Origin of the sequence: Erythrobacter sp. W302b (assembly GCF_046452395.1) — a bacterium.
In the GTDB taxonomy this organism is placed as follows: Bacteria; Pseudomonadota; Alphaproteobacteria; order Sphingomonadales; family Sphingomonadaceae; genus Erythrobacter.
This window is the reverse complement of the sequence record NZ_JBKFDH010000001.1, coordinates 1-54013: the sequence shown is the minus strand read 5'-3', so window position 1 is coordinate 54013 and position 54013 is coordinate 1. Positions and strand designations below refer to the sequence as shown.

Sequence of the window (54013 nt, the reverse complement as noted above, 5' to 3'; positions counted from 1 at the left end):
TTGTGGATCGGATCGGACGCAGGCTCGTGCACCGAGACGATCGCGTGACCGGCTTCGTGATAGGCAGTCATCCGCTTTTCATCGTCAGTCATGACCATGCTGCGACGCTCGGCGCCCATCATGACCTTGTCCTTCGCGTCCTCGAACTCCTGCATCGCCACCAGCCGCTTGTTGCGGCGGGCAGCCAGTAAGGCAGCTTCGTTGACGAGGTTGGCGAGATCAGCGCCCGAGAAGCCCGGCGTGCCGCGCGCAATCACGCGCGAATTGACGTCGGGAGCCAGAGGCACCTTCTTCATGTGCACAGCGAGGATCTTCTCGCGCCCGTCGATATCCGGGATCGGCACAACCACCTGACGATCGAAGCGACCCGGGCGCAACAGCGCCGGATCGAGCACATCGGGACGGTTGGTCGCCGCGATGATGATGATGCCCTCGTTGGCTTCGAAGCCGTCCATTTCGACCAGCAGCTGGTTCAGCGTCTGCTCGCGTTCGTCATTCGAATTGCCGAGGCCGTTGCCACGTGAACGGCCGACGGCGTCGATTTCGTCGATGAACACAATGCAGGGCGCGTTCTTCTTCGCCTGTTCGAACATGTCGCGCACGCGGCTGGCGCCGACGCCGACGAACATTTCCACGAAGTCCGAGCCCGAAATGGTGAAGAACGGCACGCCCGCCTCACCCGCGATGGCGCGGGCGAGCAGCGTCTTGCCGGTACCGGGCGAGCCGACCAGCAGCGCGCCCTTGGGGATCTGGCCGCCGAGCTTGGAGAAGCGCTGCGGATCGCGCAGGAATTCAACGATTTCCTGCAATTCCTCGCGCGCTTCATCAATGCCGGCGACATCATCGAAGGTGACCTTGCCCGACCGTTCGGTCAGCAGCTTGGCCTTGGACTTGCCGAAGCCCATCGCGCCGCCGCCGCCGCCTTTCTGCACCTGACGCAGCGCGAAGAACGCGATGCCGAGGATCAGCAGAAACGGCAGGGAATTGAGCAGGATGAACAGCAGAACGTTCTGCCCCTCACGCTGCGTGCCGGTGAAGCGCACGCCATTGTCTTCCATCAGCTTGGTGATTTCGACATCATTGGGCACGGGCACTGTGCTGAATGGCTCGCCATTCTTGAGCGTTCCGGTGATGAGCTCGGCGCCCATCTGCACGTCCTGCACTTCGCCTTCGGCGACCGCGGCGCGGAAATCGGAATAGCGGATCGCGGTCCCCGTTGTCTGGCCCGCGTTGCTGAACATGGTCACGACCAGCAGCAGGGCAAGGAAGATCCCGCCCCAGATCATCAGCTGCTTGACCCAGGGGTTGGGGCCGTCGCCTTGCGGCTGGGGATCGTTTTGCTGACTCATTGCAAGGGATTCCTTTCGTCAACCTGCAATGTAGGACGCGCTTGGTGAATGGCAAGATAATGCGCAAGCTGGGGCATGATGCTAATTTTCGAACAGCGTGATGCGAATTATCGATCCGCTGCGCACGGCTCCGCCGGATTGCCATAGGCGGCGAGGAACACATCGACCGCACCTGCGATCCGCTGATCGCACGCTTCCGGGGTGACGAGAGCGCCGAAGCGACGTTCGAGATCGCCCATGCCCTTGCACATCGACACAAATTGTTCGGCCGCCAGCAAGGGATCAGGGATCGCCAGCTCGCCTGCCGCCACCGCATGGCTGAGGTAGGCCGCAAAGGCATGCTTCATTCGCCACGGCCCGGCTTCGAGAAAGGCCGCACCGATAGCCGGTTCAACCTCGGTTTCGGCAGCGACGCGACGTTCGAACTGGATCATTTCCGGGCGGGAGAGAAAGGCGCAGATCGCCTGGCCGATCGCAGTCAGCCGCTCACGGACCGTCCCGTGGACGGTGCCTTCGAGCGAGAAATGCCCGCGAATCTTCTCGCATTCACATTCGACCGCCGCGGTGAACAGCGCCCGCTTGTCGCCGAACTGGTTGTAGATCGTGACCTTGGATACGCCCGCGTCAGCGGCGACCTGTTCAATCGCGGTCGCGGCATAGCCGTGATGGAAAAAATGATGCGCCGCAGTCTCGACAATCGCCGCACGCTTGGCGGCATCAAGAGGTCGACCCGCTTTTCGGCGAACAAGTTTTTTTTCAGGACTGGCTGAACGCCCGATTGACAAAATGAACGGCTCCGTTCAGTTAAACGCTGCCGTTCAATAATGGTGCGAGTCTCTCCCTCGCGCAACCCTCTCCGCTGATAAAGGTTCCTGCCGCCGTGCTTTGGATCGCCATCAGGATGCTCACCGGGGACGCCCAGAAGTTCTATGGGCTGTTGTTCGGTATAGGTTTTTCCACGCTCCTCATCACCCAGCAGATGACGATCTTCGTCAATCTGGTCGAGCGCGGGGCGAGCGGTGTTTACAACGCGCCCGAGGCCGAAGTGTGGGTGATGGACCCGGTCAGCCGCACCACCGATGTGCAATATGCCATGCCGAGCACGGCGCTCGACCGGGTGCGCTCGGTCAAGGGGGTCGAATGGGCCGTCCCGCACCTGCGCGCGGTCGCCAATGTGCGCACGGCGGACGGCGATCTGGAAGGCGTGGCGGTGATCGGGGTGGACGATTCGACGCTGATCGGCCTGCCTGAGCGCATGGCCAAAGGCGACAAATCGGTGATGTTCGCGCCCGACAGCGTGGTGATCGACGACACCGGAACCACCCGCTTCTTCCCGCCCGAACAAGACCCGATTGGCGAGCGGCTGGAGCTCAACGACCAGCGCGCCGTCATCCGCGGCATTGCGGATTCGATCCCCAGCTTCACCAGCACCGTGGTGCTCTACACCCGCTATTCCAATGCGCTGAATTTCGTCCCTGGCACCCGCAACCGGCTGAGCTTCGTGCTCGTCGGCGTGAGCGAAGGGCAGACGCCGCAAGAGGTCGCCGCACGGATCGAGGCCGAGACCGGATTGAAGGCCGAGACCCGTGAGGAATTTTCGCAAGCGGGCGTCAACTTCATCATCGAGAACACCGGCATCCCGACCAATTTCGGCATCACCGTGTTCCTCGGCTTTGTTGTCGGCGTGGCGATTGTCGGCCTGACCTTCAGCCTGTTCCTGCGCGACAACATCAAGCAATTCGGCGCGCTGAAAGCGATCGGTGTCACCAACTCCAAGATCATCCAGATGGTCGCAGCCCAGGCCGGCATGGTCGGCATCATCGGCTATTCGCTGGGTGTGGTCGGCACGGTCGCCTTCATCAAGGCGTTCAGTGGCAATCCGTTCTTCAAGGGTTTCTACATCCCCTGGCAGATCCCGCTCATCAGTCTGGCCGCCGTGGTGGTCATCCTCGCCATCACCGGCCTGATCGCCATCCGCAGCGTGCTCAATACCGAACCGGCATCGGTGTTCAGGTGAGCGGGGAGGCGACCATGGACACGACGACACTAGGCGGCTGCGCGCCCGAAGCGGCGATCTGCGCGCGCGGCATCTCCCGCGATTTCGAGACCGGGCAGACCACCATCCGGGTGCTGCATGACATTAATACCGACATCCGCCCGGGCGAGATGACCTATGTCGTGGGCGAAAGCGGATCGGGCAAGACGACGCTGATCTCGATCATGTGCGGCATCCTCTGGCCGACCGAGGGCGAAGTGAGGGTGTTCGGCACCGACATCTACAAGCTGTCGGACACCGACCTTGTGAATTTCCGCCTCAACAACATCGGCTTCATCTTCCAGCAGTATAACCTGATCCCCTCAATCGATGTCGCCAGCAACGCCGCCGTCCCGCTGATCGCGCAAGGGATGCCGCGCGAGGAAGCGCGCGAGCGGGCCAAGGTGCTGCTCGACAAGCTCAATATCGGCAATCAGGCCGACAAGCTGCCGCGCCAGCTTTCGGGCGGGCAGCAGCAGCGTGTCGCCATCGCCCGCGCGCTGGTGCACGAGCCCCGGCTGGTGGTGTGTGACGAGCCGACCGCTGCGCTCGATGCCTCGTCGGGCCGCCGGGTCATGGATCTGCTGCGCGAAGTCGCCGTGGCGCCCGACCGGGCCTGCATCATCGTCACGCACGACAACCGCATCTTCGATCTCGCTGACCGCATCATCGTGCTGGAAGACGGGCGTATCACGCATGACGGCAGGGAAATGCCCGATGGCCACTAATGCCGCCCCAGACACCCTTTCCCTCTCCCTCCTGAATCCGCCGAGGACGCCATGTTCCGCAACCTAAGCTTTGCCCGCCAGATCCTGCCGATTGCGGCGCTGATCGGTCTCGCCATCGGCGCTTGGCTGATCTTCGTCGGCCTGCCCGACCGCTCCACGTCCGAGCCGGTCGAACAGCCCCCCAAGGCGGTCGGCACGCTGGCCAATCAGCCGCGCGTGGCGGGGGCCGGGATTGTCGAGCCGTCGAGCGAAGTGATCGACATCGGCTCGGCCTTGTCGGGCCTTGTCACCGATGTCCGCGTGCGTCCGGGGGACCGCGTGGCCAAGGGCGAAGTGCTGTTCACGGTCGATGCCCGCGCCGCCCGTGCGAGCCTCGATCAGGCCGCGGCCGCGATCAATGAAGCACGCGCTTCGATTGCCGAAGCCAGCGCGGCGCAGAAAACCGCCCGCGAACAGCTGGCGCTCTATCGCAGCCTCTCGGACCCCGCTGCGGTCAGCCGCGCCGAAGTGATCCGCGCCGAAGGTGAGGAAGCCGCCGCGACCAGCCGCCTCGGCCTCGCCCGCGCGCGACTTGCCGCCGCGCAATCCGCCGCCGCCGCCGCCCGCACCGAGATTGAGCGGCTCGTGGTCCGCGCCCCGATTGCGGGCGAGATCCTCGCGGTCAATATCCGCCCCGGCGAGTTCGTCGCCACGCAGGGCGGAGGCAGCAGCCAGCCCTTCATCCAGATGGGCGAGACCAATCCGCTTCACGTCCGCGTCGATATCGACGAGAACGAAGTGGCACGTGTCGCTCTGGGCGAACCGGCGGTCATCTCCCCGCGCGGTGCGGCGGAGCTGCACGTCAACGCCACCTTCGTGCGGGCCGAACCGCAAGTGGTGCCCAAGCGCTCGCTCACCAACTCGGCGGCGGAACGGGTCGATGTGCGGGTGCTCCAGCTGATCTACGCGCTGCCGCCGTCGGATGCCTTCCGGGTCGGCCAGCAGATCGACGCCTTCATCCCCGCCAAGCCCGGCCAGCCTGCCAAGCAGGGGAACTAAGGCGATGCGCCGCCTGCCCACCGCCCTCGCCGCAGCAATGCTGCCGCTGACCCTCGCGGCCTGCATCGCCAACCCTGCGCCGGAGATCGCCACCCCGCCGCCCGATCTGCCGCCCGCGTTCTTCTACCAGCCCGACAGCGCGGCCGGGGCAGAGCTTGCCGCGCTGATGCCGCAGGGCGATCCGGCATGGCAGACGCTGTCCGAAGCGGCCATCGCCGACGGGCCGAGCCTCGCCGAAGCGCTCGCCCGGATCGACAGCGCCCGCGCGGGCGCGCGCCGCGCCGGGGCCGACCGGCTGCCGAACATCACCGCCGATGGCGATGTCACCCGCAACCGCATCAACCCGGCGCAGTTCGGGCAGGCGGGCCAGCAGGGCTTCATTCCGCGCGAACAATCCTCCTATGGTGCCAATATCGTCGCCAGCTGGGACCCGGATCTGTTCGGGCAGCTGAAGGCGCAGGAACGCGCCGCGATTGCCCGGATCGATGCCGCCAGCGCGCAGGCGCAAGGCGTGCGCCTGGCACTGCTGGCCGAGATTGCCGCCAGCGTGACCGATTGGCGCGTGCTTGATGCCCGCGCCGCCGCCATCGAGGCTGACGCCGCAGCCGCCCGGCAGCTCGCGAGCCTTGCCAAGGTGCGCGAGGATGCCGGGATCGCCCCGGGGTTCGACCGCGTCCGGGCGGAAGCGACCGCGAGCTCCTCCGCCGTGCGCCTCGCCGCACTGGACAGCGAACGCGCGCGCCTGGTCGGTCGGCTGGTCACCTTGACCGGGCAGGACGGCGCCAGTGTCCGCGCGGCGCTCGCCGCCCCCGCGCCGGTGCTGGCCCCTGCGCCTGCGCCTGCCGGGCTCCCGTCAGACCTGCTCGCCAATCGGCCCGATGTCGCCGCCGCCGCTGCCAACCTCGCCGCGAGCGACGCCGATCTCGCCGCCGCCGCGCGCGCGCGCTTCCCGCGCATCACACTCTCCGGCGTGATCGGGCTGCTCGCCTTCGATCCCGAGGATTTCTTCGACAGCGATTCGATCATCGGGACGCTGACGGCAGGGATCGCCGGACCGCTGCTCGATTTCGGGCGGGTGGGCGCCGGGATCGACGCTGCCGCTGCCGACAAGCGCGCCGCTTTCGCCGCCTATCGCGGGGCGGTGTTCACCGCGCTTGGCGATGCCGAGGCCGCTTATGGCGTGGTCACTGCCGCCGATAAGGAAGCCCAGCTTTCCGTGGCCGAACGCGATCAGCTGACCCGCGCAGCGAGCCTTGCCGAGACCCGCTACCGCGCGGGTCTCGCCAGCTTCCTCGAAGTGCTCGAAGCGCGCCGCGCCGCCGATGCCAGCGGCGAACGCGCGGCCGCTGCGTTGGGCCGGGCGCAGCGCGCGCGGATCGTGCTGTGGCAGGCGTTGGGCGGCGAGGTCGTAGCCTTGCAGTGATCAATCGCCGTTCGTCCTGAGCTTGTCGAAGGACTGCTTTGTCTTCGGAGTTATTGCTCAAAAGAAAGTGCAGGGCTTCGACAAGCTCAGCCCGAACGGGTTTCGGCTACCCCCGGCGCTGGATCAAGGCTGACCGCTCACACCGGCACACCACTTCATCGCGCTGGTTCCACATTTCATGCGTCCAGGTGACGATCCCGGCATCGGGGCGGGACTTGCTTTCCCGCAGGTCCTTCACCTCACTCACCGCGCGCAGGGTATCGCCGATGAAAACGGGCTTGGGGGTGACGACCTTGTCGAAGCCGAGATTGGCGACCAGCGTGCCGAGTGTCGTATCGCCCACCGACAGTCCGACCAGCAGGCTGAAGGTGAAGGTCGAATTCACCAGAATCTGCCCATAGCCGCTCGCCTTGGCCGCTTCGACATCCAGATGCAGCGGCTGCGGGTTGTGGGTCATCGTGGAGAACAGCAGGTTGTCCGTCTCGGTCACAGTACGGCGGATGTCATGCTCGATCCGCTCACCCACCACCCATTCGTCGAAGAACTTCCCGGCCATCAGCCCTGCTCCGCCCAGCGCGCGACGACATCGGCGCCGTCATCCGCGCTCGACCGGACCGCGCCCGGCGTGCGACTGAAACGCGGGGCGGGCGCGGTGTGCCACATTCCGTCATGCTCCACATAAGCGCCGCGCGCCTTCATGTGCGGGTGCTCGCGCACCTCATCAATGCCAAGCACCGGGGCAAAGCAAGCGTCGGTGCCTTCCAGAAGCTCGCACCACTCGGCCTGCGTCTTGGTAAGGAACAGCGCCGCCAGCTTCGCGGCGTAATCGTCCCAATTGGTCGGGATCATCTGGCCCTGCGCCAATTCTGCGGGCGCACCGGCGCGCTGGAGCATCTCGGCATAGAACTGCGGCTCAATCGACCCGAGCGAGATTTCCTTCCCGTCCGCGCAGCGGAAGCAGCGGTAGAAATGCGCCGCGCCGCCGAGCATCCCTTTGCCGCGCTCCGTGGTGACGTGCGGCAAGTGGCGCACCCCGAAGAAGAAGCTCATCAGGCTGGTCGCCCCGTCGACGATGGCGGCATCGACCACCTGACCCTTGCCGGAGCGTTCGCGTTCATAGAGCGCGGCCATGATCCCGAAGGCGCAATACATCGACCCGCCGCCGAAATCGCCGACAAGGTTTTGCGGCGGGGTCGCGGTCTCGCCCGCCTTGCCGACCGCCGCAAGCGCGCCCGTAATGGCGATGTAATTGATGTCATGCCCCGCGGCCTGTGCGAGCGGGCCGTCCTGCCCCCAGCCGGTCATCCGCGCATAGACAAGGCGCGGGTTGGCAGCGAGCAGCTCGTCCGGCCCCAACCCCAGACGCTCCATCACCCCGGGGCGGAAGCCTTCGATCAGCACGTCGGCGGCGGCGGCGGCGGCACGCACGGTCGCTTTGCCCTCATCGCTTTTCAGATCGACCGCGAGCCGGTGGCGGGCGCGCTCCACCACCGGGTTGCTGACGCCGGCACCCGGCCGATCGATCCGCACCACTTCTGCGCCCAGATCGGCCAGCAGCATCGCCACGTGCGGGCCGGGGCCGATCCCGCTGAATTCAAGAACGCGAAGGCCCGCAAGCGGCCCGGACGGATGGCTCATATATCTCTCCCTTTCGGCAAGCCTTAAGCGCGCCGCAAAGCCAAGAGCAAGTCTCCACATTGCCAGCCCCATCCCAAGGCGCTCCATCGCAGCGCAAAGGCAAAATTGCTTGTGACGGGCCGCGCAGTCTTTACCTGCACTCCCATGCGAAGTCTGACCCATCTTGAACGGCTTGAGGCCGAGAGCATCCATATCTTCCGCGAAGTCGTGGCCGAGGCGGAAAACCCGGTCATGCTCTATTCGGTGGGCAAGGACAGCTCGGTCATGCTGCATCTGGCGCGCAAGGCCTTCTACCCCGCGCCGCCACCCTTCCCGATGCTGCATGTGGCGAGCGGGTGGGATTTCGCCGATCTGCTCGCCCACCGCGACAAGACCGTGCGCGACTATGGGCTGAAGCTGATCATCGCCCAGAACGAAGACGCCGAGGCGCAGGGGATCAACCCCTTCGACACCGGCAGCGCGCTCTACAGCCAGGCGCAGCTGACCGATCCGCTGAAGCGCGCCCTGACCGCGCATGGCTTCGACGCGGCCTTCGGCGGCGGGCGGCGCGACGAGGAAAAGGCGCGCGCGAAGGAGCGCATCTTCTCCTTCCGCTCAGCCGCGCACCGCTGGGACCCCAAGAACCAGCGCCCGGAGCTGTGGAACCTCTACAACGCCAAGAAGACCAAGGGCGAAAGCATCCGCGTCTTCCCGATCTCGAACTGGACCGAGCTCGACATCTGGCAATATATCGCGCTGGAAAAGATCGACATCGTGCCGCTCTATTTCAGCAAGCCCCGCCCGACGGTGGAGCGTGACGGGATGATCCTCGTGGTGGATGACGACCGCTTCCGGCTGGAACCGGGCGAGGAGCCCGTCACCCGCTCCGTCCGCTTCCGCACGCTGGGCTGCTACCCGCTGACCGGCGCCACCATCAGTGACGCGACGGAAATGAACGACATCATCCAGGAAATGCTGCTCGCGACGGGATCGGAACGCCAGGGCCGCGCGATCGACAAGGGGCAATCGGCCAGCATGGAAGACAAGAAGCAGGAGGGGTATTTCTGATGGACACGCCCTCCTCCTTCCAGACCGACGCCCTCATCGCCGAGGATATCGACGCCTATCTCGAGGCGCACCAGCACAAGAGCCTGCTGCGCTTCATCACCTGCGGCTCTGTCGATGATGGCAAGTCGACCCTGATCGGACGGTTGCTGTACGATTCCAAGATGATCTTCGAAGACCAGCTTGCGGCGCTCGAATCCGACAGCATCAAACACGGCACGCAAGGCGGGGACATCGACTTCGCCCTGCTGGTCGATGGCCTCGCGGCCGAGCGCGAGCAGGGGATCACGATCGACGTCGCCTATCGCTTTTTCACGACCGCAAAGCGCAAGTTCATCGTCGCGGATACGCCGGGGCACGAACAATACACCCGCAACATGGTCACGGGCGCCTCGACCGCCGACCTTGCGGTGATCCTGATCGATGCGCGCAAGGGCGTGCTGCAACAGACGCGGCGGCATTCCTACCTCGTTCACCTGCTGGGCATCCGCCATGTGGTGCTGGCGGTGAACAAGATGGATCTGGTCGGCTATGACCAAGCCGTGTTTGACCGGATCGTGGCCGATTACCGCGCCTTCGCCACCAGCATCGGGATTGCCGACTTCACCGCGATCCCGATCTCGGGCTTCAAGGGCGACAATATCACCGCGGCTTCGGCCAACACGCCGTGGTATGGCGGGCCGTCGCTGATCCACTATCTCGAAACCGTCGAGGTCGACGCCGCTGCCGCGCAAGCCCAACCCTTCCGCATGCCGGTGCAATGGGTCAATCGCCCCAATCTCGATTTCCGCGGCTTTGCGGGCCAGATCGCCAGCGGCACCATCCGCCCGGGCGACGCGGTGCGGATCGTGCCTTCGGGCAAGACCAGCACGATCAAGACGATCACCACGTTTGACGGCGACTTGGAGGAGGCGGTGGCGGGCCAGTCCGTCACGCTCACGCTCGCCGACGAGGTCGATTGCAGCCGGGGCGACCTCATCGCCGCCGCGGGCGATCCGCCGCAGGCCTCCGACCAGTTCTGCGCGACCTTCGTGTGGATGGACGAAGAGGCGCTGAAGCCCGGGCGCGGCTATTGGCTCAAGCTCGGCACGCAGATGGTCACCGCCACCGTGCAGCCGCCCAAATACGAGATCGACGTCAACAGCCTCGAACATCTCGCTGCCAAGACGTTGACGCTCAACGCCATCGGGGTCGCCGAATTCGCGACCGACCGTCCGATCGCCTTCGAGCCCTATAGCGCCAACCGCCAGCTCGGCGGGTTCATCCTGATCGACAAGTTCACCAACGCCACGGTCGCCGCCGGGATGATCGAATTCAACCTGCGCCGCGCGGACAATGTCCACTGGCAGCCGGTCGCGATCACCCGCGACAATCACGCGGGGATGAAGAACCAGAAGCCCAAGGTGCTGTGGTTCACCGGCCTGTCGGGCTCTGGCAAATCGACCATCGCCAACGAGGTCGAAAAGCAGCTGTTCGTGATGAACCGCCACACCTTCCTGCTCGATGGCGACAATGTGCGCCACGGCCTGAACCGCGATCTCGGCTTTACCGAGGCGGACCGGATCGAGAATATCCGCCGCGTAGGCGAGGTCGCCAAGCTGATGGCGGATGCCGGGCTGATCGTGCTCACCGCCTTCATTTCGCCCTTCCGGGCCGAGCGGCAGATGGTGCGCGAGATGCTGCCCGAAGGCGAGTTCATCGAAATCTTCGTCGATACCCCGCTCTCCGTCGCCGAAGCCCGCGATGTGAAAGGCCTCTACAAGAAGGCGCGGTCCGGCCAGCTCAAGAACTTCACCGGGATCGACAGCCCCTATGAGCCGCCTGAGGCACCCGAAATCCGCGTCAACACAGTGGACATGACGCCGGAGGAAGCCGCGCGCTTCATTATCCAGCAGATCCTGCCGCTCAAATGACGCTGACCGATCTTGATGATGCCGCGCTGGCGGCGCGGCTGGCCTACGCGGCCGGGCAACTGGCGCTGGACGTGCGGGCCGGATCGGGCCTGACCGGCAAGGCGCTGGGCGATGCGGGCGATGCTGCCGCCAATCGTTTGCTGTGCGATGCGATCCGCACGGCGCGGCCCGAGGATGGCCTGCTTTCGGAAGAAGAGAAGGACGATACCCGGCGCTGTTCCCAAAGCCGGGTGTGGATCGTCGATCCTGTCGATGGCACCCGCGAATATGGCGAGGCGCGGTCCGATTGGGCGGTGCATGTCGCGCTTGCGGTGGACGGTGTGGCGAGCATCGGCGCGGTCGCGCTGCCCGACCTCAACGGCGGCGTGGTGCTGCGTTCTGACCAGCCGCAGCCGCTCCCGCCCATGGCGGCCCGCCCGCGCTTTCTCGTCAGCCGCAGCCGCCCCGCGCCCGAGGCCGAGGAGGTCGCCAAAGCGCTGGGCGGCGATCTGGTGCCGATGGGCAGCGCCGGGGCCAAGGCGATGGCCGTGGTGCGCGGCGAGGCGGAGGTCTATCTCCACTCCGGCGGCCAGCACGAATGGGACAGCTGCGCCCCCGTGGCCGTGGCGCTGGCGCACGGGCTCCACTGCTCGCGCATCGACGGCAGCCCGCTCGTCTACAACCAGCCTCTCACCTATATGCCCGATCTCCTGATCTGCCGCGCCGAATGGGCCGAACGGGTGCTCGCCGAAGTGGCGCGCATCGCTGGAAGCCCGTGACTGAGCCGCGGCCCCGCCGCCGCATGGTGAAAATCGCAGCAAGCCTAACGCGATTTTAAGGGCTTTGCGGGCAATGTTCCGGCTGAAAACCGGGACACGACCTCGCATGAATGCTCCTTTCGATGCCACCGCCGCGCTTGGGCGCAAGGGCCTCGCCCATCCCGCACCGGATCATCAGGTTGCGGTGATTGGCCTTGGCTATATCGGCCTGCCAACCGCCGCGCTGCTCGCCAGCTACGGCTGGAGCGTGTGCGGCGTTGATGTCTCGCAGAAGGTGGTCGACACCGTGAATGCGGGCGGCGTGCACATTGAAGAGCGCGACCTCGACAAGCTGGTGCACGACGCGATCACCGCGCAAACACTGGTCGCCTCGACCGAGGTGCCGACCGCCAGCTTCTACATGATCGCCGTCCCCACGCCACTGGGGCCGGATAATTCTCCCGACATCTCCTATGTCGAAGCCGCCGCCCGCGCGATTGCGCCCCGGATTGTGCCGGGCGCCTGCGTCATCGTCGAAAGCACCTCGCCCGTCGGCACGACCGAGCGCGTCGCCGCGATCATCGCCGAAGCGCGCCCCGATCTGGTTGTCCCCCGCGATGGCTGCGAGGACGAGGCGGACATCGCGCTGGCCTATTGCCCCGAGCGCGTGCTGCCGGGCCGGATCGTCAACGAGTTGGTGCATAATGACCGCGTGATCGGCGGTGTTACCCCGACCTGCGCCGAACGCGCGGCTGTGCTCTATACGAGCTTCGTCAAGGGCGACTGCCTCACCACCACCGCGCGCGTGGCCGAGACGGTCAAGCTGGTCGAAAACTCCTTCCGCGACGTCAACATCGCCTTCGCCAACGAACTGTCGATGATCGCCGATGTGATCGGGGTGGATGTGTGGGAGGTGATCCGCCTCGCCAACCGTCACCCGCGCGTCAACATCCTCCAGCCCGGCCCCGGCGTGGGCGGGCACTGCATCGCGGTCGACCCGTGGTTTCTCGTCGCCGGCGCGCCTGAGGCCGCGCGACTGGTACGCACCGCGCGCGAGGTCAATGATCACAAGGCGGTGCACACCGAAAGCAAGATCCGCGCGCTGCTGGATGCCGCGCCCGAGGGCAAGGTCGCGCTGCTCGGCCTTGCCTTCAAGCCCGACATCGACGACTTCCGCGAAAGCCCCGCGCTCGAAATCGCCGAGGCCCTTTCCCACACGCATGGGAACCGCATAGTGGTGGTCGAGCCCTTTACCGAAGAATTGCCCAAGGCGTTCAAAGGCACGGGGGCAACGCTGGTGACGCTTGACGCCGCGCTGCGGCAGGCGGAAATTGTGGTGGTGCTGGTCGATCACACCGCGTTCAAGCATCTCTCCGCCGCCGATCTGGCGGGCAAGCTGGTGTTCGACACGCGGGGCATGTTGCGGCGATGACAGACCGCGGCGGGCTGCCCCGCATTCTGGTGACCTTCGGCACCCGGCCCGAAGCGATCAAGATGTTCCCGGTGGTCGCCGCGCTGCGGGAAACCGGGCGGTTCGATGTGAGGGTCGTGGTGACCGCGCAGCACCGCGAGCTGCTCGATTCCGTGCTGGCGCTGGCCGGTCTGGTGCCCGATGTCGACCTCGATCTGATGCAGCCGGATCAGTCGCTCGATGCGCTCTCATCGCGGCTCATAACGCGTTTTGGGCAGGTTTTGGACGAGTTGCGGCCCGATCATGTGCTGGTGCATGGCGACACATTGACGACGATGATGGCCAGCCTCGCGTGCTATTTCCGGCGCATCCCGGTGGGGCATGTGGAGGCGGGTTTGCGCAGCGGCGACATCTATTCGCCCTGGCCCGAAGAGGTGAACCGCAAGGTGACAGGCGTGATCGCCGACCTGCACTTCGCGCCGACCGCAACGGCGGCAGCGGCCTTACGCCTCGAAAACGTGAATGAAAAATCCATTCACGTGACCGGCAACACCGTGATCGATGCACTGCTTTACGCGCGGGCAAAGATCGCGGCCGACCCCGCTCTGGCACCGGCGATCGCCCCGCTCAAGGCGCGATTTGCGGGCAAGCGGATCATCGCCGTGACAGCCCACCGACGCGAGAATTTCGGGGCCGGGATGGTGCAAATTGCACAGGCTTTGCAGATGCTTGCCGCACGCGATGACGTGGCGATCATCTATCCGCTGCACCCCAATCCCAACGTTGGCGGCGTGATGCAACCGGCGCTGGCGGGGCGCGACAACATCGCGCTGATCAACCCGCTGGATTACCTCGATTTTGTGGCGATGATGGCGGCGAGCGATATCGTGCTGACCGACTCCGGCGGCATTCAGGAGGAAGCCCCCAGCCTCGGCAAGCCGGTGCTGGTGATGCGCGACACGACCGAGCGGCCGGAAGGTGTCGCCGCCGGGACAGCCAAGCTGGTCGGCGCTGATGCGGCTGTCATTGTTGCAGAAACATCGCGCCTGCTGGATGATCCGGCCGCCTATGAGGCCATGTCCCGCGCGCACAATCCCTATGGCGACGGCACCGCCAGCCGGCAAATCGCCACCATCATTGCGGGCACTTTTCCGTAGGCTTTCGCCTTGGCAGCGGCCCCGCAAGATGGCGAGGAACGGGTTGAGACCCAGCGATTGGCGAAGCTCAAAGCGTGCGGATAATCCCCGAAAAGTCGGTGCCCGCATTGTCCTTGGCAAAGGCTTCGTAGATCGCGCGCGCGTGTTCGCCCAGCGCCACCGTTGCGCCCGCGCCTTGCGCCGCTTCCATGGCGAGGCGCAGGTCTTTCAGCATCAGGCCCGCCGCGAACCCGCCCTGATAGTCGTTGTCCGCGGGGGTCACCGGGCCAACGCCGGGAACCGGGCAATAGGACGTCATCGACCAGTTCTGCCCGCTCGAGACGCTGGAAATGTCGTAGAACGTCTGCGCATCCAGCCCCAGCTTCTGCGCCATGGCAAAGGCTTCGCAGGTGCCGATCATGTGGATCGCAAGCAGCATGTTGTTGCAGATCTTGGCCGCCTGCCCCGTCCCCGCTGCGCCAGCATGGATCACCGCCTTGCCCATCGCGTCAAGGATCGGCTTGGCGCGGGCGAAGGCCGCGTCAGAGCCGCCGACCATGAAGGTGAGCGTGCCGCCCGCCGCCGCGGCGATCCCGCCGGACACAGGCGCATCGACCATCTGGTAGCCATGCTGTTCGGTAACGGCGATCACCTCGCGCGCGGTGGCAACATCGATGGTCGAGCAATCGAGCAGGATCGCGCCTTCCGGGGCGTGGCCGATAACGTCGTCCCAATAGACCTGCTGCACGATGGCGCCGTTGGGCAGCATCGAGACGACCGCTTCAGCGCCTTCGCAGGCTTCCTTCGCGGTGGCGAATGTGCTGCACCCCGCATCGCGCGCAGACGCAAGTGCGGGTTCGCTGAGATCGAACGCGCGGACATCATGGCCCGCCTTCACAAGGTTCGCGGCCATCCCGCCGCCCATGTTACCGAGGCCGATAAAGGCGATTTTCATGGCTTTCCTCTCTCCCGTCTTCCCAGCGAAAGCTGGGATCTCAAGCGGCTGGGTGCCGCGCTCGAAGCCCTAGGCCCCAGCTTTCGCTGGGGTGACGCCTGAACCTACCGCCCCTTCCACTGGCCTTCGCGCTTCTCGATAAACGCCGCCATGCCCTCGACCTTGTCCTCGGACGCGGCGAGGATCTGGAAGATCCGGCGCTCGACAATCAGGCCCTGATCGAGGGTCATCTCGAAGGCCGAGTTCACCATTTCCTTGTTGGCGATCACCGCCATCGGCGGCATCCCGGCGATCGTCGCAGCCGTCTTGAGCGTCTCGGCGATCAGTTCCTCATGCGGAACCACGCGGGCGACGAGGTTGCTGCGCTCCGCTTCGGTCGCATCCATCATCCGCCCGGTGAGGCACATTTCCATCGACTTCGACTTGCCGATCGCACGGGTCAGCCGCTGCGATCCGCCCATGCCCGGAGCCACGCCGAGCTTGATTTCAGGCTGGCCGAAGCGCGCCTTGTCCGAAGCGATGATGAAGTCCGCCATCATCGCCAATTCGCACCCGCCGCCCAAGGCAAAGCCATTCACCGCCGCGATCCACGGCTTGCGGGTCTTCTTGACGATTTCGCTCGTCCAAGGGCTGAAGAAATCGTCGATGTAGAAGTCGGCCGCCACCTTCTCGCTCATTTCCTTGATGTCGGCCCCGGCGGCAAAGGCCTTGTCGCCGCTGCCGGTGAGGATTGCGCAGAGCTGCGAGCCATCGGCCTGATAGGCGGCAAAGGCGTGGATCAGCTCTTCGAGAACCTTCGAGTTGAGCGCGTTCAGTGCCTGCGGGCGGTTGATCGTCAGCAGCGTGACGCCGGTGGTGCCGCGCGCATTCGGCTCGGCGGTGATGGTTTCGTATGTGGCCATCGGCCTTTCTCTCCTTCGTCACCCTGAACTCGTTCCAGGGTCCATGCTTCGGCCCGCACCGACTGCGCTATTGGCAAAATGGATGCTGAAACACGTTCAGCATGTCGGTGCTGGGGGGGTGATTAGCTGAGCGGTGCCCACTCCTCGCTCTCGGGCAGGGGCGCGAAGATTGCGTCGAGCAAATCCTCGGTCACGCCTTCGGGGGTAGCCGGGTCCCATTTGGGATCATTGGTCTTGTCGACAATCACCGCGCGCACGCCCTCAGCGAAATCCGGGCGGGTCAGCACGCGGCTGGCGATGCGGTATTCCATGCGCATATTGTCGGCGAAGTCGGTCAGCGCCGCACTTTCCGCCAGCTGGCGCAGCGCGACCTTGCAGGTCTGCGGGCTCTTGGTGCCGAGCGTATCGCGTTCCTTGATCGCCCAGTCGTCACCGGCATCGGCAGCCGCTTCGAGGCTGGCGAGGATGTCCTCGTAGGAATCGGACGCGAAATGCTTGGCGATCCGATCCGCGTTGGACTCGATCCGCGCTTTGGGAGGGGTACCGACCGGTTCGCTGAGGATGCCCGAAATCCGATCGGGATGATCGTGAATGCGCGCCTTCAGGTCCTCAACCATGTTGTGCGGGACATAATGCGTGGCCAGCCCGGTCCACAGGCATTCGGCCCCATCGAGCCGCGCCCCCGTCAAGGCCAGGAACTGGCCCAGCCTGCGCCCGAGCCGCGACAGATACCAGCCGCCGCCCACGTCAGGGAACAGTCCGATCCCGGTCTCGGGCATGGCGAACCGGGTGTTCTCGGTCGCGACGCGATACTTCGCGGGCTGCGAAATCCCCACGCCGCCGCCCATCGTGATGCCGTCCATGAAGGCGACGATGGGCTTGTCATAGGTGAACATCTGGTGGTTGAGCTGGTACTCGTCGTGGAAGAACCGCCGTCCCGATGCACCGCCATCATTCAGCGCCGAGTTGCGCAGGAAGGCGATATCACCGCCCGCACAGAACCCGCGCCCTTCGGCATGATCGAGGATCACCGCCTTGATGCTGTCGTCGCCTGCCCACGCCGTCAGCGCCGCGCTCATCGCGTGGCACATCTCCAGCGTCAGCGCGTGAAGCGCCTTGGGGCGATTGAGGCTGATATGGCCGATCGGGCCATTGGTGCGGATGAGAACGTCTTCGGTCATTGCCCCGGTTCTTTCGGTTCGATCAGGTCCCAGCGATTGCCAAATGGATCGCTGAAGACGGCAACTGTGCCATAGGTTTCGTGGCGCGGCTGCTCGTGAAACTGCACCCCTGCATCGATAAGCCGCGCATGGGTACCTGCAAAATCATCGGTGTGCGCAAAGAAGCCGACTCGCCCGCCGGTTTGCTTGCCGATGGCAGCGGCTTGCGCGTCGTTGGCGGCCTTCGCAATCAGCAACCGCCCACCCTCGGCTCCGCCAACCACGACCCAGCGCTTGCCTGCGCCCATATCGCGGTCCTCGATCAGCTGGAACCCGAGCGCGCCCACACAGAATGCGATCCCTGCGTCGTATTCGGGCACCACCAATGTCGTCAGGGCAAGACGCACGGCGCTCACTGGCGCAGCAGGTCGCGGCCCACCACCATCCGCATGATCTGGTTGGTGCCTTCAAGGATCGAGTGGACGCGCAGATCGCGCCAGAAGCGCTCGATCGGGTAGTCCTGGAGGTAGCCGTAACCGCCGAACAATTGCAGCGCGCGGTCGACGACCGACGAGCCATTATCCGTCGCCAGCCGCTTCGCCATCGCGGAAAAGCGGGTCTTGTCAGGCGCGTTGTCGGTGACCTTGGCCGCCGCGAGATAAAGCAGCGCACGCGCGGCTTCGAGATCGGTCGCCATATCGGCGAGCATGAACTGGGTGTTCTGGAACTCGGCCACGGCCTGCCCGAACTGCTTGCGGCCCTTGGTGTACTGGATCGCCTCGTCAAGACACCGCTGCGCCCCGCCGAGCGAGCAGGCGCCGATGTTCAGCCGGCCGCCATCCAGCCCCATCATCGCGATGCGGAAGCCTTCGCCCTCGCCGCCGACGAGATTTTCGACCGGCACGCGCACATCTTCGAGCACCAGTTGCGCAGTCGGCTGCGAATGCCAGCCGAGCTTCTTTTCGTTCGCGCCGAAGCTGACGCCGGGCATGTCCTTTTCGATCACGAGGCAGGAAATGCCCTTCGGCCCATCCTCGCCGGTGCGGACCATCACCGCGTAGATCTCGTTCGCGCCCGCGCCCGAAATGAACTGCTTGGTGCCGTTGACGATGAAGTGGTCGCCGTCCCGCCGTGCCGTGGTGCGCAGGGCGCTGGCGTCCGATCCGCTCGAGGGTTCGGTCAGGCAGTAGCTGGCGATTTTGTCCATGGTGACGAGATCGGGAAGGTACTTGGCCTTGACCGCCTCGCCGCCGAAGCGGTCGATCATCCACGCGGCCATATTGTGGATCGAGATGAAGGCGCTGGTAGAAGGGCAGCCATAGGCCATCGCCTCCATGATCAGCGCCGCTTCCAGCCGCCCGAGCCCGATGCCGCCTGACTGTTCGGAGACGTAGATCGCGCCAAAGCCGAGTTCGGCGCTGCGCTGGATCGTCTCGCGCGGGAAAATGTGCTTTTCGTCCCATTCGGCCGCGTGGGGCGTGATCTGGTCGGCGGTGAAGCGCTGCGCAACCTCGCGGATGGCAAGCTGGTCTTCGGTGAGTTGAAACTGTCCGTGCATGGCAGGTGCTCTAGCCGCCTTGTTCGCCCTCGAAAAGAGCGGCGCGGGATCATGGCTTGCGGAAATTTGCTAGTGTGGCGTGTCCGTGCCACATCGGGATGCATTGATGGGGCGTATGTATCCGAATGATAAGCACAACTGTGACCCTGATCTTCGTCTATAATGCCAAGAGCGGCCTGATTTCGGCATTGGGCGACATGGTGCACAAACTCGTGTCGCCATCAACCTACCCCTGCGCCTTGTGCGCGCTGACCTATGGCAAGGTCTCGATGCAGGGCGAGTGGCGGCGGTTCCTTGACGGGACCGGTCTGCCGACGCGGTTCCTCTACCGCGACGAGTTTCGCCGCCAACCGGAGGGGGGCGATCTGGCCTTACCGGTGATCCTGCTGAGCGGGCGAGCGCCGGTGCCGGAGGTGCTGGTCAGCGCGGCGGAGCTTGATGCGCTACCCGATCTGACCGCCCTGATCGCCTTGCTCGAAACACGGCTGGCGGCGGCTATGCACGAGCGCGCCGGGCAGACCGGCGGGTGATCAACCGCGGATGACCGCCTCGGCCTCGATCTCGATCTTCCATTCGGGGCGGCACAGCCAAGCCACGCCAGCCATGGTCGCCGCCGGACGGGCCGCGCCGAAGAACTGCGCATGGACCGCCCCCACCGCATCCTGATCGGCCGGATCGGTGAGCAGCATCCGGGTGCGCACCACGTCTGCCGCGCTGCCGCCCAATTCCTCGATCGCGGCCACGATGATCGCGCAGACCCGCGTCGCCTGCGCGGCGGCATCGCCGGGCGTGGTGGAGCCATCCGGTTCGACCGGGCCGGTCCCGGCGACGATAATCCGATTGCCCTCTCGCACCGCACGGGCGAAACCGAAGATCGCCTCGTATGGGGAGCCCGATGTCACCCTGTGCCGGGCCGCTGTGTCATCCGTCATCCGCAGGTAATCTCGACGATCTTCATCTGCGCGTCATACCGCACATTCACCCGATCCTCACGGTAATCCATCGTCCAGGCCGCATTCGGCGGGCCCCAGCGCAGGGTCCGCGCGCCGCTGTCCTTGAGGATCGCTTCCCCGTTCGATTGCGACGCCGTGCGGCCGACGTGGGACTGCGCCGCTGCGGCATTGCACACCATCGGCGCGGGCGGCGGAGGCACAGGCTCGGCCCCATCGGACGCCGTGTCGTTGATACTCACGACGCAACCCGACAGCGCGAGCGTCGCGATCCCCAGAATAGCCTGCTTCATGACGTCCTCCCTCGGATGAGAGGCATGCATAGCAAGCGGTGGACAGCGATTGAAGCACGCATAGGCGCTTGCGCACATATCGCGGCCGAAGCGCGCGCTAATTCTTGTGCTTTTCCAGCTCGTCGCCAGTCACGCTCACCACGTGGAGCAGGTTGGTCGCCCCCGGCATCCCGAACGGCACCCCGGCGAGCACGATCAGCTTGGCCCCCGCGCTGGCGAACTTGTGCCGCAGCGCCATGCGCTTGCCCTTGCCGATCATTTCCTCGAAGCTGCCGATGTCCTTGGTCGCCACCGCGTGTGCGCCCCACAGCAGCGCCATCCGGCGTGCGGTGCGGATCGAAGGGGTCAGCACGAGCACCGGAGTCGCCGGACGCTCGCGCGCCACCCGGCGGGCGGTCGAGCCGCTGGTGGTGAACACAGTGATCGCGCTGATCGGCACGGTATCGGCGATGGTCATGCAGGCATGGGCCAGCGCGTCGGAAGTGGTCGCATCGGGCGGCGTATCGAGGAAACGCACCCGCGCCTTGTAGCCTTCGTCCCGCTCCACCTGCACCGCGATGCGGTCCATCATCGCGACCGATTCTTCCGGCCATGCCCCCGCTGCGCTTTCGGCCGAGAGCATCACGGCGTCGGCCCCGTCATAGACCGCGTTGGCGACGTCGGAGACTTCCGCGCGGGTCGGCGTCGGAGCCTCGATCATGCTCTCGAGCATCTGCGTCGCCACGATCACCGGCTTGCCCGCCCGGCGCGCGGCGTTGACGATGCGCTTTTGCAGCGGCGGCACCTCGTAGGGCTCCAGCTCGACGCCCAGGTCGCCGCGGGCGACCATAATGCCGTCAGCCAGTTCGATGATCGCATCGAGCCGTTGGACGGCCTGCGGCTTTTCGATCTTGGCGCAGATCGCGGTGCCATGGGTGCCAATCAGCTTGCGGGCTTCGGCGATGTCCTCTGGTCGCTGCACGAAGCTGAGGCCGATCCAGTCGGCCCCGTGCTCGGTGGCGAAGGCGAGATCGCGGCGGTCCTTCTCGGTCAGCGCCGGGATCGGCACCTCGGCATCGGGGACGTTGACGCCCTTGCGGTCGGAGATCACCCCGCCGACTTCGGCGCTGCACAGGATGCGGCTGTCATCGGCTTCGAGCACCTTCAGGCGGATCTTGCCGTCATTGATCAGCAGGCGCTGGCCACGCTCCATGATGCCGAACAGTTCCGGGTGCGGCAGGCAGACGCGGTTTTCGTCGCCCGGCGTCTCGTCGCGGTCGAGCACGAAGTGGCCCGAATGGCGGATCACCGCCTGACCATCCTTGAACGTGCCGACGCGCAGCTTGGGCCCTTGCAGGTCCGCAAGGATCGCAATCGGGCGGGCGAACTGCTTTTCGAGCGCCCGGATCGCGTGCACCGCCGCCTCGTGATCGGCATGTGCGCCGTGGCTCATGTTGAGGCGGAAGGCATCGGCCCCCGCCCGCACCAGGCGCTCAAGCATCTCGGGCGAGCGGCTGGCCGGTCCGATGGTGGCGAGAATTTTGACCTTGCGGCCGCGCGGGTCGATCCGTGACTGATCGCGTCGTGACATTTTTGGTGATCCCTCGTTAGGGTCGCCTATGGCACACCCGTTTTTCAACTCAAGGAAAAGCCGCGATGAATAGCAATGCCGATCCGCTCGACAGCCTCGATGACGCGCAGGCCGCCGCCGCCTTCCGCCGGTTGGTGCGGCATCTGCGGCACCGGCACGATGCCCAGAACATCGATCTGATGGGGCTCGCCGGGTTCTGCCGCAATTGCTTGGCCGACTGGATTCGCGATGCGGGCTACCCCGGCGACAAGGAAGCCGCACGCGAAGTGATCCACGGGATGCCCAGTGCGGAATGGAAAGCGACCCGCCAGACCCCGGCAACCGAAGAACAGCTCGCCCGGATGGCCGAGAGCGTGGCGAAGAACGCAGAATAGGCCCGTCCCACCCCATCCTTTCAGGACGGGGTGGGACCGGCGCAGGAACTTTTGCACAGCGCCTTCAACGCATAGCCCCGCGCGGCTATCGCACCGGGAAACCGATTCTCACACAATATGGAGCCCCCCCATGGCCGACGAAGCCCAATCGACCGATGACCGCCTGCGCCTGCTGATCGAGCGCATCGAACGCCTCGAGGAAGAAAAGAAGGGCATCGCCGACGACATCCGCGACGTCTACATGGAAGCCAAGGCGGTCGGCTATGATCCCAAGATCATGCGCCAGATCGTGCGTCTTCGGAAGATGAAGCCCGATGATCGCAGCGAGCAGGACATGCTGCTGGAGACCTACAAGACCGCGCTCGGGATGGCGTGAGGCGGCAGGCCTGCGCGCGTCTGTCATTGAAATTGCGCCAAGCTGTGTTATCTCGGTAAGACAGCATTGAGAGGAGACACTCCCATGGCATCCCCCTGGAAAGATTCGCGCGGCGTCATCGTCAGCACCACCCCGACGCTCGAAGGCCGTCCGATCCAGGACTACCTCGGCATCGTCACCGGCGAGGTGATCGTCGGCGCGAACCTGTTCCGAGATCTGTTCGCCAACATCCGCGACATCGTCGGCGGGCGGTCGGGGAGCTATGAACGCATCCTCGCCGATGCCCGCACGCAGGCGATTCAGGAGCTTCAGGCCGAAGCGGCGGCACTGGGCGGCAATGCCGTGGTTGCAATCGACCTCGACTACGAGGTGATCGGCCCCAACGGTTCGATGCTGATGGTGAGCGCCAGCGGCACGGCGGTGCGGGTCTGACCGGAGCGGCGACCATCCGCCGCGTCGGGCCGGGCGACATTGCCGGTCTGCGGGTCATCAATGCGGTGTTCGCGGAAGCCTTCGAGGCCCCCGAGGATTATGCCGATGCGCCGCCGGACGAGCCGTGGGCGGCGCGCTGGCTGGCCAATCCCGATCACATCGCCTTGCTCGCCGAACGGGACGGCATCCCGGTCGGGGCGCTGACGGCCTATGTCCTGCCCAAGTTCGAACAGGCCCGCAGCGAGATTTACATCTATGATCTGGCGGTGCTTGAAGCGGCTCGTCGGCGGGGCGTTGCCAGCGCGTTGATCGATCATCTCAGGGTCATTGCCCGGGACATCGGCGCCTGGACGATCTTCGTACAGGCCGACATCGACCCCGAGGACGAGCCCGCTCGGGCGCTCTACCGCAAGCTTGCCGTCGAGCAGATCACCGCGCTCCACTTCGACATCGCGCCTTAGCGCAAAGCAGCGGGTACGCCGAAAAACACGGCATTGTAGAGGCTATGATGGAGGATCGCCCACCCCAATCCCAGCCGCGTGCGGGTGTAGGCGAGAAGGACACCGCCAATCATCTGCGGCGCGACCGCAATTAGCCCAAGCAGTCCTGACGGCGTGTCATCATTGCCGAGGTGGATCAGCCCGAATATCAGCGATGATCCCCACACGAACCAGCGGAATTGCGCAATGAACCATGACGGCACGGCCCGGTCAGCTTCGTGCGTCCGCACCCATTGCACAAGCCCGGCGAACGCTACCACTACCGCCAAACCGGACAGCGCTCTCCCGCTGGTCGCAAGTGCGATGTCCGCCAGCAAGAGCATGAGTGCGACAAGCCCGAAGAGCCCGTAGCGCAGCGCCGCGACCCGTCCCGACAGCCAGGAGCGGAACACCAATTCTTCGAAGACTGGCGCAAACGCCAGCGCGACGAAAAGGTCACGAAGCTGCTTTGGTGGAGGTTCGACCCGTTGCCCACGGATCGCCGTCGGAAGGTCAACCTGAACCAGTATCAAGCCGAGCGGGATCATGATCGCAACGCTGATCGCAAGCAGCACCGCCAGCGCCTTAACGGCCTGCCAACCTGTTGCGATCGGTTCTGCAACGAAGCTCGGACGCAGCGCAAACCGCATTACATCGACGATGCGCGCCCTTGCGCCGAGCGCGCCTGCCGGAGTAAGGCCCCCGCCACCATTTCCAACATTTTCGGTGAAGTCGTCCAATGGCAGGCCATTCCAAGTTCAAAAACATCATGCATCGCAAGGGTGCGCAGGACAAGAAACGCTCGGCGATGTTCTCCAAGTTGAGCCGCGAGATCACCGTCGCGGCCAAGATGGGCATGCCCGATCCCGACATGAACCCGCGCCTTCGGCTCGCCGTCAACGCCGCCAAGGCGCAGTCGATGCCCAAGGACAATATCCAGCGCGCGATCGACAAGGCGAGCATGGCGGGCGGCGAGGACTACGCCGAAATCCGCTACGAAGGCTATGGCCCCGGCGGCGTCGCGCTGATTGTTGAAGCACTGACCGACAACCGCAACCGCACCGCAACCAACGTGCGCACCGCCTTTTCCAAAAACGGCGGGAACCTCGGCTCGGAAGGCTCGGTCTCGCATGGCTTCGAACGGCGCGGGCTGATCGAATACAGCGCCAGCGTGGGTGACGAGGAAACAATGCTCGAAGCCGCGATCGAAGCGGGCGCGGATGATGTCGAAAGCTCGGAAGACGGCCACACCATCTGGACCGCCGCCGATGCGCTGCACGGCGTTGCGGGCGAGCTCGAAAAGGTGCTCGGCCCGGCGGACAATGTGAAGCTGGCGTGGAAGCCGGTGCTGAGCGTCGACGTCGACGAAGCGACCGCTGGCACGCTGATGAAGCTGATCGACGCGCTCGACGATGACGACGATGTGCAGACCGTATGGGGGAACTACGAAATCTCCGACGCGGTGATGGAGAAGTTGGGCTGAAACGCTGGGAGTGGCTGCTGGCACTGATGCTGGGGGCCGCGTTCCTCATCGCCATGCTGTGGCGATTCGGCTTCAGGATCGGCCTGTGATCGCGTGATCATCCTCGGCCTCGACCCCTCGCTTGCCTCGACCGGCTGGGGCGTCATCCGCAGCGAAGGCGCGCGGCTGAGCCACATCGCCAACGGCCAGATCAAGACCGATCCCGAAGCGCCGATGGCGGAACGGCTGGCGGCGTTGCAGGCGGGGGTGGCCGCGGTGATCGCCGCCCATCACCCCGCCCGCGCGGCGGCGGAGGAAATCTTCGTCAACAAGAACCCGCAATCAACGCTCAAACTGGCGCAGGCGCGCGGGAGCGTGCTGGCGGCGTGCGGGGCGGCGGGGCTCACCGTCAACGAGCACGCCGCGCGGCTGGTAAAGAAGGCAGTCACCGGCACCGGGGCGGCGGAAAAGGCGCAGGTTGCCGCGATGGTGAAGGTGCTGCTGCCGGGCGTCCGGATTGCCGGAAGCGATGCGGCCGACGCGCTCGCCGTGGCGATTGCCGACGCGCATCTGGCAAAACATCCTTGACCCGTTCGCCCTGAGCTTGTCGAAGGGCTGCGCTATTCTTCGGCCCTGCATCCTTGAGTGAAAAGCAGGGCTTCGACAGGCTCAGCCCGAACGGAGTTTTGTGTGATCCACCTCTACGGCATCCCCAATTGCGACACGGTGAAGAAGGCGCGCGTGTGGCTCGACGCGCAGGGGCAGGAATACACCTTCCACGATTACAAGAAGGAAGGGGCCGATCCGGCCAACGTCGCCGCGTGGATCGCGGCTGCGGGCCTTGATGTAGTGGTCAACCGCAAGGGCACGACCTTCCGCGCGCTCTCGGATGCGGACAAGGCCCGCGCCGCAGATGCAGCCACCGCGCCAGCGCTGCTCGCCGCCAACCCTTCGGTGATCAAGCGCCCGATTGCCGAGCACGCCGGCGGCTTGTTGATCGGCTTCAAGGCGGACGAATGGGCCGCGGCGCTCAGCTGAAGCATACCTTTCGATGAATCCGCTGGAGATGATCGCCGTCGCGCTCGGGCTGGCCAATATCGGCTTGCTCGTCCGGCGTTCGATCTGGAACTACCCCTTCGGCATGGCGATGGTGGCACTTTACTTCGTGATCTTCCGCGACGCGCGGCTGTATGGCGAGGCGGCATTACAGGTGTTCTTCTTCGTCGTGCAGGGCTGGGGCTGGTGGCTATGGGCGCGCGCAGGCGGCATGGCGCAGCTGGTCGAGGTCCGGTGGATGGAGGGCCGCGCGCGGGCCGCCGCGCTGGTGCTGGTCGCCGGATCGAGCATCGGGATCGGCTGGGCGATGGCGCGCTTCACCGATGCCGCCCTGCCCTATGCCGATGCGACCATCGCCGGGGCGAGCGTGGTCGCGCAGGTGCTGCTCGCGATGAGGCGGGTGGAGAATTGGGCGCTGTGGATCGCCATCAATGTGCTGTCGATCGGGGTCTATCTCAACCGTGAGCTCTATCTTACCGCCGGGCTCTATGTCGTGTTTCTGGTATTGGCGACGGCAGGCCTGATCGCATGGGCCAAGGCGGCGCGCAGCGGCGAGGCGATTGCGGCGTGAGAAAGCGCGGGTTCCTGCTCGGCAAGTTCATGCCGCCCCACGCCGGGCACATGGCGCTGATCCGCGCGGCGCGGGCATTGGTGGACGAGCTGACGGTGCTGGTCTGCTGGCTGCCTGATGATCCCATCGCGGGCGAGACGCGGCTGGCGTGGATGCAGGATCTGCTGCCCGATTGCCGGGTACTGGGCCACAGCGCGGTGGTGCCGCAAGTGCCCGAAGACAGCCCCGATTTCTGGCCGATCTGGCGCGGCATTGTGGCGAGCGCCCACCCCGAACCCATCGACTATCTGTTCGCGGGCGAGGATTACGGCGCGGAACTGGCGGCGCAGGTCGGCGGGCTGTTCGTGCCGCTGGGGGGCCGGGTGCTGGGGCTGGTGGATGACCCGCTTGCGGGCCTTTCGGGCTCGGCCGTGCGCGCCGATCCGGCGGCGCATTGGGCCTATCTGCCAAAGCCGGTGCAGGCCCATTATCGCCGCACCCTCTGCCTCTATGGCGCGGAAAGCACCGGCAAGACCACGCTGGCCGCCGCGCTCGCCGCAGAGACCGGGGCGTTGACGGTCGGCGAATATGGTCGCAGCCATTGCGAGGTGCACAAGACGCCGCTCACCCGCGATGACCTGCTCCTGATCGGCGCTGCGCAGCAGGCGATGATCGCCGCCGCCGCCGAATGGGCGGGTCCGCTGCTGATCGCCGATACCGATGCGCTGATGACCGCCGCGTGGTGCGAAATGCTACTGGGTGAGCGCCCCGCCGAACTGATGCAGGCACCCAAGGCCGATCTCTATCTGCTGCTCGAACCCGATCTGCCGTGGATCGACGATGGCACGCGCTTTTTCAGCGACCCGGCCGACCGTCACAGGTTTGCAAGGATCGTCGCCCAAGTGCTGGAGGATGCCGCCGTGCCGTTCGTGCGGATTGCCGGGCAGGGGCCCGAACGGCTCGCCGCTGCGCGGGCTGCGATAGGAGCGTTGCATGATTGATTGCCGCCTGATCCTTGCCGCGCTGCTGATCGCGGCCTCGCCTGTGGCGGCGCAGGATATGCTGATCATCGCCCATCGCGGCGCGAGTGCGGAGCGGCCGGAACACACCCTCGCCGCCTATGAACTCGCGATCGATCAGGGCGCGGATTATATCGAGCCCGATCTGGTTGTGACCAAGGATCTGGTGCTGGTTGCGCGGCACGAAAACGAGCTGTCGGGCACCACCGACGTGGCGAGCCGCGAAGAGTTCGAGGATCGCCGCCGCGACAAGACGATTGACGGGCAAAAGGTGGCGGGATGGTTCGCCGAGGACTTCACCCTCGCCGAACTGCGGACGCTGCGCGCCAAGGAGCGCATCCCGTCGCTCCGCCCGGCCAATGCGCGGTTTGACGGGCTGTACCAGGTGCCGACTCTAGCCGAGATCGTAAAGCTGGTGCGCGCCAAGGAAGCGGCGACGGGGCGGCGGATCGGGCTCTACCCCGAATTGAAGCACCCCGAGTTCCTGTTGCAGGACTCGGGCATCGACATGGTCGATCTGCTGCTGCGCGAATTCCGCCAGCTGGGGATCACACCCGCCGATCCGGTGTTCATCCAGAGTTTCGAAATCGCCCCGCTTCAACGCCTGAAACAGCGCGGCGGCGGGTTCAAGCTGGTGCAGCTGGTCGCCCCCATTGGCGGCCCGGCGGACGAGCCGGCGATGCGCTATGCGGAGATGGTGACGCCGACAGGGCTGGCCGAGATCGCGAAATATGCCGATTCGCTGGGGGCCCATATCGCGCTGGCGCTGACGCCCGAGGGCGCGCCGACTGAGCTGGTGGCGGATGCCAAGGCGGCGGGGTTGGCGGTGCACGCATGGACGGTGCGGCCGGAGAACGACTTCCTGCCCCCGATGCTGCGGACGGGGGAGGAGCCGAAGGGCCGGGGCTGCGGCGACGTGAAGCTCGCTGCGCTCCTCAAGGCCGCAGGCGTTGCAGGGGTCTTCAGCGACGGGGCACTGAAGGGGCGGAGTTGTCCCTGAACGTCATCCCGGCGCAGGCTGGGACCCAGGGCGGCAAGCGCTGAGCATGATGCGCTGGGCCCCGGCCTGCGCCGGGATGATGAAGATGGCTAAACCCGCCGCGCGCTCAGGATGTAGTTGAGCGACATATCATCCGACAGGTGCAGCCCTTTGCCGGGACGCCATGCAATCCCGCGCTTGGCCATCACCGTCAGTCCCACCTCCGCCAGCAAAGCCTCCAGCTCCTCAGGCGTGACGAAATCATCCCAGTGATGCGTGCCCCTGGGGACATAGCCCACCGCTTCCGCCGCGCCGACCAGCAGCACACGGCTCGCCGCCGTCCGGTTTGGCGTGGACATGACGAGCAGCCCGTCGGGCGCCAGCCGCGCTGCGACATCGCGCAGGAAGGCGGGCTTGTCGGCCACGTGCTCGATCACCTCGACGCTGGTGACAAGATCAAAGGTGCCGATGTCCAGCCCCGCAACCTCGCCCGCCATGTAGCGGATGTCGAGGCCGACGCCCTCTGCATGAGCGCTCGCCGCCGCGACATTCTCCGCCGCGGCATCCACGCCGGTCACCGCCGCGCCGAGCCGCGCCAGCGGCTCGCACACCAGCCCCGCGCCGCAGCCGATATCGAGCGCCGCCTTGCCCGCGAGCGGCTTGGCCGAGGTCGCCGCCCCCGGCCAATGCGCGTCAATCGCATCGCGGATAAACGCCATGCGCACCGGGTTCACCTGATGCAGACTCGCCATCGGCCCCCTGGGGTTCCACCAGTCCCGCGCAAGATTTGCGAAGAAATCGGCTTCCTCGGGGCGGATAGTTACATTCGATACGTTTGCGTTTCCCATAAACCGCCCTTAACAGCCGCCGCGAACACTCACCAGCAGGAGCTTTGGCGCCTTGGCTCGTATCGTGATGAAATTCGGCGGCACCTCGATGGCCGGGACGGAGCGTATCCGCCGGGTGGCCAATATCGTGCGCGCGCAGGCGGCCCGGGGCGATCAGGTCGCCGTGGTGGTCAGCGCCATGGCGGGCGAGACCGACCGGCTCGTGAACTTCTGCCGCGAGGCCAATCCGCTCTACGATCCGGCGGAGTATGACGTCGTGGTGGCAAGCGGGGAGCAGGTCACCAGCGGCCTGCTGGCGCTCACGCTGCAAGCCTTGGGCTGCAAGGCGCGCAGCTGGCTGGGCTGGCAGCTCCCGATCAAGACCATCGAGGCCCATGCCAAGGCCCGCATCGACGAAATCGACGCGCCCGCGCTGATCGCCGCGATGGAAGCGGGCGAGATTGCGGTGATCCCCGGCTTTCAGGGCGTCTCGGACGATGGCCGCATCACCACCCTGGGCCGCGGGGGCTCCGACACCTCGGCAGTCGCCGTCGCCGCTGCGATCAAGGCGGACCGCTGCGACATCTACACTGATGTCGACGGCGTCTACACCACCGACCCGCGCATCGTCGCCAAGGCGAAGAAGCAGAAGGCGGTGACTTACGAGGAAATGCTCGAACTCGCCAGCGTTGGGGCCAAGGTGCTCCAGACCCGCTCGGTCGGCCTTGCCATGAAGGAAAAGGTGCGCGTGCAGGTGCTGTCGAGCTTCATCGGCGAGGGCGCGCCGCCCGCCGATGATCTGCCCGGGACGATGATCGTCTCGGACGAGGAAATGGACGAATTGGTGGAGAAGGGCCTGATGGAACGCCAGCTTGTGACCGGCATCGCGCATGACAAGAACGAGGCGAAGGTGATCCTCACCCGCGTGCCCGACCGTCCGGGCGCGGTGGCCAACATCTTCGAGCCGCTCGCGGCGGCCTCGATCAATGTCGACATGATCATCCAGAACGTCGGCCGCGACAAGGGCGAGACCGATGTGACCTTCACTGTCCCCCAGTCCGACCTTGCCCGCGCGCAGGCGCTGCTGGAAGACCGGCGGGATTCGATCGGCTTCAACCGCATCATCACCGACAGCAAGATCGCCAAGATCTCGGTCGTGGGCGTCGGGATGAAGAGCCATGCGGGGGTTGCCAGCTCGATGTTCCGCGCGCTGTCGGATCGCGGCATCAATATCCAGGCGATCTCGACCTCCGAAATCAAGATCAGCGTGATGATCGACGAGGACGAGACCGAATTGGCCGTGCGCGTGCTGCACACGGCTTACGGGCTGGATGCGGTTAGCTGACAGGAAGCTCGCTTCACCGAAATTAACCATTGTTGGTGACTGCGCTTTAACCTTTCCAACCGGATGGTGCGGGCTCTCATACAGAGAGCGAAAGGGCGCACGTCATGGCCATCAAGGCCCATCTGGATTCTGCGGCAGCGAGCGATAGCCAACGGGCCACCCCGCGCCGGGACTTACGGCTGTCGGCCAGCGGGCTGGGTCCCGATGGCGAGGAAGCCAATGTCACCATCCACAATATCTCGGCCGCCGGGCTGTTGATCGAAACCGCGCTCGATCTGGCAACGGGCGAGCAGCTTTCGCTCGATCTGCCCGAGGCGGGGATCGTCACGGCGTCAGTGGTGTGGCGCAGTGAGCGGCTGTACGGCTGCGCCTTCGAACAAGCGATCGGCCCGGCCGCGCTGGCCGCCGCCCAATTGCAGGGCTTTGCGCCCGGCGTGCCGAGCCAGCCTCGGCAATCGGCGCTGCCGAACCCATCGAGCGAGGCACTGGGCTCGCGGCTCAACCGGCTGCGGCGCGAAGCAGGGCTGACGCTCGCCGAAGTCGCCGCCACGCTCGGGGTGAGTAAGCCGACAGTCTGGGCATGGGAGAAGGGCAAGGCCCGCCCTCTGCCCGAGCGGCTCGACGCGATTGCCGCCGCGCTCGGCGTCGCACCCGACATGCTCGCCTCCGGCCCAGGCAGCGATGGCGAGATCAGCGCGGTGATCGCCGAATGCCGTGAACGGATTGCCACAGCCTGCGGCGCCTCCCCCCAATCCGTTCGGATCATGATTGAACTGTAAGCAGTTCCGGGTTCCTGAACCTAGAAGTGGTTACCTATTGCGGGCAATACGTATTGGATAGACTGTCCTAACGGGAAAATATGGTAAACGAAACCCGGAGGTGATTCGTTTTTTAGTCGAGTATACTTACAGAACTAACAGAAAAATATGAATCGTTTTCGGGAAAACAGGGGAAGTTTTCACTTAATCGGATCGCGTTAGTTACCAAGTAAATCTGACTAGGAGCGAGTTGGCGAATCTTTCGTTGGACCGCTGGGGCACTGTCGGCATGAAAATTGGTTTGAGTGACGTCGAAGGCCATGTCTTGCATGGCTTGCTGGAGGAAACCTCCGGCGACATTGTTCTCCGGCTCGACCGGCACGGATTCATCATTCACGCATCGGCCAATATTGCGGAGCTGGGGCTCGATCTATCCGGCGCATTGTTGCTGCCGCATATCACTGACTTGGCTGATCGCGATCATGCCGCCTTTCTAGGCGAGCATGTCAATGCCGCGCTCGCCGGACGCATGCAGGCCGGCTGGACGGAGTTTCCCGTGATAGCCTGCCCTGAACGCGACACCTGCCGCGAGACGCACTGCCAGCGCTGGTACGCGCTCAGCCTCAGGCCGATGTGCGACAACACCGGCACGCCGGACGGGGCAATGTGCCTGATGCGATCCGTCCAGCAGGTGCGCAGTCTCGAAGGCGAATTGCACGCCCGCGCCGTCACCGATCCGCTGACGGGCCTTGCGAACCGTCAGGCATTTTGCGCCAGCTTGCGGCGGCACCTCGCCAAGGGCGGCGGGCAGATGATCGCGGTCTTCGCGGTCGATGCGATGCGTGCGCTGCTGATGCGTTATGGCCAGCGCACGGCGGATGAAGTGCTGTGGGGCTTTGCCAAGTTCCTCGAGACCATGGCGCTTCCGGGGCATGAACTGGCGCAGCTGGACGGCGAGCGCTTCGCGGTGCTGCTGCCCGAAATGACCTCGCGCGGCGCGCGCGAATGGACCGAGGATGTGGTCTCCACCTTCGCCGGCCTCGCCGCTCCCGTCTCGGCCAAGGCGCCGCAATTGACCGCCAGTGCAGGTCTTGCGCGGGTGGAATGTACGGTCGACTGGACCTTGCGGGAGGCGGAACTGGGGCTCGTACTGGCGCGCGCCGGTGGCGGAGGGAAGGTGGCTGTGGCAGGATATAGGCGGGCAGCTTAAGGCATCACGCCGTCCGTCCTGCGCTCGTCGAAGGACGGTCCTTCCTTCTGGACCATCGGAGCGAGACGAAGAACGGCCCTTCGACAAGCGCAGGGCGAACGGTGTTTTGGGCTCCATTTCTGGACTCCCGCGAGGACCCCGCTAAACCCCCTCCCCCATGAGCCACATTGCCACCATCCTGCTGCTCGGTTCGGGCGAGCTGGGCCGCGAATTCGTCATCTCTGCCAAGCGCCTCGGCGCGCGAGTGATTGCCTGCGACAGCTACGACAACGCCCCGGCGATGCAGCTGGCGGATGGGCGCGAGGTGTTCTCGATGCTGGATGGCGAGGCGCTGCGCGCGGCGGTAATCCGCCACCAGCCCGACCTCATCGTCCCCGAGATCGAGGCGATCCGCACCGAGGTGCTGGGCGATCTGGAGGCGGAGGGCTTCACTGTCGTGCCTTCCGCGCGCGCGGCGCAGCTGACCATGAACCGCGATGCGATCCGCGATCTGGCGGCGGGCGAGCTGGGGCTGGTGACCTCGCAATATGGCTATGCCGAGAATTTCGCCGCGTGCGAAGCCATCGCTGCGCGCATCGGCTACCCGCTGGTGATGAAGCCGGTGATGTCCTCCTCGGGCAAGGGCCAGAGCAAGGTCGACACACCGGAGGCGCTCGAAGCCGCATGGAAATATGCCGTCGCCAACATGCGCGGCGATCGGGCGCGGGTGATCTGCGAACAGTTCATCGCCTTCGACTATGAAATCACGCTGCTCACCATCCGTCACGCGGGCGGCATCGCGTTCTGCCCACCCATCGGCCACCGTCAGGAACGCGGCGACTACCGCGAAAGCTGGCAGCCCGCTGCCATGTCCGCCGCCGCGCTCGCAAAGGCGCAGGACATGGCCGCCAAGGTCGTCATGGCGCTGCAAGGCGGCGGGCGCGGCTGGGGCCTCTACGGGGTCGAATTCTTCGTCAAGGGCGAGGATGTGATCTTCTCCGAACTCTCGCCCCGCCCGCATGACACCGGCATGGTCACCCTCGCCTCGCAGGACCTGACCGAGTTCGATCTCCACGCCCGTGCCATCCTCGGCCTGCCAGTGCCGGAGAGCATCACCGCCCGCCCCGCCGCCTCCGCGGTGATCCTCGCCGATCGTGATAGCGATAGCTTCGCCTTCGAGGGCCTCGCCGAGGCGCTCGCGCTGGGCGACACCGACGTTCGCATCTTCGGCAAGCCCGTCGCCCGGCCCTACCGCCGCATGGGGGTCGCCCTCGCCCGCGCCGGCGATGCGCCCGCCGCCGTGGACCTCGCCAAACAGGCCGCCGCAGCCGTGCGGATTGTCTATTCCTCCGGTTCCGACTAGGGCGCGCCTCCATGAGCACCTACCCCAAGACAGCCGCCCTGATGAAGCGCGGCACCGATTTCCTCGGCTGCGACACCGCAATCCTGTGCGGCGCGATGAGCTGGGTGTCCGAGCGCAACCTCGTCGCCGCGATCTCCAACGCGGGCGGCTTCGGCGTGATCGCCTGCGGGGCGATGACCCCCGAACTGCTCGACACCGAGATCGCCGCGACGAAGGCGCTCACGTCGAAGCCCTTCGGCGTCAACCTCATCACCATGCACCCCGCGCTGTTCGATCTGATCGCGGTGTGCCGCAAGCATGGCGTGACGCACGTGGTGCTGGCTGGCGGCATCCCGCCCAAGGGTTCGGTCGAGGCGATCAAGGCCGACGACAGCGGCATCAAGGTGATCTGCTTTGCCCCCACGCTGGCGCTGGCCAAGAAGCTGCTGCGCTCCGGCGCCGATGCGCTGGTGATCGAGGGGATGGAAGCGGGCGGCCATATCGGCCCGGTCTCCACCTCGGTGCTGGCGCAGGAAATCCTGCCCGAACTGGCCGCCGACCACCTGATCTTCGTCGCCGGCGGCATCGGCCGGGGCGAGGCGATTGCGAGCTACCTCGAAATGGGCGCGGCGGGCGTGCAGCTCGGCACCCGCTTCGCCTGCGCGACCGAGAGCATCGCCCACCCCGATTTCAAGAAGGCCTTCTTCCGCGCCTCGGCCCGCGAGGCTGTCGCCTCTGTGCAGGTCGATCCGCGCCTACCGGTGATCCCGGTGCGGGCGCTCAAGAACAAGGGCACCGAGGAATTCACCGCCAAGCAGCGCGAAGTCGCCGCCCTGCTCGATGCGGGCGAAGTCGACATGGGCGAAGCGCAGTTGCAGATCGAACACTTCTGGGCCGGTGCCCTGCGCCGCGCGGTGATCGAGGGCGATGTCGAGAACGGCTCGGTCATGGCCGGACAGTCGGTCGGCATGGTGACCAAGGAAGAACCCGCCGCCGACATCATCGCCGAGCTGATGAGCCAGTGCGAGGCGGCGTTGGCGCGGTAAGATGGCGCAGCCCCTGATCCTCACCCTCGCCTGTCCCGACCGGCCCGGCATCACCGCGCGCGTCACCGGCTTCCTGTTCGAGCGGGGCGCGAATATCCTCGATGCGCAGCAGTTCAACGACCGCGCGGGCAACGGCGGCGGCGATCGCTTCTTCATGCGCGTGGTGTTCGACCCTGACGACTCGACGCCCGAGGGCCTCCGCACCGACTTCGCCGCACTGGCAGACGAATTCGCGATGGATTGGAAGATGGCGCGCGAGGATCGGCCGCGCCGCACGATTATCCTCGTCAGCAAGTTCGATCACTGCCTCGTCGATTTGCTCTACCGCTGGCGCACGGGCGAGTTGCCAATCGATCCGGTGGCGATCGTCTCCAACCACCCGCGCGAGGCCGCGATCCGGGTGGATATCGGCGATATCCCGTTCCATCACATCCCGGTGACCCCAGAGACCAAGCCCGAGGCCGAGGCGCAATTCCGCGCGCTGGCGGATGCGACCGACGCGGAGCTGATCGTGCTCGCGCGCTACATGCAGGTGTTCTCGGATGAACAATCCGCCCATTTCGCGGGGCGCTGCATCAACATTCACCACTCTTTCCTGCCCGGCTTCAAGGGCGCGCGGCCTTACCATCAGGCGCACGAACGTGGCGTGAAGATCATCGGCGCGACCGCGCATTTCGTCACCGCCGATCTCGACGAAGGCCCGATCATCCATCAGGATGTCGAGCGCATCACCCATGCTGACAGCCCGGAAGACCTCGTGCGCAAGGGCCGCGATATCGAGCGCCGCGTGCTCGCTGAAGCGGTGCGGCTGTTTGCGCAGGAACGGGTATTGATGAACGGCACCCGGACGGTGGTTTTCAGAGGGTAAGTCAATCGGGGGGAAGTGCGCATGATCAAGGCAATCGCAGGCGCGGCGCTGCTGCTCCCGGTCCCCGTGGCCGCGCAGGCGCCTGCGCCCTTTGCCCCTGACTGCACCGCCCTCGCGACCTTGCTTGACCGCGCCGTAGCCGAGGGCCGCACCGTGGGCGCTTCAGCGCTGGTGTGGCACGACGGCGCCGAAGCCTGCTTTGCCACCGCCGGCGATGCTGATCGTGAGGCAGCTAATGGTTCTGGCCGCCTCATCGCCCGCGATACGCTGTTCCAGATCTATTCGATGACCAAGCCGGTCACCGGCACCGCACTGATGCAGCTGTGGGAGCAGGGCAAGTTCGGGCTCGACGATCCGCTCGAATGGCACCTGCCCGAATATGCCGCACTGAAGGTGGCCGATGGGACGAATCCCGACGGCACGCCGATCCTGCGCGCGCCCTCACGCAAGGTGACGGTGCGCGATGTGCTGCGTCACACGGCGGGCTTCACCTATGGCCCGGAAGGCCCGCCCGAGAACGCCGCCGACCGGGTCTGGGCCGAGCTTCAGCCGCTCTCCTCGACCAACACCCTGGCGGAATTCTCGCAGAAAATGGCGCAGGTGCCGCTGCTGTTCGATCCCGGCACGCACTGGCATTACAGCGCGGGCGTGGATGTGCAGGCGCGGCTGGTCGAAGTGCTGTCGGGCCAGCCCTTTGCCGACTATGTCGCGCAGCATATCTTCCAGCCGCTCGGCATGGCGGACAGCGGATGGCAGCGCACCGCTGCCGACCTACCGCGCCTCGCCCGCATCTATGAAGGCGAGAACGGCGCGCTGGCCCCGTGGCCGGATGACAGGCTGCTCAACGCCAGTTTCACGGGCCAGCCAATGACGATGGGCGGATCGGGGATCGTCACCACGGTCGATGATTACATGAGATTCGCGCGGATGCTGCTGGGCGAAGGCGCGCTGAACGGGGTCCGCATCCTCAAGCCCTCGACCATCCGGCTGATGGCAAGCGACCAGCTCGATCCGCGCATTGGGCCTGCGAACCGGTCTTGGCTGGTGGGCAAGGGCGGCGGCGGGTTCGGCTTCGATGTCTTCGTGCGCACCGCGCCCCCGGCCACGCCCGACGAGAACCGCGGCACTGTCGGCGAGTTTTATTGGGACGGTTACCCCTCAATGCTGTTCTGGGTCGATCCGGCGCAGAACATGGCGGTGGTCTTCGCGACTCAGAAGCTGCCGTTCGATAGTGATCTGCACCGCGATGTCCGGGTGGCGGTCTATGGCGCGGACTATACCGGGCCTCCGGGCGACTAGCGCACTTTTCGCAGTGGCCATCCAGGGGCGGCGCGCGCAGTCTGGCGGGCATGATCGTTGAACGCCTCGACCATGTGAACATCATCACCGACCGGCTGGTCGAGACCGCGCGGTTCTATGCCGAGCTGCTCGATCTGGAAGAGCGCGACGGTCCGCCGCCGCTCCTGCCGCATCAGGCGCGTTGGATGTATGACGCGAGCGGTCAGGCGATCCTGCACATCAATTCCACCGATTGCCCGCGCGCCTTCGATCGCGCGGTGATGCCGGGGGCCGAGACGGGAGCGATCCACCACGTCGCGCTGCGCTGCGGGGCGTTTGATGTGGTGAAGGCGCGGCTCGATGCGCGCGGGGCGGCGTACCGGGTGAATGATGTGCCCTCGATTGGCCTGAGGCAGATCTTCACCGCCGATCCCAACAACGTGCTGCTGGAGCTGAACTTCTTCGGGAGGTGATCCTGTGCTGCCGCCTCAGTCACCCTGAACGTGACCTAAGGTCCATCAGGCAGCCAAACGCGGTCCATGATGGAGCAGAGCGAAGCTGCGAAATGGAGGCTGAAACGAGCTCAGCATGGCGAGAAAAAGGAACAATCAACCCTCGCCTTTCAGCAGCGCGCGCCATACCGGAGGCGCTTGTGCGTCCTCCAGCGGGTTCCACACCTTTGCCATGCGCGCGCGGGCCTCGGGCTCGGGCACGCCCGCCGCACGGTCGAGCAGGTAGAGGAACGCCGTCACCCGCCAATTCATGATGCAATGCACGTGATGTGGGCCCGGATGGGCGGCGAGCGCTTCGGCCAGCGCCGCGACATGGGCAGGCGTCGGCGCGTCGAAGGGCACCGGGATGTGGGTGTAGGCAATCCCCTCATCCGCCAACAGCGCCGCCTCATCCGCCAGCGCCTCGGGGTGCCCGACTAGGGCGAGGTTCACCACATGGCGCACGCCGATCGCCGCGAGGCGCGCGGGATCATGCGCTTCGAGCTTGCCCGAGGTGGTGATCCCGTCGAGCCGCCTTTGCCAGTTGCGGATATCGTCGGGATCACGCGCCATCATCAGCCTTTCGGGGGTGCGGGCAGATCAATCGCCTGTACTTGCGTGCCGATGGCATAGACCCGCAAACCGCTGCCGGTCGCCACCGTCTGGAACTTGTTGGCCGCCCGCGCAATCGGCGCGCGTTCCCACGTTTTACCCCCATCGCGGGTGGCAAAGCCCCCTGCCGCCGTGCCGACAAAGCCCACATCCGCGTTCACGAAGCCAATGCCGAACTGGCGCGCGGTCTTGTCTTGCGCGATTTCGATCTCGCGCCATGTCCGCCCGCGATCATCGCTGCGGATCACCAGCTGGGTCGCGCGTTCGGGATCGTAGCTCTGCACCGTGGCGTAGCCCGTATCGCCGCCCTGGGGAAAGCTCGCCTTCCAGATCAACTCGTAGGCGCGGCCCGAGCGATAGACCTCGTGCCACGTCTGGCCACCATCCTCGGTGCGCAGTACCAGCCCTTCGGCCTGCACGGGGTCGGAATTGGTGGCGGCGAAGACGAGGCCGGTGTTCTCATCGAAGAACTTCACGTCGAGGATCATGCCCGCGTGGGCGGTCATATCGATCACGCTCCACGTCTCGCCCCCGTCGACCGAACGCAGCATCCCCGTCGGCCCGCCCACGCGCCCAGCGGCGTGGATGATCGTGCGCGGCCGCAATTCGCCCTGATAGATGCGCGTCACCGGCAGGATATCGATCGCGCAGACGCCCTTGATCGTGGCGTCCCCGGTGTCAACCGCTTCCCACGTCACCCCGCCATCGCGGGTGCGGTAGAGCGGCGTTTCGTCGGTGACGCCGGGATAGTACTCCGTGCCGATATTGCCGATGAAGCCGTTCTGGCGGTCCACAAAGCCGACCGCGCGGACAAAGGTGCCGGGGCGGCTGGCGACCTTTTGCCAGGTGGTACCGCCGTCATTGGTAGCGAACAGATCGCCCGCGCCGGTGCCGTACCAGCCGTGGGTGTCATCGACAAAGCTGATCGAATCGCGCTTGCCGGGATAGGCTTCGGTGACAAAGGTGCGCCATTCGCCCGCAGCCGGAGCGGCGGGGACAGGCGCGGCCTCCTCGGCGGCGAGCGGCATGGCACAGACGAGTGCGGCAAATGCCGCGGCAGTCAGCAGTTTCATGTGGTGCGACCCCCAGTTTGAATTAGCGGCGGGCGACTTTCCTCCCCGCCTCGATAGCCTTATCGGCGTTGGCCCGGCTGATGACATAGGCACGGATCGCTTCGATCTCCTCTTTCGACAAAGAGCCTTTGAAGCTCGCCATACCGTTACTTTTCAACACGCCGTCATGCACCACCGCGCTCCACGCGGCCGCGCTCTCGAGCGAACCGGCGCGGCGCAGGTCGGGCAAGACGGTTGAGCCCACCGCACCCGGCGCATGGCACACCGCGCAGTAACGGCCATACTTCACCTGCCCCACCGCGATCACCTCGGGCGAAGCGGTGCTGGGCGGCGGGTCGAGCGGCAGGTCGGCCAGCGCCGGCTCGGGCGGCAGTTTCGCTGTCCCGCCAAGCTTGAACACCAGCAGGCGCGAGATATTGCGCACCGGCGCCTTGCGGTTGATCAGATCGCCATCGACCGAAAGGGCATAGGCCCCGCCCCAGCCCGCCAGCACCGCGATGTATTGCTCGCCATTGACGGTGTAAGTGACAGGCGGTGCAACCACGCCGGTCTGCGCGGCGAAGCTCCACAGCTTTGTGCCATTGGCGGCGTCATAGGCGTTGAATTCACTGCCGGTGGTGCCCTGGAATACAAGCCCCCCGCCGGTCGCCAGCAAGCCGCCGTTCCACGGTCCCGGATGCTCGACTGTCCAGCGCGCCTTCTGCGCCACCGGATCCCACGCCACCAGCCGCCCCTTGAGCGTTCCGGCGACCTCCTTGCGGAAGCCCCCGTCAGACGGCAATTCGCCCGCCAAGCTGAAGCCGACGTTGAAGCCGCGCGCACGATCCGGCTTCCAGTTGGCTTCGGGCGCATACATCATTCCCGCTTCGAAGGCCGGGATGTAAACCAGGTTCTCGGTCGGGCTATAGGCCATCGGGTGCCAATTGTGCCCGCCCAGCGGCCCCGGCAGCACCAGCGCGGGCTTTCCGGTCTTGTCGATCCGGGTCTCGGGGTTCTCGATCGGGCGGCCGGTCTTGGGATCGATCCCGGTCGCCCAGTTGAGACCGACATAGGGCTTGGCCGAGATGAACTGACCCGTCTCGCGGTCGATCACGTAAAAGAAGCCGTTCTTGGGTGCCTGCATCAGCACCTTGCGCGGCTTCCCGTCGATTTCCATATCGGCGAGGATGATGTGCTGGGTGGCGGTGAAGTCCCATGTTTCACCCGGCGTGGTCTGGTAATGCCAGACATATTCACCCGTCTTGGGCCGGATCGCGACAATGCTGGAAAGGTAGAGGTTGTCCCCCTCCCCCGTCCCGTCCTTGCCGGGCGAGCGGTAGGCGCGGTTCCACGGGCTGCCATTGCCCACCCCGATGTAGAGCAGATCAAGCTCGGGATCATAGGCCATCGAATCCCACACCGTGCCCCCGCCGCCAATCGCGTCATTGGCGCCGAGCACATCCATATTCCACGTTTCCGCGGCCTTCTGGAGATAGGCGGGCTGATCTTTCGCATCGCCGCCTTCGGGGACAGTATAGAACTTCCACAATTGCTCACCGCTGCCCGCGTCATAGGCCGCGACATAGCCGCGCACGCCGAATTCGGCCCCGCCATTGCCGATGATCACCTTGCCATCGATCACGCGCGGCGCGCCGGTAATGGTGTAGCTCTTGGACTGATCGACCGTAACCTTCTCCCAGGCGACCTTGCCCGTCTCGCGGTCGAGCGCGATCAGACGGCCATCCAGCGTGCCGAAGAACAGCTTGTCGCCCCATGCCGCCAGCCCGCGGTTCACCACATCGCAGCAGGCCTTCACGGCGGTTTCGCCCGGAACCTCCGGGTCATACTCCCACAGCTTGGCACCGGTGGTCGCGTCAAAGGCCTTCACCTTGCTCCACGCAGTGGTGAGGTAAAGCTTGCCGTCGATCACCAGCGGGGTCGCTTCCTGCCCGCGCCCGGTGTCCATATCGGCATACCAAGCAAGACCGAGCTGGCCGACATTCTCGCGGTTGACGGCATCCAGCGGCGAAAAGCGCTGTTCGGAATAGGTGCGCCCATGGCTCACCCAGTTGGCCGAATCGCCATCCGCGCCGACCAGCACCGCGGACGTGATGCGCCCCTCCTCACCCCCGTCAGTGCCGCCGAAAATCTGACTGCAATTGGCCAGCGTGCCGGCCGACAGCAATAAGGCTGCGCCCAGCGTCCACCGCTTCAGGTCCATCGATCCCACTCTCCCTGTTTTCTTTTGTCACCTATGTTGCCCACACAATCAGCGCTTGTCCATGCCCGCCGCTCCTGCCTATCTGGGGCGATGGCGGGGGCCGCAGGAGAGATTGCAATGTGCGAAGAAAGCAAGTTGGCCGAATGGGCCAGAGCCACCATCAGCCGCCGCCAGTTCGGCGCTTTGACCGGAGCTGCGGCGCTGGCCGCCTGCGCTTCGGGTGAAACCGAAAGCGTGGCGCAAAACCCGCTCCCCGGCCTCAAGGAGCGCGGGGTCAATTTCCCGACCGCCGATGGCACGCTGGACGGGTTCTTCGTCCAGCCCGAGACTGGCAATCACCCCGCGGTCATCCTGTGGCCCGACATCGCCAGCATCCGTGAAGCCAAGCGCAACATCGCCCGCAAGCTCGCGCAGGCGGGCTATGCCGTGCTGGTCGTGAATCCCTATTACCGCGACGTCACCGGCGAACAGTTCGCTGATTTCGCCAGTTTCATTGCGGGCGGTGGCTTCCAGAAGGTCGGCCCCTGGCGCAAGAAGCTCGATGCCGCAGCGATCATGCGGGATGCGACCGCGATCGTCGATTGGCTCGACCGGCAGGAAGGCGTCGATCAGGCGCACGGCATCGGCACGCAGGGCTATTGCATGGGCGGGCCGTTCACGATCTGGAGCGCCGCAGCCGTGCCATCGCGGATCAAGGCCGCGGCGAGCTTCCACGGCGGCGGGCTGGTGCGGCCCGACAATCCGATGAGCCCGCACAAGGTGCTGGACAAGGTCGATGCCAGCCTGCTGATCGCAGTGGCGCAGGATGATGACGCCGAGGCTCCCGCCGACAAGACCACCTTCGCCGAAGCGGCCGAAGCCGCCAAGGTCGGTGCGGTGGTGACCGTCTATCCGGGCGATCACGGCTGGATGGTCGCCGACAGCCCGGCCTATGACGCCACCGCTGCGGCGCGCGGGGAGGCGGACCTCAAGGCGCTTTACGCCGCCGCGCTGGCCTAAGCCTTTCTAATAACAGGCGGGAGAGTAACGCCTCCCGCCGATGCCGCGACCGTCCTCAGCCGGCCCTGCGCGCCTTGGCCCTCTCATTGGCCGCGCCGAACCGGCCGTGCTTGCGGTAACGCAACATCCACTTGTCGAGAAACAGGCCGAGCGGTTTGGGATCGATCCCCAGCTCGGCAAACCCGCGCGCACCCGGCGCGACCGTGCTGCCGGGCTTGAGCAGCGTCCACTGATCGCGGCTCATTGGCGTGCCGGGCAGCGCCGCAAAGGCCGCGCTGAGGCCATCAGGCATGGCGAGGAAGGTGCGCTTGCGACCCTGCGCTTCGGCGATCCGCTCGTGGATCGCCATCATGCTGAGCTGCTCCGGCCCGCCCAGTTCATAGGTGTGGCCGCCGTGGAGGTCAGGGTGCTCCAGCGCCACCGCGACCGCCTCGGCCACATCGTCGGCATAGACCAGCTGCAACTTCGCCTCCGGCCCGAACACCGGAAGCGCCGGCAGCATGGCGATCATGCCGCCGAACAGGTTGAGGAAATTGTCGTCCTTGCCGAACACGATCGAGGGTCGCAGAATCGTGGCGGTGGGGAAGGCGGCGAGCACGCGTTGCTCGCCCAGCGCCTTGCCGCGGGCGTAGGCGGTGGGTGAATTGGTGTCTGCGCCGATCGCGCTGATGTGGACGAAGGCCTTGATGCCGCCCGCTTCGGCGAGTCGGGCGATGATGCCGGGGGCCTCACCCATCAGCTTCTCGAGATCGCCGCTGAATGCGCCGACCAGATTGACGACATGGCTGACACCCTCCAACGCCGCAGCGACATGCTCCTCGCGGGTGATGTCGCAGGGCATCAGCTGCAACTGGCCAAGATTGGCGAGCGGCTTGAGATCCTGGGCCTTGCCGGGGGCGCGGCTGGCGAGCCGCACACGGGCGCCGCGCGCAAGCAGCGCCTGCGCGACATAATTGCCGAGATAGCCGGTGCCGCCGAAAATCGTGACCAGCTGGCCGGAAAGCGGGGAGGAGGTGGGCATGGTTTGGGTGCTCTTCGTGGCCTGAGACAGTGCAGGGCGTTGTGCTGGCCGCGCTTTGCTTCAACGAAGCGGGCGAGGCAAGGGTTCCGGTGGCGGGAATCGCCGGGATTGCCAAGGCGCTTTGCGCGCCTTGCGACAGGCCGAAGCCGCTGCTCACGCCTGGCCAACACTGCAGGCAAGGTTTGCATTGACAGCACCCCCACCCCCCCGCTAATGGCCCGCGCCTACCCGGCCTCCGGCAGCGATGACCGAAGGCCCCGTGCCCAGATGGCGGAATTGGTAGACGCACCGTCTTCAGGTGGCGGCGCTCGCAAGGGCGTGGAGGTTCGAGTCCTCTTCTGGGCACCAGGTGGGCTTTTGCAGCAGGTTGCGGAAGCCCACTAAGCCACGAAAATTCAACAATTTCTCGAAGCTCGCCGTCCGTTCAGGTCCGCACGGGTTTGGGGCCTTTCAAGGGCATTTGGGGGTCAATATGGGGGTCGCTGACCCCCAGCTTTGAGGGCTCCAAAATCACCTGCTCGCAGCGAGTCGAGCGTATCCGACCACCACTGCATCATGGCGACGCGCTCGTCCCAATACGCTGTGCGATTGTAGACCGCTCGCACCGCGTTCCCATCTTGGTGAGCCAAGGCCCGCTCTATCGCATCAGGGCTCCACAGCCGGCTCTCGTTGAGCAGCGAACTGGCGGTCGAACGGAAACCATGCGCCGTCATCTTTCCAGCATACCCAAGCCGCTTAAGCGCGCCATTCACGGCATTCTCCGACAGGGGCTTCTTTGGCGTCCAGCTCGGGAACACCCAATCGCTGTAGGTCGAGACCTCCTCCATGGAGCGGATAATCGCAATCGCCTGCCGAGACAGGGGCACCCGGTGCTCCCTGCGCATCTTCATCTCACCGGCCGGGATGGTCCACACTCCCTCGTCCAGATCGAGGTCGGCCCACTTCATCGAGCGGATCTCGCCAGGCCGCTGGAAGAGGTGCGCCGACAGCTTGAGCGCAGCGATGGTAGACGCTTGGCCACCATATCCATCGATCGCCGTGAGCAGGTCAGCGATTTCCCGCGGATCGATGATCGCCGGATGGTTTCGCACCTGTGGCGACCGCAGAGCTCGCTGGAGAGACTTGGCAGGGTTGTGCACTGCCCTGCCCGTCACGACGGCGTAGTCGATCACGCGGCTGGCAAATGACCGCAGCCGCCGCGCTGTCTCACGCCGGCCCGATTTCTCAATGTCCTGAAGGACAGCAAGAAGGAGCGGCGCGGTTACGTCCGCCACTGGCACAGACCCTAGGGTCGGTTCAAGCAACGACAGGAGCCACTCGGTCTTCGCGCGGGTAGTATCGCAGATGGCCTTATCGCCATCGGTCGCGCGCTTCTCGATCAGTTCGCGGGCGATGGCGCCGAATGTGTTCTCCCGGGAGAGACGCTTTTCCAGCTTCTCCACCTTCCGCTTTTGCGACGGATCGATGCCTTGGGCGAGCAGCGCGCGAGCCTCGTCACGCATACCGCGAGCCTGAGCGAGGCCGACCTCAGGGAAGGCGCCAAAGCCGATTTGGTTCTCCTTCCCGTCGAACCGATATTTCAGCTTCCACCGCTTGGAGCCGGTTGGCCAAACGAGGAGGAACAGACCCTTCTCATCAGCGTGCTTGGTCGGCTTGTCACTGGGCCGGATGTTCTGGATCGCCTTGAAGGTAAGGGGCATCAGTAGGGCCCCTCAAGCCGCATGAGGCGGGAGGAGGGCATCGACGGACGCCGCCGTGATCAGGGTAGTGGCCCCAATCTTGACGCGCTGGAGCGTCCCTTCGCCGATCAGCTTGTAAACGGTCGATTTGCCGATCCCGAGCAGGGCGGTGACTTCGTGAACTCGATAGGTATTGCGTTGCATTTCACTTCCTAGATGGTTGCCGACGCGCAGCTGCGATCGCAAATAGGCGCCTGCGGGTTTCAATGTGGGTGTTATATTGCACACACTAAAAGAGATCAAGCTAATTGATCTAGTGTGTGATGAGTTTTACACGGAGGCATGACGAGAGAGATTGACCCGGCACTCGCCGATAGCGAAGCAGCAGGAATGCTGTCCGCGGCCTTGGCCAAGGCTTCAAACGAGCGTGGCCTCAGCTTGCGGAAGATCGCCCCTCTCGTCGGTTACAAGCAGGCTGTCGTTCTGAGCCACATGGCGACTGGGCGCATCCCTATACCGTTCGAGAAGGCCGAGAAAATCGCCGAAGTCCTCGGGATGAACGCGCGCGATTTCTTGAAAGCCATTTTGAAACAGCGACATCCCGAGGTCTCGTGGTCACTGATTACAGGTTCCGAGGTCGAGTTGAGCGATGACTACCTTAGGGGTTTAGCCGAGGGCCTCAACGGGCAGTCGCTAAGCCTGAACCAAGAACAGCTCGCCGTCATACGAGAAATAGCCGCTGAGCCCCACCCTCGTCGGCGCTGGCTGAGCAGCGAGGAAGCTGTCGCAATAGAGATGCTGCGCACTGCCGGATCAAAGGTCGAAGCGATCAGCAAGCCGGTCAGGAATAATGCCCGGATCAGGACGGAGCGGACATATCAACCTAAATGAAGCGCATATGCGTGTTGTTGCACATGCGCTTTCCGCTTGCTCAATGTGTGTATTATCGCATACAATTCACAGATGCAAGCACATCATCAACTGCGCCAACAGCGCGCCGCCATTGTGGACTGGACGACAGACGATCGTATCACCCACGCGCTCACCCTGAACACCGATCGCGAACTCAGCGCGAGGAGACTCAGCGAGATCTTCGGCTGCTTCTGCCATCTCGTCGATAAGGCGGTCCACGGCCGCAATCTGAACCGCGTCGCCCAGGAAGCCCGGCTATATGCGATGGCATTCCCTGAGAACCTCTCGACCAACGCGCACCTTCATGCCGTCGCTGACCTCCGTCTGGTAATCACAGCGTTCGGCGACGAGACGCTGGCATTGCAGCACGTCAGGAGGTGCTGGCTGAAGGCGACCAGAGGTGCAGGGACGTTCGACTGGAAGGCGAAACCAGATCGCGGTTGGGGTGGCTACTGCACCAAGAGTTTCACCGGCACCTACTTCCTCTCGGCAGACTACTGGCCGCACTGACCACCCTACCCTGACATACCCGCCCGTTGCGGAAACAGTGCCCACGCCGCCGGCGGGTCAACACTGAGGCCATAATGGCAGCTGCCCCGACTAGGGCAGCTTTCATGATCCTATGGAATCGAGAAGACCATGCGAACCATAGGTCTCCATGTGATGCTGATCTTCATGGGAATAAATGAAAACATGGTCAGCATGGTTACCATGACGGCCTATTGGAATTGATGTTGATATGCCTAAGCGAAACATGATTCCCGATGCTGAATGGGAACGCCAAGGACGGCTCCTGGAACTCGGCGTCAAGCACGCTTCAGAGATCGCCATGGAGCTCGGCGTCTCATCCCAAACGGTCTCCCGAGAAATGAAGCGTCGCGGGTTTCGGAAGAATGCCCTCCTCCCTGTTAGCCTAGCCAAGATCGAAAGCTACCTTGACAAGAAGGCCCGGAGCCAAGCGATCATGGACCTTCCCGAAGCCCGTCGGCGTCAGCACATAGCCAAAGCAAATATGGAGGCTGTCGGTGCTATGGTCGAGGCGATCATTCAGGCTGACCTGGATGGTGACATCTGCAAGGCCAATGCGGTGATCGAGCCACTTGCCGCAGCGGTCGGGGTTAAGCTCCATGGGAAGCGCCGGCGTGCCTGATGGGTAACATGGGCTCTGAGACATTGAACTTCGCGATCTCGCGCACTTCCGCCCACCACCGACGAGCAGCAGGATTGGCGAATTCCTGCGGCTCGGCAGGTGAGCGACGCTCGGGGCTTGGTTGACTCGCATCAACTTCACCACGCCGCATGCGTTTCCCAACGCGACGCCACCCGCACCCATAGCGGTGCTCTCGTAAGCCCTCGTCATCGACAACGACACGAGGTTCACGACATGCTCAGCAGGCTATACTAGTTCCGAATAAAGCGCCCCGGCAAGGAGATCACCCTCGCCCAAATCATCGCTCCCATCGAGGATGACGCGCACCAGCACTTCCTTGACCGCGAGGGAGCTCCTCTGTTCCGACAACTCCCACAGCAGCAAAAGCCTTAGGGAGCGAGCCATCCCCCGTCGATGTTGAGCGTCGCTCCGCTGATGTAGTTCGCTTGATCGGACGCCAGCCACAAGGCTGCGTTGGCGATGTCATCGACGTGCCCGATGCGGTGCAGCGGCACGTCATTGATGATCGGCGGGGGCCAGTCCGGGCCGCCGCTGCGCAGCATGGGCGTGTCGATCGGGCCTGGCGCGATGCCGACGGCACGGATGCCGAACTGGCCGTTTTCGAGCGCGGCGGCACGGGTCAGCGCGACCACCGCAGCCTTACTTGCAGAATAGAATGCCGCCCCCGGGAACCCGACCCGGAAACTCTGAACCGACGCCAGGTTGATGATGACGCCGGAGCGGGTCGGGATCATGTGGGCCAGCGCGTGCTTCATGCTCAGCACGACGCCCTTGAGGTTGATGTCGATGACCAAATCGAGCTGCTCGCGCGGCTGCTCGGCTAGCGGCGCCCAATCGCCCTTCACCCCGGCGTTGCAGACCATCACGTCGAGTGCGCCGATCGGTGCCGCAGCGCGGGCGGCGAAGCCTGCAACGGCATCCTCGTCACGCACGTCCACGATCATGGTTGCTATGCTGCCGGTGCCCGGAGCGAGCTGGGCAGCAGTCGTTGCGAGCCCCTCGGCATTGACGTCGCACGCCACCACGGAGGCGCCTTCGCGCGCAAAGGCGAGTGCGATCGCCCGCCCCATGCCCGCGCCTGCGCCGGTGACGGCTACCGTCTTCCCCTCGTATCGTCCGTCCATACCTGTTCTCTCCTATCCGTTACGATGTAACCCGTATTGCGAGAGCGCGGCGTCGATGGCCTGCATCTGCCGCGAGAGCGGCCAGCTTTCCGGGTCGAAAATTGCCTGCGTGACGATCCCGACCAGCGCGGCGAAGAGTGCGGCGGCCATGGCCGGGCGATCGGCAGCGGCACAATGGGCGAAGCCGGGATCGGCGGCGAGCACGGCTTCGATCTGCGCCACGAAGCCCCGCATCCGCTCGCGCTGCTCGACGGCGAACTCGGGATCGGCGATCGCTAGGCCCCAGAAGGAAAACCACACCCGCCAATCGCGTATCACTCGGGGATCGGTCGGTAGCAGCGCACGAAAGAGCGCGCCAAGATCGCCGTGATCCTTAGGCTGCGAGGCATCGGTGCGCGCCTTCGAAGTCAGGGCGGCGTGGCGATAGGTAAGCAGCATCAGCGCGCGCTTGTCGGGGAAATAGTGGGTATCGGACCGGGCGTAACGGCCTGCTCTACGTAAAGGCAGGTTACACCGATGCATCGATCGAAGGAGAATATGACGACGGCACCGGCGAGATCTCCGACGAAATTTCGTTCGGTGGCTTTCGCATCGGCGCTGGCGGCGAAATCGACCTCTCAAGCAATTACGCCATCCGTGTGGAATACCGGTATTCTGACTACGGCGATCTTGAGTTCCTGGGCGTGAACACTGGGATCGGCGTCAGCCGCAACCAAGGCATTGTGACGCTGCTCGGCAAGTTCTGAGGCGTTCCAGCTGTCTACAAATTGGGCCTCGCAGACGGTGATCGGTTGCGAGGCCCATAGCTTCAAAATCCGCGATATCACCGACACGTTGCCAGAGGATGAGCGCAAGAATCTCGAAGAGGTGCTCGCATCTGGTCAGGCAGGTATTGCGAAGTGCAATGAGGAGCACGACGGCTGGTGGGTCTGGTAGCAACCGGTGCTGCTGTGCGCAGAAGGCTTTTTTATGCCCGAGCACCGAGTGGCCCGCCTGGCCGATGTCGGCCTTAGAGCGACCACGGGTTCTGGGCGATTTGCCACAGACCTTTCACCGAATATCCTTCGGAATATTGCTTTTGCGATTGCAAATGCAAGGCGCTTCATGGCCTCAAGATGGGAATTGCCATGCCGCGAAACCCGAGGCCTTTCGTCGCTTCGACGTGGCTGGTAATTGAGAGCTTCTAGGAGGATACGTCATGTCGAACAATGCCGTCCATTGGCTTGCGTCGGTGAGCGAACATTGTCGAAAACTCATTGAAATTGCGGGTCTCGCGATCCGAGACCACGCCCTTTACGAGGAAGAAGCCAACAAAGTCCAACTGCAAGCTGCGCTCAAAGCGCACGCGGCGGCTCTCAAGGCCATCCTACCGGATGATTTTCCCCAGAGCCGGATCGGGGATCTATCGCGCCACATCCGGTTTTGCGATCCGCAGGACTGGTATGACATTGTGCTCTTCGATGCACCGGATATCCTCGCGAAGGCGGAAAAATTTGCCCAAGAAATCGAACCGTCTTCGGGTGAAATCGAAGACTATATCCATGCTCGTTTCCGATCTCGCTATGAAATGACGATGCGGGAACCAGAGCCAGATTATCACGCCCTGCTCCTGACTTGCTGCGTCGAACTGGCTACTTTATTCAAGCGCAAGTCAGGTGCAGCCGATGACTCCGATGCGGAAATTGGTCGCGTGTTCAAAAAGGATAATCCCGTCCTACGGGTTCCGCAGCAAGTCGAATCAGAAACAGAAAAGAATCTTCAGCGCGGCGCGATGCTATTGATGCAAGGCTGGAGAGCTTTTTTGCGCAACCCACATGCTCATGAGGTTCGACCTACGGATGATGAATACGTCGTTCACTCACTTATGCTTATGTCCTTTCTTGCGCGCATTATTGATGCCGCTAGTGTCGTAGAGACTAGTGGAGCCGAGTGACCATCAGCGCGGTGGGAGTATCGACCACTAACCGTTCAGTAAGTTCAGCCAGTGACGTCAGAACCATCATCGGCTTGCCATTCACTTTAACCGCTACGTTTGAAGCGGACCCGCTAGGGCACTCAAATGCATCTGCTGTATTGTGACGAGACGAACCTCGAAGAGCGTGCTGGCGATTTTCTAATCTATGGCGGTTTGATGATCGAAGGGGATAGGGTCGGTGACCTCAATGAGGCGATCGACGGCATTCGCGTGCGTCACAGTGTCCCCCGGGACTTCAAACTGAAGTTTAACCCCGGTCCTCAGGGAATGGATCACCATGAGTTCATCGCATTTAAGCAGGAAATAATCCGAGCAGCTCACGAACACGGTGCCAAACTGCTAGTGTATGTCATTCTGCACGATATCGCGGTCGGACCTGACGAAGCGCGCCGCAACGGCGTCAACGCTATCTGCTATCACTTCCATTGCGCTTTAAACCGGATCCCGGACAAAGGCCTTGTTCTCATTGATCGGTTTAATGATGCCGGGAATGAGATAGATGCTCATCTGCGCGAAAAATTCTCGATCGGGCTCATTGGCATGCCCTATGGTAACGAAATGCGCTTGGCGAACATTGTCGGTTATCATTACTCAGCGCTTGGGCAGTCTCATATGCCGAGCATCGTCGATGTGGTCCTCGGAACCTTACGGTTTGCGTTAAACGCTCACACACGGGGGCAGGAACAACATCTGCAATCCGCGCGCGCCATGATTGAGCTGATTGCACCTCTTTTTTGGCGTGAGGAGGGGGAACTTCAGGTGCCAGAGATCGGTTTCATATTCAGTCCGAAGATCATTAAGCGCGACCATTATCGGCAGCGTTATGCAAATCTGAAATCCTTTCTTGAGCATTGCGGCGTGGCTATCCAACAGCCAATCACTGATCAGCGGCAATACTAGCCGCTAGACGTTCTTCCATGACTAGCGAGATGCCGGCAGCTCCATTCCCGCATATCCAAATGCAACATGCTCTCCAGTTTGCAATTGAGAACGCCCCGTTTGAGTATACCCATCCGAGGCGTCTCACGGCGTCCACGGAGTGTCTCATAAGAGTTCTTTCGTGATTGTGAGACGCTAAGCTGCACTGACTCTAGACCCCAGTGAGACAGTGAGGCCCTGCACATGAGCATAGTCGGATACGCGCGCGTTAGCAGCAGCTCCGAGAACTTAGACCTACAGCTTGGCCAGCTTGCCAACTCGGGCTGCGAGAAGGTCTTCTCAGAAAAGATCACAGGGACGTCGCGCAATGACCGGCAAGCACTCGCAGACTGCCTCGACTGGGTGCGGGAAGGCGACACCCTGATCGTTACGCGCCTAGACCGTCTCGCCCGATCTGGTCACGATCTTCACGACATCATCTCACACCTGTCAGCGAAAAAGGTTGGGTTCCGGTGCGTTCAGCAAGGAGCGGTCGATACGACCACCAGTATGGGCAAACTCATCCTTGGCATCCTCGGTGCGGTCGCAGAATTCGAAACCGACATCCGCAAGGAACGTCAACGCGAAGGTATCGAGCGCGCCAAGGCGGCTGGTGTCTACAAGGGCCGCAAGCGCACCGTGGACGTCGGTCAGGTGCGATCTTTGCGACAACAGGGGCTCGGTGCGACTGACATTGCGACGCATCTGGGGATCGCACGAGCGAGCGTCTATCGAGCGCTGAGCGACAAGCTCACCACGATAACATAGTCGCTGCGCTGCAAATATAAGAAGTCCTAGACCCTGCCGAAGTGCTCGATCCTGGTGCTGCCTATCAGGCGGGGGTGAGTCGAGCTACCCATCCACCGGGAATGGAAAGACCGCTTTTGGTTCTGTCGGTGAGCCTCGCTCATGACCGGAAATGGGTGGAAAGGCGAATGGCAGCTATTGCCGCTCTGCCATAGGGGTATCCAGCTCGCATTCTGCGGCTCTACAAGGCAGGCCTCAGTCAACCAGACTAATGGCTCTCCTCGCGGCTAAAGCCGGAAGCCAGAATGCTGACAAGCCCGTTCATCACAGTCTCGTAATAGGCTCCGCGGAAATGCTGGTCGTAACTCTCGACCGCAGCATCGATCTGTGCGCGCGGATACATTCGTCCGCCGACCGTCAGGAACTGCCAGTCCCGCACCGCTGCCAGATGGGGACGCGAGCCCTTGCGCAGGATCAGCAGGTCGGCAAAGTTGCCAACCGCGATCCGGCCAACCATGCCACGGTCGACATGGCGGCCATTGACCTTCGTCGCAGCGGCGAGCGCAGCTTCGTCGCCGCCGAAGGCCTGGGACAGCATCGCCAGTTGGAGATGCAGGGACTTGCCCGGCACGACATAGGGCATGACGACATCCGTTCCCGCCAGCACATCGATACCGGCCAGACGGGCCTTGCCGACGAAGGCGACTTCTGCCGCGATGCCATCAAGGTCGGCTGCGACGGCTTCGGCGGATTCCGGGTGCGCGACGATCATAGGCCAGGCCTGCTCCCAAAAGGACGGGAGATGCCGCAGGCCTTCTGTGGGAGGAAAGCGCTTTCGGTCCGATGCCGTCAACCGGGCTTTCTGGTTCGCCTGCGTGGGCAGGATCGAAATGCGGTTGGCCTTCATCAGCGCGATCACTTCGGCAATGTCAACCTCGCTCATGGCGGACACATCCTGGCTGCGATAATCGGCATCCTCGGGCGGCGGTTTGTGGAGATAAGGGATCCCGTTGAAATGCTGGACCTCGAAATCGGACACATCGCGCAGGTTTACCGCGTGCGGCGTATGACCTACGAGCGGCAGGCCTTGCCGCCTCGCTTCGGTGGCAGCTGCGCTGAATGCTTCCTTAGGCAGGCCCGTGTAGGTCTTGATGCAGCTGGCGCCGCTCGCCTTAAGAGTCTTCACGGCGCCAATCGCCTGCGCCCCGTCAACGATCCGCAAGGCGCTGGGCCAGCTTGGCCGCTCGCCGTCCAGGACCGGGCCACAGCGATACATCCTCGGGCCGGCGATCCGTCCTGCCGCAATCTCGGCTTGCAGATCGGCAATACTATCATCGGTCTGCCCAAGATCGCGAACGCTGGTCACCCCATATTTCAGGTAGAGCAGCGAAAACAGGCGCTGGTTGCCGATCGCGGCTTGGGGTGGTGTATGGACATGGGCGTCAATTAGGCCCGGCATGACGATGCAGCCCGGACAGATCGGCGGATCGTCATCTGGTCGACTTGGTCGGATTTCGGCGATGCGCCCGTCTTTGACGATGATGGTCTGATCGGGCTGGGAGGGCTCGCCAGGATTCCAGATTGTGACCCCGGCGATCATCCGGTCGGAACTGGGGGGCACCGCAACATCGGGCGGGAACAGCATCCAAAAGCCGAGCGACCCGGCAAGGCCAAGCACCCCAAGAATACCCAGCGACCACAAGCCAATCCGTCGAACCATAAAGCTCCGCAGCGGACATGGCGAATGATCGGCTGCCGCTCACGTTTTATCTCAGCAACAGTGACTTGAGCGCAAGAGCTATAGTGAGGGACACCCTATTCTGACCGGTAACCGGATATCAGTCTCTGCGCTTCCAATGTCCGCTTCGGGG

At 64.4% G+C, this 54013-nt stretch carries 59 protein-coding genes and 1 tRNA gene (1 of these 60 cut by a window edge); 37 read left to right on the top strand and 23 right to left on the bottom strand.

Annotation, left to right across the window (positions count from 1 at the left end; all coding sequences use genetic code 11):
* On the bottom strand, positions 1 to 1349 hold the 5' portion of the coding sequence (gene ftsH, locus ACLBKT_RS00300; protein ID WP_410181007.1) for an ATP-dependent zinc metalloprotease FtsH. It extends 607 nt beyond the left edge of the window; the window shows 1349 of its 1956 coding nt (coding positions 1-1349); its start codon is at positions 1347 to 1349; the stop codon falls past the left edge of the window.
* A 107-nt stretch (positions 1350 to 1456) separates the two neighbouring features.
* Positions 1457 to 2134, bottom strand: coding sequence for a TetR/AcrR family transcriptional regulator (locus ACLBKT_RS00295; protein WP_410181006.1), 678 nt, complete (start codon positions 2132 to 2134; stop codon positions 1457 to 1459).
* A 95-nt stretch (positions 2135 to 2229) separates the two neighbouring features.
* On the opposite strand from ACLBKT_RS00295, the gene ACLBKT_RS00290 reads away from it, so the two are divergent.
* The 4 genes from ACLBKT_RS00290 to ACLBKT_RS00275 are packed head-to-tail and all read left to right on the top strand — an operon-like array spanning position 2230 to position 6573.
* Positions 2230 to 3366 (top strand): ABC transporter permease, encoded by a 1137-nt coding sequence (locus ACLBKT_RS00290; protein ID WP_410181005.1) that lies wholly within the window; start codon positions 2230 to 2232, stop codon positions 3364 to 3366.
* 14 nt (positions 3367 to 3380) lie between these two features.
* Positions 3381 to 4112 (top strand): ABC transporter ATP-binding protein, encoded by a 732-nt coding sequence (locus tag ACLBKT_RS00285; protein WP_410181004.1) that lies wholly within the window; start codon positions 3381 to 3383, stop codon positions 4110 to 4112.
* Positions 4113 to 4163: 51 nt separating this feature from the next.
* The gene (locus ACLBKT_RS00280) at positions 4164 to 5150 is read left to right on the top strand and encodes an efflux RND transporter periplasmic adaptor subunit (RefSeq protein ID WP_410181003.1); all 987 of its coding nucleotides are present in this window, start codon (positions 4164 to 4166) and stop codon (positions 5148 to 5150) included.
* A 4-nt stretch (positions 5151 to 5154) separates the two neighbouring features.
* Positions 5155 to 6573 (top strand): efflux transporter outer membrane subunit, encoded by a 1419-nt coding sequence (locus ACLBKT_RS00275; RefSeq protein WP_410181002.1) that lies wholly within the window; start codon positions 5155 to 5157, stop codon positions 6571 to 6573.
* 106 nt (positions 6574 to 6679) lie between these two features.
* Here ACLBKT_RS00275 and ACLBKT_RS00270 read toward each other — a convergent pair whose 3' ends face one another.
* A complete protein-coding gene (locus ACLBKT_RS00270) occupies positions 6680 to 7129 on the bottom strand; it encodes a MaoC family dehydratase (protein ID WP_410181001.1) in 450 nt (149 codons plus the stop codon).
* Positions 7129 to 8211, bottom strand: a complete 1083-nt coding sequence (locus tag ACLBKT_RS00265) for a CaiB/BaiF CoA transferase family protein (RefSeq protein WP_410181000.1) — start codon at positions 8209 to 8211, stop codon at positions 7129 to 7131. Before ACLBKT_RS00265 ends, ACLBKT_RS00270 begins: the two co-directional genes overlap by 1 nt.
* A gap of 144 nt (positions 8212 to 8355) precedes the next feature.
* Between ACLBKT_RS00265 and cysD the strand changes: the two genes are divergently transcribed.
* From cysD to wecB, 5 genes are all read left to right on the top strand, one after another.
* On the top strand, positions 8356 to 9258 hold the full coding sequence (gene cysD / locus ACLBKT_RS00260) for a sulfate adenylyltransferase subunit CysD (protein WP_410180999.1): 903 nt from the start codon (positions 8356 to 8358) through the stop codon (positions 9256 to 9258).
* Positions 9258 to 11168, top strand: coding sequence for a sulfate adenylyltransferase subunit CysN (gene cysN, locus ACLBKT_RS00255; RefSeq protein ID WP_410180998.1), 1911 nt, complete (start codon positions 9258 to 9260; stop codon positions 11166 to 11168). The genes cysD and cysN overlap by 1 nt, the downstream gene beginning before the upstream one ends.
* Positions 11165 to 11926 carry a 3'(2'),5'-bisphosphate nucleotidase CysQ gene (locus ACLBKT_RS00250; protein ID WP_410180997.1) on the top strand — a complete coding sequence of 254 codons (762 nt, stop codon included), beginning with the start codon at positions 11165 to 11167 and terminating at the stop codon, positions 11924 to 11926. Before cysN ends, ACLBKT_RS00250 begins: the two co-directional genes overlap by 4 nt.
* A 106-nt stretch (positions 11927 to 12032) precedes the next feature.
* Positions 12033 to 13337: a UDP-N-acetyl-D-mannosamine dehydrogenase gene (wecC, locus tag ACLBKT_RS00245; protein ID WP_410180996.1), complete on the top strand. Its 1305-nt coding sequence runs from the start codon at positions 12033 to 12035 to the stop codon at positions 13335 to 13337.
* Positions 13334 to 14473, top strand: a complete 1140-nt coding sequence (gene wecB / locus ACLBKT_RS00240) for a non-hydrolyzing UDP-N-acetylglucosamine 2-epimerase (protein ID WP_410180995.1) — start codon at positions 13334 to 13336, stop codon at positions 14471 to 14473. The genes wecC and wecB overlap by 4 nt, the downstream gene beginning before the upstream one ends.
* A gap of 67 nt (positions 14474 to 14540) precedes the next feature.
* On the opposite strand, the gene mmsB is transcribed toward wecB, so the two are convergent.
* From mmsB to ACLBKT_RS00215, 5 genes are all read right to left on the bottom strand, one after another.
* Positions 14541 to 15407 (bottom strand): 3-hydroxyisobutyrate dehydrogenase, encoded by an 867-nt coding sequence (gene mmsB, locus ACLBKT_RS00235; RefSeq protein WP_410180994.1) that lies wholly within the window; start codon positions 15405 to 15407, stop codon positions 14541 to 14543.
* Positions 15408 to 15511: 104 nt separating this feature from the next.
* Positions 15512 to 16309, bottom strand: a complete 798-nt coding sequence (locus tag ACLBKT_RS00230) for an enoyl-CoA hydratase-related protein (RefSeq protein WP_410180993.1) — start codon at positions 16307 to 16309, stop codon at positions 15512 to 15514.
* A 122-nt stretch (positions 16310 to 16431) separates the two neighbouring features.
* Complete coding sequence (locus tag ACLBKT_RS00225) at positions 16432 to 17490, bottom strand: enoyl-CoA hydratase/isomerase family protein (protein ID WP_410180992.1); 1059 nt, start codon at positions 17488 to 17490, stop codon at positions 16432 to 16434.
* Positions 17487 to 17885: a VOC family protein gene (locus tag ACLBKT_RS00220; protein WP_410180991.1), complete on the bottom strand. Its 399-nt coding sequence runs from the start codon at positions 17883 to 17885 to the stop codon at positions 17487 to 17489. Before ACLBKT_RS00220 ends, ACLBKT_RS00225 begins: the two co-directional genes overlap by 4 nt.
* Positions 17882 to 19027 carry an acyl-CoA dehydrogenase family protein gene (locus tag ACLBKT_RS00215; protein ID WP_410180990.1) on the bottom strand — a complete coding sequence of 382 codons (1146 nt, stop codon included), beginning with the start codon at positions 19025 to 19027 and terminating at the stop codon, positions 17882 to 17884. The genes ACLBKT_RS00220 and ACLBKT_RS00215 overlap by 4 nt, the downstream gene beginning before the upstream one ends.
* A 125-nt stretch (positions 19028 to 19152) precedes the next feature.
* On the opposite strand from ACLBKT_RS00215, the gene ACLBKT_RS00210 reads away from it, so the two are divergent.
* Entirely contained in the window at positions 19153 to 19557 is a 405-nt protein-coding gene (locus ACLBKT_RS00210; RefSeq protein ID WP_410180989.1) for a hypothetical protein, read from the top strand.
* Here the strand turns inward: ACLBKT_RS00210 and ACLBKT_RS00205 are convergent, their stop codons facing one another.
* From ACLBKT_RS00205 to pyk, 3 genes are all read right to left on the bottom strand, one after another.
* Complete coding sequence (locus ACLBKT_RS00205; RefSeq protein WP_410180988.1) at positions 19558 to 19929, bottom strand: RidA family protein; 372 nt, start codon at positions 19927 to 19929, stop codon at positions 19558 to 19560.
* Between the two features lie 26 nt (positions 19930 to 19955).
* Complete coding sequence (locus ACLBKT_RS00200) at positions 19956 to 20270, bottom strand: I78 family peptidase inhibitor (protein WP_410180987.1); 315 nt, start codon at positions 20268 to 20270, stop codon at positions 19956 to 19958.
* Between the two features lie 97 nt (positions 20271 to 20367).
* The gene (gene pyk / locus ACLBKT_RS00195) at positions 20368 to 21840 is read right to left on the bottom strand and encodes a pyruvate kinase (protein ID WP_410180986.1); all 1473 of its coding nucleotides are present in this window, start codon (positions 21838 to 21840) and stop codon (positions 20368 to 20370) included.
* A gap of 65 nt (positions 21841 to 21905) precedes the next feature.
* Here pyk and ACLBKT_RS00190 point away from each other — a divergent pair, with 65 nt between their 5' ends.
* The 4 genes from ACLBKT_RS00190 to ACLBKT_RS00175 all read left to right on the top strand — a co-directional run bounded on the left by ACLBKT_RS00190 (position 21906) and on the right by ACLBKT_RS00175 (position 23483).
* Positions 21906 to 22214 carry a DUF1244 domain-containing protein gene (locus ACLBKT_RS00190; RefSeq protein WP_410180985.1) on the top strand — a complete coding sequence of 103 codons (309 nt, stop codon included), beginning with the start codon at positions 21906 to 21908 and terminating at the stop codon, positions 22212 to 22214.
* Between the two features lie 130 nt (positions 22215 to 22344).
* Positions 22345 to 22590 carry a DUF2312 domain-containing protein gene (locus ACLBKT_RS00185; protein ID WP_101794274.1) on the top strand — a complete coding sequence of 82 codons (246 nt, stop codon included), beginning with the start codon at positions 22345 to 22347 and terminating at the stop codon, positions 22588 to 22590.
* Between the two features lie 84 nt (positions 22591 to 22674).
* The gene (locus tag ACLBKT_RS00180; RefSeq protein WP_410180984.1) at positions 22675 to 23022 is read left to right on the top strand and encodes a heavy metal-binding domain-containing protein; all 348 of its coding nucleotides are present in this window, start codon (positions 22675 to 22677) and stop codon (positions 23020 to 23022) included.
* 65 nt (positions 23023 to 23087) lie between these two features.
* On the top strand, positions 23088 to 23483 hold the full coding sequence (locus tag ACLBKT_RS00175; RefSeq protein WP_410180983.1) for an N-acetyltransferase family protein: 396 nt from the start codon (positions 23088 to 23090) through the stop codon (positions 23481 to 23483).
* Here the strand turns inward: ACLBKT_RS00175 and ACLBKT_RS00170 are convergent.
* Complete coding sequence (locus ACLBKT_RS00170; RefSeq protein ID WP_410180982.1) at positions 23480 to 24151, bottom strand: type II CAAX prenyl endopeptidase Rce1 family protein; 672 nt, start codon at positions 24149 to 24151, stop codon at positions 23480 to 23482. The two genes, ACLBKT_RS00175 and ACLBKT_RS00170, sit on opposite strands and share 4 nt — an antisense overlap.
* A gap of 89 nt (positions 24152 to 24240) precedes the next feature.
* Here ACLBKT_RS00170 and ACLBKT_RS00165 point away from each other — a divergent pair, with 89 nt between their 5' ends.
* The 6 genes from ACLBKT_RS00165 to ACLBKT_RS00140 all read left to right on the top strand — a co-directional run bounded on the left by ACLBKT_RS00165 (position 24241) and on the right by ACLBKT_RS00140 (position 28588).
* Positions 24241 to 24984, top strand: a complete 744-nt coding sequence (locus ACLBKT_RS00165) for a YebC/PmpR family DNA-binding transcriptional regulator (protein WP_410180981.1) — start codon at positions 24241 to 24243, stop codon at positions 24982 to 24984.
* A gap of 93 nt (positions 24985 to 25077) precedes the next feature.
* Positions 25078 to 25551 carry a crossover junction endodeoxyribonuclease RuvC gene (gene ruvC, locus ACLBKT_RS00160; RefSeq protein ID WP_410180980.1) on the top strand — a complete coding sequence of 158 codons (474 nt, stop codon included), beginning with the start codon at positions 25078 to 25080 and terminating at the stop codon, positions 25549 to 25551.
* 102 nt (positions 25552 to 25653) lie between these two features.
* On the top strand, positions 25654 to 26001 hold the full coding sequence (locus ACLBKT_RS00155; RefSeq protein ID WP_410180979.1) for a Spx/MgsR family RNA polymerase-binding regulatory protein: 348 nt from the start codon (positions 25654 to 25656) through the stop codon (positions 25999 to 26001).
* A 13-nt stretch (positions 26002 to 26014) separates the two neighbouring features.
* Positions 26015 to 26590 (top strand): nicotinamide riboside transporter PnuC, encoded by a 576-nt coding sequence (gene pnuC / locus ACLBKT_RS00150; protein WP_410180978.1) that lies wholly within the window; start codon positions 26015 to 26017, stop codon positions 26588 to 26590.
* Positions 26587 to 27570, top strand: a complete 984-nt coding sequence (locus ACLBKT_RS00145; RefSeq protein ID WP_410180977.1) for an AAA family ATPase — start codon at positions 26587 to 26589, stop codon at positions 27568 to 27570. Before pnuC ends, ACLBKT_RS00145 begins: the two co-directional genes overlap by 4 nt.
* The gene (locus ACLBKT_RS00140) at positions 27563 to 28588 is read left to right on the top strand and encodes a glycerophosphodiester phosphodiesterase family protein (protein WP_410180976.1); all 1026 of its coding nucleotides are present in this window, start codon (positions 27563 to 27565) and stop codon (positions 28586 to 28588) included. Before ACLBKT_RS00145 ends, ACLBKT_RS00140 begins: the two co-directional genes overlap by 8 nt.
* Positions 28589 to 28677: 89 nt before the next feature.
* Here the strand turns inward: ACLBKT_RS00140 and ubiG are convergent, their stop codons facing one another.
* Positions 28678 to 29415 (bottom strand): bifunctional 2-polyprenyl-6-hydroxyphenol methylase/3-demethylubiquinol 3-O-methyltransferase UbiG, encoded by a 738-nt coding sequence (ubiG, locus tag ACLBKT_RS00135; RefSeq protein ID WP_410180975.1) that lies wholly within the window; start codon positions 29413 to 29415, stop codon positions 28678 to 28680.
* 52 nt (positions 29416 to 29467) lie between these two features.
* On the opposite strand from ubiG, the gene ACLBKT_RS00130 reads away from it, so the two are divergent.
* The 8 genes from ACLBKT_RS00130 (at position 29468) to ACLBKT_RS00095 (ending at position 37693) form a co-directional block, all read left to right on the top strand.
* Entirely contained in the window at positions 29468 to 30739 is a 1272-nt protein-coding gene (locus ACLBKT_RS00130) for an aspartate kinase (protein WP_410180974.1), read from the top strand.
* A gap of 104 nt (positions 30740 to 30843) precedes the next feature.
* Positions 30844 to 31518: a helix-turn-helix domain-containing protein gene (locus ACLBKT_RS00125; protein ID WP_410180973.1), complete on the top strand. Its 675-nt coding sequence runs from the start codon at positions 30844 to 30846 to the stop codon at positions 31516 to 31518.
* Positions 31519 to 31786: 268 nt separating this feature from the next.
* Positions 31787 to 32707, top strand: a complete 921-nt coding sequence (locus tag ACLBKT_RS00120) for a GGDEF domain-containing protein (protein WP_410180972.1) — start codon at positions 31787 to 31789, stop codon at positions 32705 to 32707.
* A 157-nt stretch (positions 32708 to 32864) separates the two neighbouring features.
* Positions 32865 to 34049: a formate-dependent phosphoribosylglycinamide formyltransferase gene (gene purT, locus ACLBKT_RS00115; RefSeq protein WP_410180971.1), complete on the top strand. Its 1185-nt coding sequence runs from the start codon at positions 32865 to 32867 to the stop codon at positions 34047 to 34049.
* 11 nt (positions 34050 to 34060) lie between these two features.
* The gene (locus ACLBKT_RS00110; protein WP_410180970.1) at positions 34061 to 35074 is read left to right on the top strand and encodes an NAD(P)H-dependent flavin oxidoreductase; all 1014 of its coding nucleotides are present in this window, start codon (positions 34061 to 34063) and stop codon (positions 35072 to 35074) included.
* A gap of 1 nt (position 35075) precedes the next feature.
* Entirely contained in the window at positions 35076 to 35942 is an 867-nt protein-coding gene (gene purU, locus ACLBKT_RS00105; protein ID WP_410180969.1) for a formyltetrahydrofolate deformylase, read from the top strand.
* A gap of 21 nt (positions 35943 to 35963) precedes the next feature.
* Positions 35964 to 37241 carry a serine hydrolase domain-containing protein gene (locus ACLBKT_RS00100; RefSeq protein ID WP_410180968.1) on the top strand — a complete coding sequence of 426 codons (1278 nt, stop codon included), beginning with the start codon at positions 35964 to 35966 and terminating at the stop codon, positions 37239 to 37241.
* Positions 37242 to 37291: 50 nt separating this feature from the next.
* Entirely contained in the window at positions 37292 to 37693 is a 402-nt protein-coding gene (locus tag ACLBKT_RS00095; RefSeq protein WP_410180967.1) for a VOC family protein, read from the top strand.
* Positions 37694 to 37828: 135 nt separating this feature from the next.
* Here ACLBKT_RS00095 and ACLBKT_RS00090 read toward each other — a convergent pair whose 3' ends face one another.
* The 3 genes from ACLBKT_RS00090 to ACLBKT_RS00080 are packed head-to-tail and all read right to left on the bottom strand — an operon-like array spanning position 37829 to position 41596.
* On the bottom strand, positions 37829 to 38287 hold the full coding sequence (locus tag ACLBKT_RS00090) for a hypothetical protein (protein ID WP_410180966.1): 459 nt from the start codon (positions 38285 to 38287) through the stop codon (positions 37829 to 37831).
* Positions 38287 to 39396, bottom strand: coding sequence for a WD40/YVTN/BNR-like repeat-containing protein (locus ACLBKT_RS00085; RefSeq protein WP_410180965.1), 1110 nt, complete (start codon positions 39394 to 39396; stop codon positions 38287 to 38289). Before ACLBKT_RS00085 ends, ACLBKT_RS00090 begins: the two co-directional genes overlap by 1 nt.
* Before the next feature lie 22 nt (positions 39397 to 39418).
* Positions 39419 to 41596, bottom strand: a complete 2178-nt coding sequence (locus ACLBKT_RS00080) for a PQQ-dependent dehydrogenase, methanol/ethanol family (RefSeq protein WP_410180964.1) — start codon at positions 41594 to 41596, stop codon at positions 39419 to 39421.
* Positions 41597 to 41713: 117 nt separating this feature from the next.
* Here ACLBKT_RS00080 and ACLBKT_RS00075 point away from each other — a divergent pair, with 117 nt between their 5' ends.
* Positions 41714 to 42595: a dienelactone hydrolase family protein gene (locus tag ACLBKT_RS00075; RefSeq protein WP_410180963.1), complete on the top strand. Its 882-nt coding sequence runs from the start codon at positions 41714 to 41716 to the stop codon at positions 42593 to 42595.
* Positions 42596 to 42650: 55 nt separating this feature from the next.
* Here ACLBKT_RS00075 and ACLBKT_RS00070 read toward each other — a convergent pair whose 3' ends face one another.
* Entirely contained in the window at positions 42651 to 43616 is a 966-nt protein-coding gene (locus tag ACLBKT_RS00070; protein WP_410180962.1) for a complex I NDUFA9 subunit family protein, read from the bottom strand.
* A 261-nt stretch (positions 43617 to 43877) separates the two neighbouring features.
* Here ACLBKT_RS00070 and ACLBKT_RS00065 point away from each other — a divergent pair.
* Positions 43878 to 43964 (top strand) — tRNA-Leu (locus ACLBKT_RS00065).
* A gap of 119 nt (positions 43965 to 44083) precedes the next feature.
* On the opposite strand, the gene ACLBKT_RS00060 is transcribed toward ACLBKT_RS00065, so the two are convergent.
* Both ACLBKT_RS00060 and ACLBKT_RS00055 read right to left on the bottom strand, forming a co-directional pair.
* Positions 44084 to 45316 carry a tyrosine-type recombinase/integrase gene (locus ACLBKT_RS00060; protein WP_410180961.1) on the bottom strand — a complete coding sequence of 411 codons (1233 nt, stop codon included), beginning with the start codon at positions 45314 to 45316 and terminating at the stop codon, positions 44084 to 44086.
* Positions 45317 to 45328: 12 nt separating this feature from the next.
* Complete coding sequence (locus ACLBKT_RS00055) at positions 45329 to 45499, bottom strand: helix-turn-helix transcriptional regulator (RefSeq protein ID WP_410180960.1); 171 nt, start codon at positions 45497 to 45499, stop codon at positions 45329 to 45331.
* 138 nt (positions 45500 to 45637) lie between these two features.
* Between ACLBKT_RS00055 and ACLBKT_RS00050 the strand changes: the two genes are divergently transcribed.
* From ACLBKT_RS00050 to ACLBKT_RS00040, 3 genes are all read left to right on the top strand, one after another.
* The gene (locus ACLBKT_RS00050) at positions 45638 to 46186 is read left to right on the top strand and encodes a helix-turn-helix domain-containing protein (protein ID WP_410180959.1); all 549 of its coding nucleotides are present in this window, start codon (positions 45638 to 45640) and stop codon (positions 46184 to 46186) included.
* Positions 46187 to 46258: 72 nt separating this feature from the next.
* The gene (locus ACLBKT_RS00045; protein ID WP_410180958.1) at positions 46259 to 46717 is read left to right on the top strand and encodes a hypothetical protein; all 459 of its coding nucleotides are present in this window, start codon (positions 46259 to 46261) and stop codon (positions 46715 to 46717) included.
* Between the two features lie 244 nt (positions 46718 to 46961).
* Complete coding sequence (locus ACLBKT_RS00040; protein WP_410180957.1) at positions 46962 to 47357, top strand: hypothetical protein; 396 nt, start codon at positions 46962 to 46964, stop codon at positions 47355 to 47357.
* Positions 47358 to 47746: 389 nt separating this feature from the next.
* Here the strand turns inward: ACLBKT_RS00040 and ACLBKT_RS00035 are convergent, their stop codons facing one another.
* Both ACLBKT_RS00035 and ACLBKT_RS00030 read right to left on the bottom strand, forming a co-directional pair.
* Entirely contained in the window at positions 47747 to 48502 is a 756-nt protein-coding gene (locus ACLBKT_RS00035) for an SDR family NAD(P)-dependent oxidoreductase (protein WP_410180956.1), read from the bottom strand.
* Between the two features lie 12 nt (positions 48503 to 48514).
* On the bottom strand, positions 48515 to 49024 hold the full coding sequence (locus ACLBKT_RS00030) for a TetR family transcriptional regulator C-terminal domain-containing protein (protein WP_410180955.1): 510 nt from the start codon (positions 49022 to 49024) through the stop codon (positions 48515 to 48517).
* Between ACLBKT_RS00030 and ACLBKT_RS00025 the strand changes: the two genes are divergently transcribed.
* From ACLBKT_RS00025 to ACLBKT_RS00010, 4 genes are all read left to right on the top strand, one after another.
* Positions 48991 to 49248: an outer membrane protein gene (locus ACLBKT_RS00025; RefSeq protein ID WP_410183617.1), complete on the top strand. Its 258-nt coding sequence runs from the start codon at positions 48991 to 48993 to the stop codon at positions 49246 to 49248. The genes ACLBKT_RS00030 and ACLBKT_RS00025 overlap by 34 nt on opposite strands.
* 452 nt (positions 49249 to 49700) lie before the next feature.
* On the top strand, positions 49701 to 50435 hold the full coding sequence (locus tag ACLBKT_RS00020; RefSeq protein ID WP_410180954.1) for a TIGR02391 family protein: 735 nt from the start codon (positions 49701 to 49703) through the stop codon (positions 50433 to 50435).
* A 126-nt stretch (positions 50436 to 50561) separates the two neighbouring features.
* Positions 50562 to 51377: a hypothetical protein gene (locus ACLBKT_RS00015; protein WP_410180953.1), complete on the top strand. Its 816-nt coding sequence runs from the start codon at positions 50562 to 50564 to the stop codon at positions 51375 to 51377.
* A 222-nt stretch (positions 51378 to 51599) separates the two neighbouring features.
* Positions 51600 to 52163, top strand: coding sequence for a recombinase family protein (locus ACLBKT_RS00010; protein WP_410180952.1), 564 nt, complete (start codon positions 51600 to 51602; stop codon positions 52161 to 52163).
* A gap of 247 nt (positions 52164 to 52410) precedes the next feature.
* Here ACLBKT_RS00010 and ACLBKT_RS00005 read toward each other — a convergent pair whose 3' ends face one another.
* The gene (locus ACLBKT_RS00005; RefSeq protein ID WP_410180951.1) at positions 52411 to 53862 is read right to left on the bottom strand and encodes an amidohydrolase family protein; all 1452 of its coding nucleotides are present in this window, start codon (positions 53860 to 53862) and stop codon (positions 52411 to 52413) included.
* Positions 53863 to 54013: the final 151 nt, after the last annotated feature.

What these genes read in the sequence shown, in the direction of transcription:
- ACLBKT_RS00020 (WP_410180954.1), top strand. Translation starts at nt 49,701, where the DNA reads ATGTCGAACAATGCCGTCCATTGGCTTGCGTCGGTGAGCGAACATTGT.
- ACLBKT_RS00040 (WP_410180957.1), top strand. Translation starts at nt 46,962, where the DNA reads ATGATTCCCGATGCTGAATGGGAACGCCAAGGACGGCTCCTGGAACTC.
- ACLBKT_RS00045 (WP_410180958.1), top strand. Translation starts at nt 46,259, where the DNA reads ATGCAAGCACATCATCAACTGCGCCAACAGCGCGCCGCCATTGTGGAC.
- ACLBKT_RS00055 (WP_410180960.1), bottom strand. Translation starts at nt 45,499, where the DNA reads ATGCAACGCAATACCTATCGAGTTCACGAAGTCACCGCCCTGCTCGGG.
- ACLBKT_RS00185 (WP_101794274.1), top strand. Translation starts at nt 22,345, where the DNA reads ATGGCCGACGAAGCCCAATCGACCGATGACCGCCTGCGCCTGCTGATC.
- ACLBKT_RS00125 (WP_410180973.1), top strand. Translation starts at nt 30,844, where the DNA reads ATGGCCATCAAGGCCCATCTGGATTCTGCGGCAGCGAGCGATAGCCAA.
- ACLBKT_RS00170 (WP_410180982.1), bottom strand. Translation starts at nt 24,151, where the DNA reads ATGCGGTTTGCGCTGCGTCCGAGCTTCGTTGCAGAACCGATCGCAACA.
- ACLBKT_RS00095 (WP_410180967.1), top strand. Translation starts at nt 37,292, where the DNA reads ATGATCGTTGAACGCCTCGACCATGTGAACATCATCACCGACCGGCTG.
- ACLBKT_RS00190 (WP_410180985.1), top strand. Translation starts at nt 21,906, where the DNA reads ATGAATAGCAATGCCGATCCGCTCGACAGCCTCGATGACGCGCAGGCC.
- wecB (WP_410180995.1), top strand. Translation starts at nt 13,334, where the DNA reads ATGACAGACCGCGGCGGGCTGCCCCGCATTCTGGTGACCTTCGGCACC.
- ACLBKT_RS00165 (WP_410180981.1), top strand. Translation starts at nt 24,241, where the DNA reads ATGGCAGGCCATTCCAAGTTCAAAAACATCATGCATCGCAAGGGTGCG.
- ACLBKT_RS00110 (WP_410180970.1), top strand. Translation starts at nt 34,061, where the DNA reads ATGAGCACCTACCCCAAGACAGCCGCCCTGATGAAGCGCGGCACCGAT.
- ACLBKT_RS00140 (WP_410180976.1), top strand. Translation starts at nt 27,563, where the DNA reads ATGATTGATTGCCGCCTGATCCTTGCCGCGCTGCTGATCGCGGCCTCG.
- ACLBKT_RS00005 (WP_410180951.1), bottom strand. Translation starts at nt 53,862, where the DNA reads ATGGTTCGACGGATTGGCTTGTGGTCGCTGGGTATTCTTGGGGTGCTT.
- ACLBKT_RS00180 (WP_410180984.1), top strand. Translation starts at nt 22,675, where the DNA reads ATGGCATCCCCCTGGAAAGATTCGCGCGGCGTCATCGTCAGCACCACC.
- ACLBKT_RS00275 (WP_410181002.1), top strand. Translation starts at nt 5,155, where the DNA reads ATGCGCCGCCTGCCCACCGCCCTCGCCGCAGCAATGCTGCCGCTGACC.
- ubiG (WP_410180975.1), bottom strand. Translation starts at nt 29,415, where the DNA reads ATGGGAAACGCAAACGTATCGAATGTAACTATCCGCCCCGAGGAAGCC.
- wecC (WP_410180996.1), top strand. Translation starts at nt 12,033, where the DNA reads ATGAATGCTCCTTTCGATGCCACCGCCGCGCTTGGGCGCAAGGGCCTC.
- ACLBKT_RS00270 (WP_410181001.1), bottom strand. Translation starts at nt 7,129, where the DNA reads ATGGCCGGGAAGTTCTTCGACGAATGGGTGGTGGGTGAGCGGATCGAG.
- ACLBKT_RS00085 (WP_410180965.1), bottom strand. Translation starts at nt 39,396, where the DNA reads ATGAAACTGCTGACTGCCGCGGCATTTGCCGCACTCGTCTGTGCCATG.
- ACLBKT_RS00215 (WP_410180990.1), bottom strand. Translation starts at nt 19,027, where the DNA reads ATGCACGGACAGTTTCAACTCACCGAAGACCAGCTTGCCATCCGCGAG.
- purU (WP_410180969.1), top strand. Translation starts at nt 35,076, where the DNA reads ATGGCGCAGCCCCTGATCCTCACCCTCGCCTGTCCCGACCGGCCCGGC.
- cysN (WP_410180998.1), top strand. Translation starts at nt 9,258, where the DNA reads ATGGACACGCCCTCCTCCTTCCAGACCGACGCCCTCATCGCCGAGGAT.
- pnuC (WP_410180978.1), top strand. Translation starts at nt 26,015, where the DNA reads ATGAATCCGCTGGAGATGATCGCCGTCGCGCTCGGGCTGGCCAATATC.
- ACLBKT_RS00210 (WP_410180989.1), top strand. Translation starts at nt 19,153, where the DNA reads ATGATAAGCACAACTGTGACCCTGATCTTCGTCTATAATGCCAAGAGC.
- ACLBKT_RS00100 (WP_410180968.1), top strand. Translation starts at nt 35,964, where the DNA reads ATGATCAAGGCAATCGCAGGCGCGGCGCTGCTGCTCCCGGTCCCCGTG.
- ACLBKT_RS00075 (WP_410180963.1), top strand. Translation starts at nt 41,714, where the DNA reads ATGTGCGAAGAAAGCAAGTTGGCCGAATGGGCCAGAGCCACCATCAGC.
- ACLBKT_RS00230 (WP_410180993.1), bottom strand. Translation starts at nt 16,309, where the DNA reads ATGGCCACATACGAAACCATCACCGCCGAGCCGAATGCGCGCGGCACC.
- ACLBKT_RS00090 (WP_410180966.1), bottom strand. Translation starts at nt 38,287, where the DNA reads ATGATGGCGCGTGATCCCGACGATATCCGCAACTGGCAAAGGCGGCTC.
- ACLBKT_RS00120 (WP_410180972.1), top strand. Translation starts at nt 31,787, where the DNA reads ATGAAAATTGGTTTGAGTGACGTCGAAGGCCATGTCTTGCATGGCTTG.
- ACLBKT_RS00060 (WP_410180961.1), bottom strand. Translation starts at nt 45,316, where the DNA reads ATGCCCCTTACCTTCAAGGCGATCCAGAACATCCGGCCCAGTGACAAG.
- purT (WP_410180971.1), top strand. Translation starts at nt 32,865, where the DNA reads ATGAGCCACATTGCCACCATCCTGCTGCTCGGTTCGGGCGAGCTGGGC.
- ACLBKT_RS00080 (WP_410180964.1), bottom strand. Translation starts at nt 41,596, where the DNA reads ATGGACCTGAAGCGGTGGACGCTGGGCGCAGCCTTATTGCTGTCGGCC.
- ACLBKT_RS00035 (WP_410180956.1), bottom strand. Translation starts at nt 48,502, where the DNA reads ATGGACGGACGATACGAGGGGAAGACGGTAGCCGTCACCGGCGCAGGC.
- ACLBKT_RS00015 (WP_410180953.1), top strand. Translation starts at nt 50,562, where the DNA reads ATGCATCTGCTGTATTGTGACGAGACGAACCTCGAAGAGCGTGCTGGC.
- ACLBKT_RS00265 (WP_410181000.1), bottom strand. Translation starts at nt 8,211, where the DNA reads ATGAGCCATCCGTCCGGGCCGCTTGCGGGCCTTCGCGTTCTTGAATTC.
- ACLBKT_RS00030 (WP_410180955.1), bottom strand. Translation starts at nt 49,024, where the DNA reads ATGCATCGGTGTAACCTGCCTTTACGTAGAGCAGGCCGTTACGCCCGG.
- ACLBKT_RS00250 (WP_410180997.1), top strand. Translation starts at nt 11,165, where the DNA reads ATGACGCTGACCGATCTTGATGATGCCGCGCTGGCGGCGCGGCTGGCC.
- ACLBKT_RS00280 (WP_410181003.1), top strand. Translation starts at nt 4,164, where the DNA reads ATGTTCCGCAACCTAAGCTTTGCCCGCCAGATCCTGCCGATTGCGGCG.
- ACLBKT_RS00285 (WP_410181004.1), top strand. Translation starts at nt 3,381, where the DNA reads ATGGACACGACGACACTAGGCGGCTGCGCGCCCGAAGCGGCGATCTGC.
- cysD (WP_410180999.1), top strand. Translation starts at nt 8,356, where the DNA reads ATGCGAAGTCTGACCCATCTTGAACGGCTTGAGGCCGAGAGCATCCAT.
- ACLBKT_RS00070 (WP_410180962.1), bottom strand. Translation starts at nt 43,616, where the DNA reads ATGCCCACCTCCTCCCCGCTTTCCGGCCAGCTGGTCACGATTTTCGGC.
- ACLBKT_RS00200 (WP_410180987.1), bottom strand. Translation starts at nt 20,270, where the DNA reads ATGAAGCAGGCTATTCTGGGGATCGCGACGCTCGCGCTGTCGGGTTGC.
- pyk (WP_410180986.1), bottom strand. Translation starts at nt 21,840, where the DNA reads ATGTCACGACGCGATCAGTCACGGATCGACCCGCGCGGCCGCAAGGTC.
- mmsB (WP_410180994.1), bottom strand. Translation starts at nt 15,407, where the DNA reads ATGAAAATCGCCTTTATCGGCCTCGGTAACATGGGCGGCGGGATGGCC.
- ACLBKT_RS00050 (WP_410180959.1), top strand. Translation starts at nt 45,638, where the DNA reads ATGACGAGAGAGATTGACCCGGCACTCGCCGATAGCGAAGCAGCAGGA.
- ACLBKT_RS00225 (WP_410180992.1), bottom strand. Translation starts at nt 17,490, where the DNA reads ATGACCGAAGACGTTCTCATCCGCACCAATGGCCCGATCGGCCATATC.
- ACLBKT_RS00010 (WP_410180952.1), top strand. Translation starts at nt 51,600, where the DNA reads ATGAGCATAGTCGGATACGCGCGCGTTAGCAGCAGCTCCGAGAACTTA.